General features: G+C 66.2%; 51 protein-coding genes (2 of these 51 only partly in view). 19 read left to right on the forward strand and 32 right to left on the reverse strand.

What is annotated here, in order from left to right; all coding sequences use genetic code 11:
• The 4 genes in view from NX778_RS04165 to NX778_RS04180 are tightly spaced (at most 47 nt apart) and all read right to left on the reverse strand, a layout consistent with a single transcriptional unit that may run on beyond the window.
• Positions 1 to 198 carry the beginning of a sodium:solute symporter family protein gene (locus tag NX778_RS04165; protein WP_258810409.1) on the reverse strand. Its footprint begins 1209 nt before the window's first position, so the window shows 198 of its 1407 coding nt (coding positions 1-198); its start codon is at positions 196 to 198; its stop codon lies off the left edge, out of view.
• 47 nt (positions 199 to 245) lie between these two features.
• A complete protein-coding gene (gene pcaD, locus NX778_RS04170) occupies positions 246 to 1037 on the reverse strand; it encodes a 3-oxoadipate enol-lactonase (RefSeq protein ID WP_258810410.1) in 792 nt (263 codons plus the stop codon).
• Positions 1038 to 1050: 13 nt separating this feature from the next.
• On the reverse strand, positions 1051 to 1341 hold the full coding sequence (gene catC, locus NX778_RS04175; RefSeq protein ID WP_258810411.1) for a muconolactone Delta-isomerase: 291 nt from the start codon (positions 1339 to 1341) through the stop codon (positions 1051 to 1053).
• 12 nt (positions 1342 to 1353) lie between these two features.
• Positions 1354 to 2463 carry a muconate/chloromuconate family cycloisomerase gene (locus NX778_RS04180; RefSeq protein ID WP_258811040.1) on the reverse strand — a complete coding sequence of 370 codons (1110 nt, stop codon included), beginning with the start codon at positions 2461 to 2463 and terminating at the stop codon, positions 1354 to 1356.
• A 103-nt stretch (positions 2464 to 2566) separates the two neighbouring features.
• Here NX778_RS04180 and NX778_RS04185 point away from each other — a divergent pair, with 103 nt between their 5' ends.
• Both NX778_RS04185 and NX778_RS04190 read left to right on the forward strand, forming a co-directional pair.
• Entirely contained in the window at positions 2567 to 3481 is a 915-nt protein-coding gene (locus tag NX778_RS04185) for a LysR family transcriptional regulator (protein ID WP_258810412.1), read from the forward strand.
• A gap of 132 nt (positions 3482 to 3613) precedes the next feature.
• Positions 3614 to 6157 carry a S9 family peptidase gene (locus NX778_RS04190; protein ID WP_258810413.1) on the forward strand — a complete coding sequence of 848 codons (2544 nt, stop codon included), beginning with the start codon at positions 3614 to 3616 and terminating at the stop codon, positions 6155 to 6157.
• A 66-nt stretch (positions 6158 to 6223) separates the two neighbouring features.
• Here the strand turns inward: NX778_RS04190 and NX778_RS04195 are convergent, their stop codons facing one another.
• Positions 6224 to 6592 carry a cupin domain-containing protein gene (locus tag NX778_RS04195; RefSeq protein WP_258810414.1) on the reverse strand — a complete coding sequence of 123 codons (369 nt, stop codon included), beginning with the start codon at positions 6590 to 6592 and terminating at the stop codon, positions 6224 to 6226.
• A gap of 97 nt (positions 6593 to 6689) precedes the next feature.
• Positions 6690 to 7619 (reverse strand): LysR family transcriptional regulator, encoded by a 930-nt coding sequence (locus NX778_RS04200; RefSeq protein WP_258810415.1) that lies wholly within the window; start codon positions 7617 to 7619, stop codon positions 6690 to 6692.
• A 122-nt stretch (positions 7620 to 7741) separates the two neighbouring features.
• Here NX778_RS04200 and gcl point away from each other — a divergent pair, with 122 nt between their 5' ends.
• The 5 genes from gcl (at position 7742) to pyk (ending at position 14079) form a co-directional block, all read left to right on the forward strand.
• Positions 7742 to 9514 carry a glyoxylate carboligase gene (gene gcl, locus NX778_RS04205; RefSeq protein ID WP_258810416.1) on the forward strand — a complete coding sequence of 591 codons (1773 nt, stop codon included), beginning with the start codon at positions 7742 to 7744 and terminating at the stop codon, positions 9512 to 9514.
• Between the two features lie 26 nt (positions 9515 to 9540).
• The gene (gene hyi / locus NX778_RS04210; protein ID WP_258810417.1) at positions 9541 to 10323 is read left to right on the forward strand and encodes a hydroxypyruvate isomerase; all 783 of its coding nucleotides are present in this window, start codon (positions 9541 to 9543) and stop codon (positions 10321 to 10323) included.
• Between the two features lie 34 nt (positions 10324 to 10357).
• On the forward strand, positions 10358 to 11248 hold the full coding sequence (locus tag NX778_RS04215; RefSeq protein ID WP_258810418.1) for a 2-hydroxy-3-oxopropionate reductase: 891 nt from the start codon (positions 10358 to 10360) through the stop codon (positions 11246 to 11248).
• 44 nt (positions 11249 to 11292) lie between these two features.
• On the forward strand, positions 11293 to 12555 hold the full coding sequence (locus NX778_RS04220) for a glycerate kinase type-2 family protein (RefSeq protein ID WP_258810419.1): 1263 nt from the start codon (positions 11293 to 11295) through the stop codon (positions 12553 to 12555).
• Positions 12556 to 12642: 87 nt separating this feature from the next.
• Positions 12643 to 14079 carry a pyruvate kinase gene (pyk, locus tag NX778_RS04225; RefSeq protein WP_258810420.1) on the forward strand — a complete coding sequence of 479 codons (1437 nt, stop codon included), beginning with the start codon at positions 12643 to 12645 and terminating at the stop codon, positions 14077 to 14079.
• Positions 14080 to 14137: 58 nt separating this feature from the next.
• Here the strand turns inward: pyk and NX778_RS04230 are convergent, their stop codons facing one another.
• The 4 genes from NX778_RS04230 to NX778_RS04245 are packed head-to-tail and all read right to left on the reverse strand — an operon-like array spanning position 14138 to position 18876.
• Complete coding sequence (locus NX778_RS04230) at positions 14138 to 15367, reverse strand: ArgE/DapE family deacylase (RefSeq protein ID WP_258810421.1); 1230 nt, start codon at positions 15365 to 15367, stop codon at positions 14138 to 14140.
• Positions 15368 to 15369: 2 nt separating this feature from the next.
• Complete coding sequence (gene uraD, locus NX778_RS04235; protein WP_258810422.1) at positions 15370 to 17145, reverse strand: 2-oxo-4-hydroxy-4-carboxy-5-ureidoimidazoline decarboxylase; 1776 nt, start codon at positions 17143 to 17145, stop codon at positions 15370 to 15372.
• Between the two features lie 2 nt (positions 17146 to 17147).
• On the reverse strand, positions 17148 to 18092 hold the full coding sequence (gene puuE / locus NX778_RS04240) for an allantoinase PuuE (RefSeq protein WP_258810423.1): 945 nt from the start codon (positions 18090 to 18092) through the stop codon (positions 17148 to 17150).
• A gap of 19 nt (positions 18093 to 18111) precedes the next feature.
• Entirely contained in the window at positions 18112 to 18876 is a 765-nt protein-coding gene (locus NX778_RS04245) for a GntR family transcriptional regulator (RefSeq protein WP_258810424.1), read from the reverse strand.
• Positions 18877 to 18957: 81 nt separating this feature from the next.
• On the opposite strand from NX778_RS04245, the gene uraH reads away from it, so the two are divergent.
• From uraH to NX778_RS04265, 4 genes are all read left to right on the forward strand, one after another.
• On the forward strand, positions 18958 to 19317 hold the full coding sequence (gene uraH, locus NX778_RS04250) for a hydroxyisourate hydrolase (RefSeq protein WP_258810425.1): 360 nt from the start codon (positions 18958 to 18960) through the stop codon (positions 19315 to 19317).
• A gap of 190 nt (positions 19318 to 19507) precedes the next feature.
• Entirely contained in the window at positions 19508 to 20767 is a 1260-nt protein-coding gene (locus NX778_RS04255) for a urate hydroxylase PuuD (protein WP_258810426.1), read from the forward strand.
• A gap of 107 nt (positions 20768 to 20874) precedes the next feature.
• Positions 20875 to 22398 carry a nucleobase:cation symporter-2 family protein gene (locus tag NX778_RS04260; RefSeq protein ID WP_258810427.1) on the forward strand — a complete coding sequence of 508 codons (1524 nt, stop codon included), beginning with the start codon at positions 20875 to 20877 and terminating at the stop codon, positions 22396 to 22398.
• Positions 22395 to 23237, forward strand: a complete 843-nt coding sequence (locus NX778_RS04265; RefSeq protein ID WP_258810428.1) for an outer envelope protein — start codon at positions 22395 to 22397, stop codon at positions 23235 to 23237. The genes NX778_RS04260 and NX778_RS04265 overlap by 4 nt, the downstream gene beginning before the upstream one ends.
• A 3-nt stretch (positions 23238 to 23240) precedes the next feature.
• Here the strand turns inward: NX778_RS04265 and NX778_RS04270 are convergent, their stop codons facing one another.
• A complete protein-coding gene (locus NX778_RS04270; RefSeq protein ID WP_258810429.1) occupies positions 23241 to 24362 on the reverse strand; it encodes an ROK family protein in 1122 nt (373 codons plus the stop codon).
• Positions 24363 to 24563: 201 nt separating this feature from the next.
• Between NX778_RS04270 and NX778_RS04275 the strand changes: the two genes are divergently transcribed.
• On the forward strand, positions 24564 to 24992 hold the full coding sequence (locus NX778_RS04275; protein ID WP_258810430.1) for a (R)-mandelonitrile lyase: 429 nt from the start codon (positions 24564 to 24566) through the stop codon (positions 24990 to 24992).
• A gap of 18 nt (positions 24993 to 25010) precedes the next feature.
• Here NX778_RS04275 and NX778_RS04280 read toward each other — a convergent pair whose 3' ends face one another.
• The 10 genes from NX778_RS04280 to NX778_RS04325 all read right to left on the reverse strand — a co-directional run bounded on the left by NX778_RS04280 (position 25011) and on the right by NX778_RS04325 (position 36852).
• Positions 25011 to 25769, reverse strand: a complete 759-nt coding sequence (locus NX778_RS04280; protein ID WP_258810431.1) for a class I SAM-dependent methyltransferase — start codon at positions 25767 to 25769, stop codon at positions 25011 to 25013.
• Positions 25759 to 26226, reverse strand: coding sequence for a MarR family winged helix-turn-helix transcriptional regulator (locus NX778_RS04285; RefSeq protein ID WP_258810432.1), 468 nt, complete (start codon positions 26224 to 26226; stop codon positions 25759 to 25761). Before NX778_RS04285 ends, NX778_RS04280 begins: the two co-directional genes overlap by 11 nt.
• 83 nt (positions 26227 to 26309) lie before the next feature.
• Positions 26310 to 28274 carry a hypothetical protein gene (locus tag NX778_RS04290; RefSeq protein WP_258810433.1) on the reverse strand — a complete coding sequence of 655 codons (1965 nt, stop codon included), beginning with the start codon at positions 28272 to 28274 and terminating at the stop codon, positions 26310 to 26312.
• 202 nt (positions 28275 to 28476) lie between these two features.
• Positions 28477 to 29211 (reverse strand): oxygen-binding di-iron domain-containing protein, encoded by a 735-nt coding sequence (locus NX778_RS04295; protein WP_258810434.1) that lies wholly within the window; start codon positions 29209 to 29211, stop codon positions 28477 to 28479.
• A 16-nt stretch (positions 29212 to 29227) separates the two neighbouring features.
• Entirely contained in the window at positions 29228 to 29851 is a 624-nt protein-coding gene (locus NX778_RS04300) for a TetR/AcrR family transcriptional regulator (RefSeq protein ID WP_258810435.1), read from the reverse strand.
• 95 nt (positions 29852 to 29946) lie between these two features.
• Positions 29947 to 30786, reverse strand: a complete 840-nt coding sequence (gene yghU, locus NX778_RS04305) for a glutathione-dependent disulfide-bond oxidoreductase (protein WP_258810436.1) — start codon at positions 30784 to 30786, stop codon at positions 29947 to 29949.
• 87 nt (positions 30787 to 30873) lie between these two features.
• The gene (locus NX778_RS04310) at positions 30874 to 33204 is read right to left on the reverse strand and encodes a putative bifunctional diguanylate cyclase/phosphodiesterase (protein WP_258810437.1); all 2331 of its coding nucleotides are present in this window, start codon (positions 33202 to 33204) and stop codon (positions 30874 to 30876) included.
• Positions 33188 to 33823: a methylamine utilization protein gene (locus NX778_RS04315; protein WP_258810438.1), complete on the reverse strand. Its 636-nt coding sequence runs from the start codon at positions 33821 to 33823 to the stop codon at positions 33188 to 33190. The genes NX778_RS04310 and NX778_RS04315 overlap by 17 nt, the downstream gene beginning before the upstream one ends.
• Positions 33820 to 34269, reverse strand: a complete 450-nt coding sequence (locus NX778_RS04320; protein ID WP_258810439.1) for a nuclear transport factor 2 family protein — start codon at positions 34267 to 34269, stop codon at positions 33820 to 33822. The genes NX778_RS04315 and NX778_RS04320 overlap by 4 nt, the downstream gene beginning before the upstream one ends.
• A 174-nt stretch (positions 34270 to 34443) precedes the next feature.
• Positions 34444 to 36852 carry a WD40/YVTN/BNR-like repeat-containing protein gene (locus NX778_RS04325; protein WP_258810440.1) on the reverse strand — a complete coding sequence of 803 codons (2409 nt, stop codon included), beginning with the start codon at positions 36850 to 36852 and terminating at the stop codon, positions 34444 to 34446.
• Between the two features lie 371 nt (positions 36853 to 37223).
• Here NX778_RS04325 and NX778_RS04330 point away from each other — a divergent pair, with 371 nt between their 5' ends.
• Entirely contained in the window at positions 37224 to 40412 is a 3189-nt protein-coding gene (locus tag NX778_RS04330; RefSeq protein WP_258811041.1) for an efflux RND transporter permease subunit, read from the forward strand.
• Positions 40402 to 41541, forward strand: coding sequence for an efflux RND transporter periplasmic adaptor subunit (locus NX778_RS04335; RefSeq protein ID WP_258810441.1), 1140 nt, complete (start codon positions 40402 to 40404; stop codon positions 41539 to 41541). Before NX778_RS04330 ends, NX778_RS04335 begins: the two co-directional genes overlap by 11 nt.
• Before the next feature lie 73 nt (positions 41542 to 41614).
• Here NX778_RS04335 and NX778_RS04340 read toward each other — a convergent pair whose 3' ends face one another.
• The gene (locus tag NX778_RS04340; protein WP_258810442.1) at positions 41615 to 42919 is read right to left on the reverse strand and encodes a family 1 glycosylhydrolase; all 1305 of its coding nucleotides are present in this window, start codon (positions 42917 to 42919) and stop codon (positions 41615 to 41617) included.
• A 29-nt stretch (positions 42920 to 42948) separates the two neighbouring features.
• On the opposite strand from NX778_RS04340, the gene NX778_RS04345 reads away from it, so the two are divergent.
• From NX778_RS04345 to NX778_RS04355, 3 genes are read left to right on the forward strand one after another with little or no spacing between them, the layout of a single operon-like run.
• Positions 42949 to 43749 (forward strand): ferritin-like domain-containing protein, encoded by an 801-nt coding sequence (locus tag NX778_RS04345; RefSeq protein WP_258811042.1) that lies wholly within the window; start codon positions 42949 to 42951, stop codon positions 43747 to 43749.
• A gap of 40 nt (positions 43750 to 43789) precedes the next feature.
• Positions 43790 to 46162, forward strand: a complete 2373-nt coding sequence (locus NX778_RS04350; protein WP_258810443.1) for a DNA polymerase II — start codon at positions 43790 to 43792, stop codon at positions 46160 to 46162.
• 51 nt (positions 46163 to 46213) lie between these two features.
• On the forward strand, positions 46214 to 47170 hold the full coding sequence (locus tag NX778_RS04355; protein ID WP_258810444.1) for an MBL fold metallo-hydrolase: 957 nt from the start codon (positions 46214 to 46216) through the stop codon (positions 47168 to 47170).
• Positions 47171 to 47176: 6 nt separating this feature from the next.
• Here NX778_RS04355 and NX778_RS04360 read toward each other — a convergent pair whose 3' ends face one another.
• The 6 genes from NX778_RS04360 to NX778_RS04385 form a co-directional block, all read right to left on the reverse strand.
• Positions 47177 to 47668: a hypothetical protein gene (locus tag NX778_RS04360; protein ID WP_258810445.1), complete on the reverse strand. Its 492-nt coding sequence runs from the start codon at positions 47666 to 47668 to the stop codon at positions 47177 to 47179.
• 56 nt (positions 47669 to 47724) lie between these two features.
• Positions 47725 to 48090, reverse strand: a complete 366-nt coding sequence (locus tag NX778_RS04365) for a hypothetical protein (RefSeq protein ID WP_258810446.1) — start codon at positions 48088 to 48090, stop codon at positions 47725 to 47727.
• Between the two features lie 94 nt (positions 48091 to 48184).
• Positions 48185 to 49036 carry a metallophosphoesterase gene (locus NX778_RS04370; protein ID WP_258810447.1) on the reverse strand — a complete coding sequence of 284 codons (852 nt, stop codon included), beginning with the start codon at positions 49034 to 49036 and terminating at the stop codon, positions 48185 to 48187.
• A 68-nt stretch (positions 49037 to 49104) separates the two neighbouring features.
• Positions 49105 to 49932, reverse strand: a complete 828-nt coding sequence (locus tag NX778_RS04375) for a MaoC/PaaZ C-terminal domain-containing protein (protein WP_258810448.1) — start codon at positions 49930 to 49932, stop codon at positions 49105 to 49107.
• A gap of 27 nt (positions 49933 to 49959) precedes the next feature.
• The gene (locus NX778_RS04380) at positions 49960 to 50262 is read right to left on the reverse strand and encodes a hypothetical protein (protein WP_258810449.1); all 303 of its coding nucleotides are present in this window, start codon (positions 50260 to 50262) and stop codon (positions 49960 to 49962) included.
• A gap of 114 nt (positions 50263 to 50376) precedes the next feature.
• Positions 50377 to 50763 (reverse strand): cupin domain-containing protein, encoded by a 387-nt coding sequence (locus tag NX778_RS04385; protein ID WP_258810450.1) that lies wholly within the window; start codon positions 50761 to 50763, stop codon positions 50377 to 50379.
• A 219-nt stretch (positions 50764 to 50982) separates the two neighbouring features.
• Here NX778_RS04385 and NX778_RS04390 point away from each other — a divergent pair, with 219 nt between their 5' ends.
• Entirely contained in the window at positions 50983 to 52206 is a 1224-nt protein-coding gene (locus NX778_RS04390) for a GGDEF domain-containing protein (protein ID WP_258810451.1), read from the forward strand.
• Here NX778_RS04390 and NX778_RS04395 read toward each other — a convergent pair.
• From NX778_RS04395 to xth, 4 genes are all read right to left on the reverse strand, one after another.
• Positions 52183 to 52809 (reverse strand): LysE family translocator, encoded by a 627-nt coding sequence (locus tag NX778_RS04395; RefSeq protein WP_258810452.1) that lies wholly within the window; start codon positions 52807 to 52809, stop codon positions 52183 to 52185. The genes NX778_RS04390 and NX778_RS04395 overlap by 24 nt on opposite strands.
• A 12-nt stretch (positions 52810 to 52821) precedes the next feature.
• Complete coding sequence (locus NX778_RS04400; protein WP_258810453.1) at positions 52822 to 53925, reverse strand: acyl-CoA dehydrogenase family protein; 1104 nt, start codon at positions 53923 to 53925, stop codon at positions 52822 to 52824.
• Entirely contained in the window at positions 53926 to 54531 is a 606-nt protein-coding gene (locus tag NX778_RS04405; protein WP_258810454.1) for a nicotinamidase, read from the reverse strand.
• Between the two features lie 94 nt (positions 54532 to 54625).
• Positions 54626 to 55399, reverse strand: a complete 774-nt coding sequence (gene xth / locus NX778_RS04410; protein ID WP_258810455.1) for an exodeoxyribonuclease III — start codon at positions 55397 to 55399, stop codon at positions 54626 to 54628.
• Between the two features lie 142 nt (positions 55400 to 55541).
• On the opposite strand from xth, the gene NX778_RS04415 reads away from it, so the two are divergent.
• A protein-coding gene (locus tag NX778_RS04415; RefSeq protein WP_258810456.1) for a branched-chain amino acid ABC transporter substrate-binding protein crosses the window boundary here: on the forward strand, positions 55542 to 56611 show its 5' portion. The gene runs 82 nt beyond the window's last position; only the first 1070 of its 1152 coding nucleotides appear in the window; it begins with the start codon at positions 55542 to 55544; its stop codon lies beyond the right edge, outside the window.

Consider the following 56611-nt stretch of genomic DNA (forward strand, 5'->3'; position numbering starts at 1 on the left):
CGCGGTGCCGATGCTGACCGAGCTGCCGATGAACTCCGACAGCAGCAAGGCCCCGATCAGGTAGGCCGGATAGTTGCGGCCCCCGGCCGTCATGCCCTCGCTGCTGTTGGCGTGCCTGCGCACCCGGTAGGTGATGTAGGACATGAGGGCGAAATAGCCGATTGTGATTGCGGCGATGATGAAGAGTCTCGAATCCATTCTTTACTCCGAATATGTTCTTGTATTTTTTGGTTGAAAAACAGGTGCTAGGCGAGCAGGAAGTCGAGCACGGCGCGGGTGAATGCCGCCTCGGCCTCGACGTTTGATATATGCGATGCCGGGACAAGCGACATCCGTGCGCCGGGGATGCGCTCACGCAGCCATTCGGCGTCAGCCACGGTGGTGACGGGGTCGAATTCGCCCGCCACGAGCAAGGTGGGCGCCGTGATCTGTCCGGCGGATTCGCGCAGGTCCGCGTGGGCGAGGGCATCGCAGCAGCTGGCGTATCCTTCGGCGTCCTGCGCACGCAGCGTCGCCACCATCCGCGCGACCTTGCCCGGTTCGCGATCGATGAAGCCGGGCGTGAACCAGCGCGCCGGTGCGTTGTCGGCGACGGCGTCCATGCCGCTGGCGCGCACTTGAGCTGCCCGTGCGTTCCAGCCGGCGGCGGCGCCGATTTTGGCGGCCGTATCGGCCAGCACCAGCCGGTCGATGCGATAGGCGGCGTGCGCTCCAAGCCACTGGCCGGTCAGTCCGCCCATCGAGATGCCGCAGAACGAGGCCTTCCTGATGTCGAGAAAATCGAGCAGCGCTATGACATCGCGGCCGAGGTCTTCGATGCTGGCAGGCCCCCGCGCGCTGTCGGACTGGCCGTGGCCACGGGTATCGTAGCGCACGACGAAAAAGTCGGCGGCAAGCCGGTCGACCTGGGCATGCCACATGCCAAGGTCGGTGCCGAGGGAATTCGACAGCACCACGCAAGGGCGCGAGCGCGAGCCATCGGTGCGGTAGTGAAGGCGGATCCTGGTGGCGTGATCGCCGATTTCTGCGAAAGGCATGTGCGCTCCCGATTCAGCGGTCGTCTTCATGGATCGACGACGGATGGCGGCACAGCGCCATCACCTCGACCTGCATGTAGGGGAACAACGGCAGCGCGGTCAGCAGCGCATGTAGCTCGTCGACGCTGTCGACATCGAACAGGCTGACGTTGGCGTACTGCCCGGCGATGCGCCACAGGTGGCGCCACTTGCCTTCGCGCTGCAGGCGCTGCGAGAACTCCTTCTCGGTCTGCTTGAGCTGCGCCGCTTCGTCGGCGGGCATCGAAGTGGGCAGGTTCACGTTCATTCGTACATGGAACAGCATGGGGTCTCCTCGTTAATGGCGCTGCATCGCGTGCAGCTTGTCGTCGTCGATCTCGACTCCGAGCCCCGGGCCGGTCGGAACCTGCAGCATGAAGTCGCGGTAGACCAGCGGCTCGCGCAGCACTTCCTGGGTCAGGAGCAGGGGGCCGAACAGCTCCGTATCCCAGGCCAGTTCGGGGAAGGTCGAGCAGACCTGGGCGGTGGCCGCGGTGCCGATGCCGCCTTCGAGCATGGTGCCCCCGTACAGGCCGATGCCGGCCAGGCGTGCGACCGTCGCCACCTCCAGCGCCGGCAGCAGGCCGCCGGACTGGGTGATCTTGACGGCATAGACGTCGGCGCCATCGATCCGCGCCAATGCCATCGCATCGTTCGGTCCGTGCAGGGCTTCGTCGGCCATGATGGCGACGTCGAAGCGCTGCTTCAGGCGGGCCAGCGCGGCGCGGTTGTCGGCCTTGACCGGTTGTTCGACGAGGTCGATGCCGCCCGCTTCCAGCCTGGCGATGCCGCGCACCGCATCCATCTCGCTCCACGCCTGGTTGACGTCGACGCGCACGCTGGCGCGCTCGCCAAGGGCGCGCTTGATGGCCAACACGTGGGCAACGTCGTCATCCACCGGGCGCAGGCCGATCTTCAGCTTGAAGATGCGATGGCGGCGCAGGTCCAGCATGTTCTCGGCTTCCGCGATGTCTTTCGAGGTGTCGCCGCTGGCGAGGGTCCACGCCACCGGCAGCGCGTCGCGTACGCGCCCGCCCAGCAGTTCGGACAGCGGCACCTGCAGGCGGCGCGCTTGCGCATCGAGCAGCGCGGTTTCGAGCGCGCACTTGGCGAAGCGGTTGCCCTGGATGGCCTTGCGCACCTTGGCCATCGCCTTCGCGGGCTGGCTGGCGTCCATGCCGGACAGCAGTGGCGCGATATAGGTGTCGATATTGGTCTTGATGCTTTCCGGGCTTTCCTCACCGTAGTTCAGGCCGCCGATGGTGGTGGCTTCGCCCCAGCCCACGATGCCGTCGGCACAGAGGACGCGCACCAGCACCAGCGTCTGCGTGTTCATGGTGGCGACGGACAGCTTGTGCGGACGGATGGTCGGCACGTCCACCAGAAAGGTTTCGATCTTTTCAATCATATTCATTGCGTATAATTCCTTCAGGGTGATGTGACGATATGCCCCTCGCGGGCAGGCGTCCAACACCGTTTTGGTATCACTTCAATACCCGATAGGTATGGACATGGAATTGCGGCACCTACGCTACTTTGTCGCGGTCGCGGAAGAGAAGAATTTCACCCGCGCCGCCGCGCGCCTGCACATCGCCCAGCCCCCGCTGAGCCGCCAGATCCAGCAGCTGGAGGAAGACCTTGGTGTCGCGCTGATCGAGAAGGGCTCGCGCCCGCTGCGGCTGACCGAGGCCGGCCAGTTCTTGCTGGCCCATGCCAAGCCCTTGCTGGACCAGGTACGCGAGCTGCGGGCCATGACCCAGCGCGTCGGCAAGCTCGAACGGACCTTGTCGATTGGCTTCGTCGCCTCGACGCTGTATGGACAGCTGCCCGAAATCGTGCGCCGCTACCGCGAGCGCTACCCGCAGGTGGAGGTGACCCTGCACGAGATGACGACGGTGGAACAGCTCAAGGCGCTGAAGGAAGGCCGCATCGACGTCGGCTTCGGGCGGCTGAAGAGCGAGGATCCGAGCATCCGGCGCATCCTGCTGCGCGAGGAAAGAATGATGGTGGCGATGTCTCCCGGACACCGGCTGGCGGAGCGCGAGGGCAGCGTGCGCCTGACCGAACTGGTGCACGAACGGCTGCTGGTCTACCCGAAGGCGCCACGGCCCAGTTTCGCCGACCAGGTGCTGGCCGTGTTCAGCGAGGCGAACCTGGCGCCCGACCAGGTGACCGAAGTGCGCGAACTGCAGATCGCGATCGGCCTGGTGGCGGCCGGGCAGGGCATCTCGATCGTGCCGCAGAGCGTACAGGGCATGCATCACCGCAATGTCGTGTATCGCGACCTGGAGGACAAGCACGCCTTCTCGCCCATCCTGTTCAGCGTGCGTCACATGGACCGTTCGCCCGAGCTGGAGAACCTGCTGGCCACGGTCTACACGATTTACGACGATCTCGGAATCCCGTATGAGAGGGAAACCCTGTGATGTGGCTAATTCGCTTTAATCGTTCTTTAATGTTGCCGTAAGCACATTTTCGTGGCAATGTTCCGGTTCACGTGTACGGACGGCGATCCCGCCGTGCATCGATGAAATCCATAAAAAACCGGAGAATTGACCATGCAGGGAAAACATCTGTTGCGCGGCGTCGCCAGCGCCGCTTTCGCAGTCGCCATTGCGCCCGCTGCGATTGCGGCGTCATCGGCCGCCACGGCCAGCGCCGCTGCCGTATCCAGCGCCTACAACCAGCCGCCGAAGGAAATCCTCGACGTGATGCGCGCGCCGCCGCCGCCGTCGCCTTTCCTCAGCCCGACCCGCGACAAGCTGATGCTGGTCACGATCCAGGACTATCCCTCGATCGCCAAGGTGGCCACGCCATTCCTGCGCCTGGCCGGCGTGCGTATCGAGCCGGGCAACCGCAGCCAGCACGACACCCCGGGCGGCTATGGCATCCCACCGTGTGTGAGCGCGATTGACCTGGTCCAGGTGGCAGACGGCAAGCAGACCGCCGTCAAGCTGCCGGCCGGCGCCTGCCCGCGTCCGCCCGTGTGGAGCGCCGATGGTCAGCGCTTCGTGTTCGAAAACACCACCACCGAAGCGGTCGAGCTGTGGGTTGGCGACGCCAGGACCGGCGCCGTGCACCGCCTGCCGGGCGTGCGCCTGAACCAGATGTTCGGCGACCAGGTGCAGTGGATGCCCGACCAGAAAACCCTGCTGGTCAAGCTGGTGTCCACGCAGAAGGCGCCGCCGGCCGAAGTGCCGGGCTCGGATGGGCCCGGCATCCAGGAATCGCTGGGCGGATCCGGCCAGAGCAGCACCTACGAAAACCGCGACACCCTGCGCAACCGCCACGACGAGGCGCTGTTCAATTTCTACGGCACTTCGCAACTGGCGCTAGTCGATTCCGCCACCGGCAAGGTCACCCCGGTCGGCAAGCCCGGCCTGTACGAAGACCTGGGCGTGGCGCCGAACGGCCACCACGTGCTGGTGACCGAGATCCGCCCGCCGTACTCCTACGTCACCACCTTCGACCGTTTCCCGAAACAGGTCGAGATCTGGGACCTGTCGCAGCGCACGGCCAAGGGCGCCAACCCCGTGGTGCGCGAAATCGCTTCGCTGCCGCTGGCCGACCGCGTGCCGAACCGTGGCGTGCCGACCGGCCCGCGCAACTTCACCTGGCGTCCGACCGATGCCGCCACCCTGGTCTGGGCGGAAGCCCTGGACGGCGGCAACCCCAACGTCAAGGCGGCCGAGCGCGACAAGCTGATGATGCTGAAAGCGCCCTTCAGCGGCGCTCCGGTGGAAATCACCCGCACCGAGCAGCGCTATGCCGGCCTGGCCTGGAGCGAGCAGCCGGGCGTGGCACTGCTGAGCGACTACGACGTCAATCGCAAATGGCACCGCACCTGGCAAATCAACGTGGACGACGCCAAGAATTCGCGCCGCCTGATCTGGGACATGTCGAGCGATGAAAAGTACGGCAATCCGGGGATGCCGATCCGCCGCAAGCTGGCCAATGGCTTCAACGTGATCCGCCTGGATGGCGACACGATGTTCCTGTCCGGCGCGGGTTCCTCGCCTGATGGTGACCGTCCGTTCCTCGACAAGTTCAACCTGAAGACGCAGCAGACGGAGCGCCTGTTCCGCAGCAGCAAAACCTCGTATGAACAGTTCCTCGGCTTTGCCGGCAACGACGAGCGCCGACTGCTGACCTGGTATCAATCTGCCGAGGAAACGCCGAATGCCTTCGTGCGTACGCTGGGTGCGAGCACGCAAGCCGCGGCCGGCGAACCTTCCTATGCTTCGTCGAGCGTGGCGCTGACCCACCTGGCCGATCCGGTGCCGCAAGTCCGCCAGATCAAGAAGCGCCTGGTGAAGTACAAGCGCGCTGACGGCATCGAACTGTCGTTCACGCTGTACACGCCGCCGGGCTACAAGGAAGGCACGCGCCTGCCGACCATCCTGAACGCCTATCCGCTCGATTATGCGGACGCGTCCAAGGCCGGCCAGACCACCGGCTCGCAAGCGACGTTCACCCGCCTGCGCCAGTATCGCCTGCTGCTGCTGTCGGGCTACGCGATCATCGACAGCGCCGCCTTCCCGATCGTGGGAGACCCGCGCAAGGCGTATGACACCTATACCGAACAGCTGGTCGCCAACGCCAAGGCCGCCGTCGACGAAGCGGTGCGCCTGGGCGTGACCGATCCGGACCGCGTCGGCGTGACGGGCCACAGCCACGGTGCGCTGATGACCGCAAACCTGCTGGCGCACTCCAACCTGTTCCGCGCCGGCGCGGCGACCAGCGGCTCGTACAACAAGTCGTTGACGCCGTTCGGTTTCCAGAACGAGCGCCGCTCCGTGTGGGAAGCGCCGGACGTGTACACCAAGGCATCGACCTTCTTCTACGCCGACAAGCTGAAGACGCCGCTGCTGATCGTGCACGGCACCGACGACGCCAACCCGGGCACCACGCCGCTGCAATCGGTCAAGTTGTACGAGGCCCTGCGCGGCAACGGCGGCGTGACACGTCTTGTGATGCTGCCGCACGAACCGCACTGGTACGCCGCGCGTGAATCGAACGAGCAGCTGGTGTACGAAATGCTGCGCTGGTTCGACAAGTACGTGAAGAATGCGCCGGCCGGTACGAGCGCTGCCAGCCACTAAGTGACTTTGGGCACTTGCCTTTAACCCCTCACCCCCGTTTGAATGGGAGTGAGGGGTTTTATTTTGCTAGTGGGGTTTGGCGTATTTGGCGACGCCTGTGACATCGAACAGCACACAGCGCTGGTCGCCGACCACCCAGGCATCATGTCCGGGCGGCATGTAAAAAACATCGCCGGGGCCATATTCCATCTCGGACCCATCATTCATCTTGACGACCATCCGGCCCTCAAGAATCATGCCTGTATGGGTTGCCTGGCAAGAATCCGTTCCGGCTATCGGTTTCACATGCTGGCTCCAGCGCCAACCAGGTTCGAACTCGCCACGCCCCATTGTTTGGTTGCCCAGTGTGAAGACGGACAGTTTGCCTTTTCCGTCCTTGAAGGGACGGACTTCATCCGGCTTCTCCAAAGATTTTTTCTCTAACGTCGCACTCATCGCATGACCCTCCGAATCAAATTAATCGGGGCACTGAAACCGGCCGACATTAAGTATAGGTCGGCACTTCGAAAGCGCCAGTACGTCGAGGTTTGCCTTAAGTCGATGCGCGTACTGCCGGCGGCTTCTCCCAATATCCCGGTGCGTTGTAGACGTCTTTGAGGTAGTCGATGAAATGCCTGATCTTCGCTGGCAAGTAGCGTTGCTGCGGGTACACTGCCTGGATCGGATAATTCACCACCGCGAACTCGTCGAGCACCGTCACCAGCGTGCCGCGTTTGAGCTCGGCCTGGATTTCCCAGGTTGAGCGCCAGCCGATTCCCACTCCCTGTTTCACCCAGTCGAACAGCAGCTCGCCGTCGTTGCACGACAGGTCGCCGTCGACACGCACCGCGAACAGCTTGCCATCGCGTTGAAAGGTCCAGCCGCGCTGCTGGCCGCCCTGCAGGTTGAATGCGAGGCAGTTGTGCTGGGCGAGATCCTCCGGTGTCCGCGGCACGCCATTGCGCTCGAAGTAGTCCGGCGTGCCGCACACCACGCGCCGGTTGGGGAAGAGCGGCACGGCGACATAGTTCGGGTCGAGCACTTCGCCGATGCGGATCGCCATGTCGTAACCTTCGCGCACCAGGTCCACCACGCTGTCGGTGAAGTTGAAGGACATCTTCAGCTCGCGGTGGATGGCGCGGAAAGCGAGCGCATGCAGCGCCACGTGCGAACGTCCGAATGCCGCCGGGGCCGAGACCACCAGGTGGCCGCGCACCGTGCTGCTGCCGGCGCTGATGCTGTTCTCGGTGATGTCGAAGTCGCGCACCAGCTGGCGGCACGGTTCGATGAATTGTTCGCCCAGCGCGGTCAGCGTCAGCCCGCGTGTCGAGCGGTGCATCAATCGCACGCCAAGACGCCGCTCGAGGGTGTCGAGCCGCCGGCCCATCACCACCGGGGTCACGCCTTCCACCATCGCGGCTGAAGCGAAGCTGCCTTTTTCGGCAATCAGGACGAAGCTGCGGATCTCGGTGTAGCGGTCCATTCCTTGGAGCACTCCATACTTTAAGTATCGATAGAGCCGATGGTATCAGCAATTCAAGCTCGGCGGTGTTACGGCTATCCTGATCTTCATCGATCCGATCCACACATCGCAATGGAGGCGAAATGGCCCGCATGAGAGCAATCGACGCAGCAGCCGAGGTGTTGCGCAAGGAAGGTGTCAGCACCGTGTTCGGCGTTCCCGGCGCGGCGATCAACCCGCTGTATTCGGCAATGAAGCGCAACGGCGGCTTCCGCCACGTGTTGGCGCGCCACGTCGAGGGCGCCTCGCACATGGCCGAGGGCTTCACCCGCGCGGAAGCCGGCAACATCGGCGTCTGCATCGGCACCTCGGGCCCGGCGGGCACCGACATGATTACCGGCCTGTATTCGGCCGGCGCCGATTCGATACCTATCCTATGCATTACCGGCCAGGCCCCGCGCGCCCGCCTGTACAAGGAAGACTTCCAGGCGGTCGACATCGAGGCGATCGCCAGGCCGGTCGCCAAGTGGGCCGTCACCGTGCGCGAACCGGACCTGGTGCCGCGTGTGTTCCAGCAGGCTTTCCACGTGATGCGCTCCGGCCGCCCCGGCCCGGTGCTGATCGACCTGCCGTTCGACGTGCAGGTGGCGGAGATCGAATTCGATATCGCCACCTACGAGCCGCTCCCGGTCTACAAGCCGGCCGCAAGCCGCGCGCAGGCCGAGAAGGCGATGGCCATGCTGAACGCCGCCGAGCGGCCGCTGATCGTGTGCGGCGGTGGCGTGATCAACGCCGATGCGGCGGCGCGCTTGCGTGAATTCGCGGAGCTGACGGGCGTGCCGGTGATCCCGACCCTGATGGGCTGGGGCGCCATTCCCGACGACCATCCGCTGATGGCCGGCATGGCAGGCCTGCAGACCGCCCACCGCTACGGAAATGCCACGCTGCTGGAATCCGATTTCGTGATCGGCATCGGCAACCGCTGGGCAAACCGCCATACCGGCTCGGTCGACGTGTACCGCGCGGGCCGCAAATTCGTCCACATCGATATTGAACCGACCCAGATCGGCCGCGTGTTCGGCCCGGACTACGGCATCGTGTCGGACGCCGGCGCCGCGCTGGACCAGCTGATCGAAGCGGCGCGCGGCATGGACTCGATCGGCCGGCTGCCTGACCGCAGCGCGTGGGCCGAACAGTGCCGGGAGCGCAAGCGCACCATGCTGCGCAAGACGCACTTCGAGGCGGCGCCGATCAAGCCGCAGCGCGTGTACGAAGAGATGAACCGCGCCTTCGGGCCCGATACCTGCTATGTGAGCACGATCGGCCTGTCGCAGATCGCGGCCGCCCAGTTCCTGCACGTGTACAAGGAGCGCCACTGGATCAACTGCGGCCAGGCCGGCCCGCTGGGCTGGACCGCGCCCGCGGCACTGGGCGTGTGCGCCGCCGATCCGGAGCGCGAAGTGGTCGCCATTTCGGGCGACTACGACTTCCAGTTCATGATCGAGGAGCTGGCCGTGGGCGCGCAGTTCAACCTGCCTTACCTGCATGTGGTGGTGAACAACGCCTACCTTGGACTGATTCGCCAGTCGCAACGCGGCTTCGACATGGATTACTGCGTGCAGCTCGGCTTCGAGAACATCAATGCGCCGGAGACCGCGGGCTACGGCGTCGACCATGTGGCCGTGGTGGAGGGCCTGGGCTGCAAGGCGATCCGGGTGCGCGAGGTCGACCAGATCCAGCCCGCGTTTGCCCAGGCCAGGGCGTGGATGCGCGAGCACCGGGTGCCGGTGGTGGTCGAGATCATTCTCGAACGCGTCACCAATATCGCAATGGGCACCGAGATCAACGCGGTCAACGAATTCGAAGCGCTGGCCGAGCAACCGGGCGACGCGCCCACCGCCATCTTCAGCGCCTGAAACAGGACACACGGAGGAGACACGCCATGCCAAGATTCGCAGCCAACCTGACGATGCTGTTCAACGAATTGCCCTTCCTCGAACGCTTCGAGGCCGCGCGCGCCGCCGGCTTCAGGGGAGTGGAGTACTTGTTCCCGTATTCGTTCGAGAAGGAAGCGCTGGCCGAGCGCCTGGACCGCAATGGCCTGACGCAGGTCCTGCACAACCTGCCGGCCGGCGACTGGGACAAGGGCGAGCGTGGCATCGGCTGCCATCCGGGCCGCGAGGGCGAGTTCCAGGACGGCGTTGGCCGCGCGATCGAGTACGCAATGGCGCTTGGTTGCCGCCAGCTGAATTGCCTGGTCGGGATCACGCCGGCGGACGCCGATCCGGAGGCTGTGCGTCGCACCGTGGTCGACAACCTGCGCTTCGCGGCCGGCGCGCTGAAACAGGCGGGGATCCGGCTGCTGGTCGAACCGATCAATACCTTCGATATCCCCGGCTTCTACCTCAGCCGCACGGCGCAGGCATTGGACCTGATCGAAGTGGTCGGCTCCGACAACTTGTACCTGCAGTACGACATCTACCATGCGCAGCGTATGGAGGGCGAGATCGGGAACACGCTTGCCCGCAACCTGCAGCGCATCGCCCATATCCAGCTGGCCGACAATCCGGGCCGGCATGAGCCGGGCACCGGGGAGCTCAACTACCCCTGGCTGTTCCGCCACATCGACCAACTCGGCTACGACGGCTGGATCGGCTGCGAATACAAGCCCGCCGGGACGACCCAGGCGGGGCTGGGCTGGATCGAAGCGCTGAACGCGCAGTGACATCACGATTAAAGACAACGATATGGAGGATTCTATGGCTAACATCGGTTTCATTGGACTGGGCATCATGGGCGCCCCGATGGCGGGACATCTCGCCGCAAACGGCCACACGCTGTTCACCTACACGCAAGGCCCGATGCCTTCGGCGCTGGTCGAGGCAGGCGCAAACGTGTGCGCCAACGGCGCCGACGTGGCGGCGAAGTCCGACGTGATCATCGTCATGGTGCCGGACACGCCGCATGTCGAGGACGTGCTGTTCAGCGCCAACGGCGTTGCGGCGGGCCTCAGCGCCGGCAAGATCGTGATCGACATGAGCTCGATCTCGCCGGTCGCCACCAAGGACTTCGCGCGCCGCATCAATGAACTGGGCTGCGAATACCTCGATGCGCCGGTGTCCGGCGGCGAGGTCGGCGCCAAGGCCGCCAGCCTGACCATCATGGTCGGCGGCAGCGAGGCGGCCTTCGCCACGGTCAGGCCGCTATTCCAGCTGATGGGTAAGAACGTCACGCTCGTGGGCGGCAATGGCGACGGCCAGATCACCAAGGTCGCCAACCAGATCATCGTCGCGCTGACGATCGAGGCGGTGGGCGAAGCGCTGCTGCTGGCGGCCAAAGCAGGCGCTGATCCGGCTCGCGTGCGCGAGGCGCTGATGGGCGGCTTTGCGTCCTCGCGCATCCTGGAGGTGCATGGTGAGCGTATGATCAAGCGTAGCTTCGCGCCGGGATTCCGCATCGACCTGCATCGCAAGGACCTGAATCTGGCGCTGACCACAGGGCGCCAGCTCGGCGTGGCGTTGCCGAATACCGCGACCGCGCAGGAGCTGTTCAACACCTGCGCGGCGCATGACGGCGGTGGCTGGGATCACTCGGCCATGGTGCGCGCGCTGGAGATCATGGCCAATTTCGAGATCGGCCAGGAAGCCTGAACAGCGCCGGGCCACCGGCGCACCGCGCGCATGAGGAGAGAACGATGACGAGTACACCCCGCGAACTGCTCCGGGAGATGTTCAACGCCGCGGTCGACGCGGCCCAGCCGCACCGCCGCATTCCGCTGTACTTGCCTTCGCCGCCGAAAGGCCGGACCATCGTGCTCGGCGCCGGCAAGGCCTCGGCTGCGATGGCGCAGGCGCTGGAGCGCAACTGGCCGGGACCGCTCAGCGGCCTGGTGGTCACGCGTTATGGCTACGCGGTGCCGTGCGAGCGCATCGAGATCGTCGAGGCTGCGCATCCGGTTCCCGATGCGGCCGGACGCGAGGCAGCCCGGCGCATGCTGCGCATGGTGCAGGGACTTGGGCAGGAAGACCTCGTCATCTGCCTGATCTCGGGCGGCGGTTCGTCGCTGCTGCCGCTGCCGGGCGAGGGTGTCACGCTGGAGGACAAGCAGGCCATAAACCGCGCGCTGCTGGCCTGCGGCGCGAGCATCACCGAGATGAACTGCGTGCGGCGCCACCTGTCAGCGATCAAAGGAGGGCGCTTGGCGGCGGCTTGCCATCCGGCGCGTGTGCTCAACCTGCTGATCTCCGACGTCCCTGGCGATAATCCCGCCGATATCGCATCCGGGCCGACAGTGCCTGATTCGACCACCTGCGCCGATGCCTTGGAAGTGGTGCGGCGCTATGGCGTCGAACTGCCGCCTGGCGCGAGGCGGTTGCTGGAGAGCGGTGCTGGCGAAACTGTCAAACCCGGTGACCCGCGCACGGCGAACATCGTCACCCACCTGATCGCATCGCCGCAGATGGCGCTTGAGGCAGCGGCTGAAGTCGCGCGCGCCGCCGGCGTAACGCCGATGATCCTCGGCGACAGTATCGAGGGCGAGGCGCGTGAAGTGGCGAAGGTCATGGCGGGGATTGCGCTGCAGGCGCAGCGGCATGGCCAGCCGTTGGCGCGCCCTTGCGTGCTGCTCTCGGGCGGCGAGACAACCGTGACCGTGCGTGGCAAGGGCAGGGGCGGGCGCAATGTCGAGTTCCTGCTGGCGCTCGCTGTGGCGCTTGGTGCGGCGCCCGGGATTCACGCGTTGGCCGCGGACACGGACGGCGTCGATGGCGCTGAAGAGGTGGCTGGGGCGTTCATCACGCCGGACACGCTCGCACGTGCGTGGGCGCGCGGGCTGCCGCCGCGCGAGAGTCTCGACGATAACGATGCCCACTCCTTCTTCCGCGCGCTTGGGGATTCGCTGGTGACTGGGCCGACGCTGACCAACGTGAATGACTTCCGGGCCATATTGCTGGCTTGAGACGACTGGCCGTCGTTCCCGCGCAGGGGCGCCCGGCCCCTGCGCGGGAACGGCGGTATCTGTACTTGAAACGACACAGGATCAATCATGCTCCGCACCCGCCGCTCCCGCATCCTTGCCACGCTGGGCCCGTCCAGCTCCACTTACGAACGAATCCGCGCATTGGCCGACGCCGGCGCCGATGTTTTCCGCCTGAACTTCAGCCACGGCAGCCACGACGACCATGCGGCGCGCTACGCCACGATCCGTGAAGTCGAGCGCGATCTCGGCCGCCCGATCGGCATCCTGATGGACCTGCAAGGGCCGAAGCTGCGTGTTGGCCGCATCGCTGGCGGCAAGGTCCAGCTGGTGAACGGACAGCGCTTCCGCCTCGACCTCGATCCGGCAGACGGCGACGCGAGCCGGGCCAACCTGCCGCACCCCGAAATCTTCGCAGCCCTCCACGCCGGCACCGAACTGCTGCTGGACGACGGCAAGCTGCGCCTGCGCGTGGACGACTGCGGTCCTGACTTCGCCGAGACAACGGTGCTGACTGGTGGCCCGCTGTCAGACCGCAAGGGCGTCAACGTGCCGGGTGTGCTGCTGCCGATTTCGCCGCTCACCGCCAAGGACCGCGCGGACCTGGCGTTCGGGCTGGACCTCGGCGTGGATTGGGTCGCGCTGTCGTTCGTACAGCGACCCGACGATATCCGCGAGGCCCGCGCCTTGATCGGCGACCGAGCGTGGATCATGGCCAAGCTGGAGAAGCCGGCCGCGATCGACGCACTGGACGACATCGTCGCGCTGGCCGACGGCATCATGGTGGCACGTGGCGACCTTGGCGTCGAACTGCCGCCTCAGCAGGTTCCGGTCCTGCAGCGCCGCATCGTGCACGCGTCGCGCGCGGCGGGGCGCCCCGTGGTGGTGGCGACGCAGATGCTCGAATCGATGACGGCGTCGCCGGTGCCGACCCGCGCCGAAGTGTCCGATGTCGCGACGGCAATCTACGAAGGTGCGGATGCCGTGATGTTATCGGCCGAATCAGCGTCGGGCCAGTTTCCGATCGAAGCGGTGACCGTGATGGACAAGGTGATCAGCGAAGTGGAGCACGATCCGGGCTGGCGCGTCGGGCTCGAGGCGAGCCATACGCCGGCGGAGGCGAGCACCGCGGACGCGATCTGCTGCGCGCTGCGGCGGGTCGCCAACCTGCTGGCGCCTGCTGCTACGGTTGCGTACACGGTGAGCGGGGCCAGTTGCCTGCGCGCGAGCCGCGAGCGGCCGGTGACGCCGATCCTGGCACTGACGCCGAGCGCTTCCATAGCGCGCCGTCTGGCCGTGGTGTGGGGTGTGCATCCGGTGGCATTCCAGGAGGCGCATACCTTGGGTGAGATGGTGGCGGATGCCGCTGGCGCGGCGGTGCGCTACGGGCTGGCCGGGCCGGAGGATGATGTGGTTGTGGTTGCCGGGTTCCCGTCGGGGAAGGCTGGCAGCACCAATCTGCTGCACGTGGTGCGCGTCGGTGATGTGCTGGCGCAGCCGAAGTAACAAGTAAGAGAGAACGTCGTTCCCACGAACGCGGGAACGACGTTCTCTATTTAGCCGATCAGTCGAGCAGATCGAACAGCGCGCGCGCCACCACCTTGGTCGCACGGCGCAGATCCTCCAGGTCGATGTGCTCGTCCGCGCGCTTCGCATTGCTCTCCGAGACCGTGCGCGGCCCGCAGCCATATAGCACGGCCGGGATACCCTGCTCGCCGAACAGGCGCGCATCCGTGTACAGCGGCGTGCCCGCGGCCTCGATCCGCTCGTCGAATACCGAAGTCGCGTGCCGCGATAGCGCATCCACCAGCGGCTGGTTGCCCTGCAGCGGCTTGAGCGCATTCGCCAGCAGCAGGCGCTTGATCTCGATGGTGATTCCCGGGCAGCCGGCAACCGCATCCTTGATCAGCTGGCGCAGGCCCGCTTCGACTTCAGCCGGGTTCTCCTCCGGGATCATGCGGCGGTCCAGCTTGAGCACCACTTTTCCCGGCACCACGTTGGTATTGGTGCCGCCCTGGATCAGGCCGACGTTGAGGTAAGGGTGGTTGATGCCCTTGACCTGGCTGCGGAGCGTCTCCTTGTACACGCGGTTCTGGTCGTACAGCGCGACCAGGATGCGGGTCGCTGCTTGTAGCGCGTCGACGCCGGTCTCCGGCACCGCGGCGTGTCCCATCTTGCCGTGCACGGTCACTTCCATTTGCAGGCAGCCGTTGTGCGCGGTGACGACCTGGTAGCTGAAGCCCGCCGCGATCAGCAGGTCAGGCTTGACCAGGCCCTGCGACAGCAGCCAGCCCGGCCCGAGTTCGCCGCCGAATTCTTCGTCGTAGGTGAAGTAGAGTTCCACGCCGCCCTTGAGCGGCGCGCCCAGCGCTTCGAGCGCGCGGGTGGCGAAGGTGAAGGTCGCGAAATCGCACTTGCTGACCGCCGCGGCGCGTCCATACAGCTTGCCGTCGGCGACCTCGCCACCGTAGGGCGGATGGGTCCAGCCTTCGCCCGGCGGGACAACGTCACCGTGCGCGTTCAGGCCGACCGTGCGGCCGGCGCCGTATTTGCGGCGCACGACCAGGTTGGTGATCGTTTCCAGCCCTGCGTCATGGACCGTTCGCGCCGGCACCGCGTGCTGCTCCGCTTCAAAGCCGAATTCATTCAGCAGCTGGGCGGTGCGCTCCGCGTGGGGCGCGTTGTTCCCGGGCGGGGTGTCGGTCGGAACGCGCACCAGTTCCTGCAGAAAGCGGACTTCTTCGTCGAAGTGGGCGTCGATCCAGGCGTCGAGGGTATCGTAGGGAGTAGTCATGATCAGGTCGGGTCCGTGGCAAGTTGGTCAAGCAGGGTCTGGAAGGCGCGCACGCATAGTTCGGCGTCGTCGTTGGTGATCGATTCAAGCGGGTTGTGGCTGATGCCGGCATTCAGGCCGCGCAGGAACAGCATCGCCTGCGGCATCATCTGGTGCATCATCATGGCGTCGTGGCCGGCGCCGCTGGGCATGTGGAAGACCGGAAGACCGAGCGATTCCACCGCCCGCTCCCAGCGCTGGCGCCATTCGGGCGCGCAGGGCGCGGCAGCAGCGCGCATCGTTTCTTCCAGCGCGAACTGGACGCCGCGGCGTTCGCAGATGGCGGCCAGTTCGGTCCGGATGTCGCGGGCGCAGGCGTCGCGCACCTCGTTGGTGGTGGCGCGCACGTCGAGGCTGAAGCGGCAGCAGCCCGGGATGACGTTGATGGATCCGTTCGGTACTTCCAGCATGCCGACCGTAGCGACCAGGTCCGGCACGGCCGCGCCACGCCTTTCCGCAAACAGCACCAGTTCCGCAGCTGCTGCGGCGGCATCCCGGCGCATCGCCATCGGCGTGGTGCCGGCATGGCTGGCGACGCCGACGATCTCGCCCAGGTAACGCACGCTGCCGTTGATCGAGCTGACCACGCCCAGCGGCAGGTTCATCTGGTTGAGCACCGGGCCCTGTTCGATATGGGTCTCGACGAAGCCGAGGTAACGCGCAGGGTCGCGCTTGATCTTCGGGATGTCGTCGATGCGCAGGCCAGCCGCTTCCATCGCATGCAGCATGGTGATGCCGTTGGCGTCGCGCTGGTCCAGCCAGGCCAGGTCGAACTGGCCGGTGAGGGCGCCCGAGCCGAGGAACACGGCCTTGTAGCGCTGGCCTTCTTCTTCCGCGAAGCCGATCACCTCGATCCCGTACGGCAGGCGGCGGCCCTGCCGGTGCAGTTCGCGCACGCAGGCCATCGGCACCAGGATGCCGAGGCGGCCGTCGTATTTGCCGCCGTTGCGCACGGTGTCGTAGTGCGAGCCGGTGAGCAGGCGGCGCGCACGCGGATCGGACCCGTGGTAGACGCCGACCACGTTCCCGACCGCGTCGATATTCACTTCGTCGAAACCGCAGTCTTCACGCATCCAGCGCGCCAGCTGGGCGGCGCAGTTGCGATGGGCGTCGGTGAGGTAGGTGACGCACAGTTCGCCGCGTTCGGCGTAGCCCGGGTCGCTGTGGACGGCGAGCTTCTCGGCCCAGTCCCACACCAGGTTGCCCAGCACCGGCTCCGCTCCGAACTTGTCGTCCAGGCGGATCTCGGCGATGCGGTGGATGTTGCGCAGCGCCTCGGCCAGTTCGAAATCGGGCGCGTTGTCGAGGCGGCGCGCGAAGGTTGCGATGATCTCGCGCTTCGGCAGCCCGGCCCCCCGCGGACCGCGCACCGCGAGGATGAAGGGGAAGCCGAATTTGGCGTTGTAGCCGGCATTCAGGCGCTGGATGGTCTCAAATTCCTCCGGCGTGCAGTCGGTGAGCCCGGCCTTGCTTTGTTCGTTGGTGGATTCGGCGGTCAGCGACTTCGACACCATCGCCTTGCCGGCCAGCTCCGGGTGGGCGCGAATCAGGCCCAGTTTCGCTTCGTTCGGCGCGGTTTCGACCGCCTGCACCAGCGCGTGCTTGAGCTGCGCGAGGCTGGCGAAGGGGCGCGCGGCCCAGGCGCGCGCCGCGATCCATGGCGAGTGTTCATAGACGCCATCGAGCAGCGCGGTGAATTGCGCTTCGTCGGCGGCGTTGAGGCGTTCAAGGGTCAGCATGCTTACTCCCACGCGAATGCGGTGTCCGGGTTGTAGGGATGCGCGCGCTTCCAGTGGCGCGCGATGTCGATGCGGCGGGCTACCCACACGCGGTCGTGACGCTCGATGTGGTCGAGGAAGCGCTGCAGCGCGCGGAAGCGGCCGGGGCGGCCGAGCAGGCGGCAGTGCATCCCGATGCTCATCATCGCGGGGCGGTCGGCGCCTTCTTCGTAGTGCACGTCGAATGCGTCGCGCAGGTATTCGAAGAACGGGTCGCCGTGCGAGAAGCCCTGCGGCAGCGCGAAGCGCATGTCGTTGCAGTCGAGCGTGTAGGGCACCACCAGCTGCGGCGCTTGCGAGCCGTCGGTCTTGCGCACCTTGAGCCAGAACGGCAGGTCGTCGCCGTAATAGTCGCTGTCGTATTCGAATCCGCCGAAGTCCGCCACCAGGCGGCGCGTGTTGGGGCTGTCGCGTCCCGTGTACCAGCCGAGCGGGCGTTCGCCCGTCTGGCGGGTGATCGACTCCATGGCGCGCGCCATGTCGGCGCGTTCGGTGGCCTCGTCGACGTTCTGGTAGCTGATCCAGCGCCAGCCGTGGCAGGCGATTTCGTGGCCCAGTTCCTTGAATGCGGCGGTGACTTCGGGGCTGCGTTCGAGCGCCATGCCGACGCCGAAGATCGTGAGCGGCAGGCCGCGCCGCTCGAATTCGCGCAGGATGCGCCAGACGCCGACGCGCGAGCCATACTCGTAGATGCTCTCCATGCTCAGGTGCCGATCGGGGAAGGCGGCCGGATTGAACATCTCGGACAGGAATTGCTCGCTGCCGGCGTCGCCGTGCAGCACGCAGTTCTCGCCGCCCTCTTCGTAATTGAGGACGAACTGCACGGCGACGCGGGCGTTGTCCGGCCAGTCGGCGTGCGGCGCTTGCGGACCGTAGCCGCGCAGGTCGCGCGGGTAGCTTGGATTCATGATGTCTCTCTCTTCAGGATCAGCGTTGAAGGATCTGGGCCAGGTCGACGCGCTGCGGGTCGAGGTCGAGGTTGGCCTGCACATTGCTCAGGTGCTTGCTGACCAGGCGCACCGCCGCCTTGACGTCGCGCCGTTCGAAAGCGTCAACGATCGCCACGTGCTCTGCCAGCGACTCTTCCGCCGACTGCGAGGACTGGCGCATCAGCGCGATCAGCGAAGAACGCGTCAGCAGTTCGCTCAGCATCTGCACCAGCACCTGGTTGCCGACCATCTGCGCCAGCACCAGGTGGAAGTCACCCAGCAGGCGGGTGCGGCCCTCGACGTGGACGTTCTCCACGGCGGCGCGTTCGAGCGCGAGGTGTTCGTGCAGCTGGGCGATCTGGGCGTCCGTGATCACCGGGCACAATTGGCGGGTGACGGCGGTTTCAAGGATGGCACGGGTTTCGAACACATCACGTGCTTCCTCGGCGGTCGGGGTGGCGATGAAGGCGCCGCGCGCCGGTTCCAGCACCACCAGCCGGTCGCGGCTAAGCTGGTTGAAGGCCTGGCGCACCACCGTGCGCGAGACCTGGAAGATGTCGCCGATCTTTTGCTCGGACAGCTTGGTGCCCGGCATCAGGCGGCGGTGGGCGATGGCGTCGGTGATCGAGTCGACGATGCGCTGCGTCGCGCTGGCGGCCGGGGCGGCGTTCGGCGTGACGGCGTGCACCGGTGCATCAGAATCGGGCGCGACGATCTTGAGCGGAGTGCGGGAGCGGGTCATGGTCGTAAAAGTGGTTGACATCGGTACTGGATTGTATACACTTTTTTCGAAGTTGAAAATAAAAAGTGTATGCAATCTGAACCCGCCAACGAAAGGAACACAATGGGACATCTCAGCACCCACGTACTCGACCTGATGCACGGCTGCCCAGCCGCCGGCATGCGCGTCACCCTGCAAGCCATGGGCGAAGACGGCGCCCCCAGAACCATCAGGACGCTCACTTTGAATGCGGACGGACGCGCTGACGGCGGCCCGCTTCTCAATGCCGAGACGATGGCTGTGGGCTGCTATCGCCTTGTATTCTCGGTGGCGAAGTACTTCAGCGAGCGTGGCGTGGCATTGCCGCAGCCGGCCTTCCTCGATGAGGTGCCGATCGACTTCGGGATCGCCGACGTGGCAGGGCACTATCATGTACCGCTGCTGGTCAGCCCCTGGGCCTACTCGACCTATCGCGGGTCGTGAAAACCCGGCCACAAAAAATCAAAAAATAAATATCCAGATTCAAAAGAATCGTATACAGTAAGATCGTGTCGCCGCGGAGCCCGTCGGATTAATCCCCCGATGATGTTTGCGATATCCAGCCCCTCACAGAGCCCGCTGTGGTGAAGGGATCGTACAGCCGAGCTGTACTTTCTTTTCGCTTTGAGGTTCTATGGAAGCCTATCTGCTCGACTGGGTAAACCTGCTCCTGCGCTGGACCCACGTCATTACTGCGGTCGCCTGGATCGGCGCATCGTTTTATTTTGTATTTCTCGACAACTCCCTCGAAAAGCCGACCGCTCCCGACCTGGTGAAAAAGGGCGTCGACGGCGAACTATGGGCGGTGCACGGCGGCGGTTTCTACCATCCGCAGAAATACCTGGTGGCGCCGAAGGCCATGCCGGACAAGCTTCACTGGTTCTATTGGGAAAGCTACGCGACGTGGCTGTCGGGTTTCGGCTTGTTCACCGTGCTGTACCTGTTCAATGCCGGCATGTTCATGGTCGACAAGACCGTCCATGACTGGTCGCCGGGCGCGGCGGTTGCCGGCGCGATCGGTTTCCTCGTCGCGTTCTGGTTTATCTACGACACGATCTGCCGTAGCTTTGGCCGCAAGAAGAATGGCGACCTGATCGTTGGCGCCTGCGTGTTTGCCTGCGTGGTCTTCGCTGCGTGGCTGGCCTGCCACCTGTTTGCCGGACGGGCCGCGTTCCTGCTGGTCGGCGCGATGCTGGCGACGACCATGAGCGCCAACGTGTTCTTCTGGATCATTCCCGGGCAGCGCAAGGTGGTGGCACAACTCAAGGCGGGCCAGCCGGTCGATCCGGTTTATGGCTGGCGTGGCAAGCAGCGCAGTGTGCACAACACCTATTTCACCTTGCCGGTGCTGGTCGCCATGCTGTCCAACCACTACGGCTGGCTCTACTCTGGCGCCAACAACTGGGTGGCGCTGGTGCTGCTGATGCTGGCCGGCGCGCTGATCCGCCACAGCTTCGTGGCGCGCCACAAGGCCCATGTGCACGGCAAGCGCGCTCCCTGGGAACATGCCGCGGTGGGCGTCGCCGTGCTGCTCGCGATGGTGGTCTGGCTGGCGCCGGCGCCGGAGCCGGTCGCGCCGACCGTAGCTGCCGCACCGGCTGCCGGCACCGCGCAAGCCGCAACCATGCCTGCCGCCGCTGCCGCGATCCAGCCGGTCAGCTTCCAGCAACTCAAGGGTGTGGTCGACCAGCGCTGCGCGATGTGCCACAACGCGCAGCTGCAGAGCAAGGGCATCTCCTTCGATTCCCCGGCCACCATCAAGCAGCATGCGCAGCAGATGTACCAGCAGGCGGCCGTACTCAAGACCATGCCGCTGAATAACGCGACCCAGATCACGCCTGCCGAGCGCGAGCTGATCAAGCGCTGGTACGAGGAGGGCGCGCACGTCGAATAAACACCGGGGACGGCGTCCCGGACGGCCCCGCACGTCCCACGCCACGATAAAAAGAAAAGCAGCACATTTGGTTTCAGAAATGCTTCAACAATAAACAGGAGACAAACATGAACCATCCAAGCCACCATCCGGTGGACGAGAGGCTGCCTTTCGGGCGACTCTCGGCACTCGGGCTGCAGCACGTTCTCGTGATGTATGCCGGCGCCATTGCGGTGCCCTTGATCGTCGGGCGTGCGCTGAAGCTGTCGCCGGAACAAGTGACCATGCTGATTTCGGCGGACCTGTTCTGCTGTGGACTCGTGACGCTGATCCAGTCGCTGGGCCTGACGTCGTGGTTCGGCATCAAGCTGCCGGTCATGATGGGCGTGACCTTTGCCGCGGTCGGGCCGATGGTCGCGATCGCGAATGCCGTGCCGGGCGTCGACGGGGCGCGGGCGATCTTCGGGGCCGGCATCGGCGCCGGTGCGCTGGCGGTCCTGTTCGCTCCGCTGATGAGCAGGATGCTGCGCTACTTTCCACCAGTCGTCACCGGCAGCATCATCCTCGTGATCGGCGTGAGCCTGATGCGGGTCGGCGTGGGCTGGGCCATGGGCGGGCCGGACGGTATGGCCCAGGTGGTGGACACGGCCAAGCTGGTTACCATGGTCGATGCCGCCAAGGCCGGCGCCGCGCAGGCGGCTGCGGCCTTGCCGCCCGGCGCGGTGGCGCCCGCCGTCAAGCTCGCCGGTCCGATCCCGATGGTTGCCAACCCGTCTTACGGCGCACTGGACAATATGGCGATCGCCGGGTTCGTGCTGCTGGTGGTGCTGGGCCTCGTCAAGTACGCCCGCGGCTTCATCTGCAATATCTCGGTGCTGCTTGGCATGCTGGCTGGTTGCACGGTGGCTTACGCGACTGGAAAAATGCACTTCGAGAAGGTCGCCAAAGCAAACTGGTTCGACGTGGTGACGCCCTTTGCGTTCGGCATGCCGACCTTCGATATCGTCATGATCCTGACGCTGGCGGTCGTGATGCTGGTGGTGATGATCGAATCCGCCGGCATGTTCCTGGCGCTGTCCGAACTGACCGGAAAGAAGATCGACCAGACGCAACTGGCGGCCGGCCTGCGCACGGATGGCCTCGGGACACTGCTCGGCGGTATCTTCAACACCTTCCCGCACACCAGCTTCTCGCAGAACGTTGGGCTGGTGGCCGTGACCGGCGTGAAGAGCCGCTGGGTCTGCGCGACCGGCGGCATGATCATGATCGTGCTCGGCATGCTGCCGAAGATGGCCGCTGCGGTCGAGTCGATCCCGCAGTTTGTGTTGGGCGGCGCCGGCCTGGTCATGTTCGGCATGGTGGCGGCGGCGGGCATCCGCATCCTGACCCGCGTCGACTTCCGCAGCAACCGCTTCAACCTCTACATCGTGGCGCTGTCGATCGGCTTCGGCCTGGTGCCGCTGGTCGCCCCGCACTGGGCCCAGCAGATGTCGCACGAGCTGCATCCGCTGCTGGAATCCGGCATCCTGCTCACCGCCGTCGCGGCTGTGGCATTGAACCTGTTCTTCAATGGCGCCGGCGATGCCGTCGCCGAGGCGCACCACGAGGAAGCAGGCGTTGAACATTCGATCGCACAAGGAAGCAAAGCATGAAGCGCGCAGTTATCGCAATGACCCTGATCGCTGGCGTCGTGTCGGCAAGTTTTGCCGCGGACTGGAGCGACACCTCGATCGCTTATCGTGTCGGTAACAGCTTCGCGGAGCCGTTCAACCCGAACGACATCCACAAGGACATCATCCAGTTCACCCACGCAAGCGGCTATACCTACGGCAGCAATTTCGTGAACCTCGACATTCTGCTGTCGGACAAGACCGACCCGTCGTCGAAAGGCGCGAGCAGCGGCGCCCAGGAATTCTACGTGGTCTACCGCAACACGGTCGAGTGGGGCAAGGTGAGCGGTGCACCGGTCCGCTTCGGGCCGGTCAAGGACGTCGGGCTGACCGGCGGCTTCGACGTGAACACCAAGGTCGACGCCGGCTACAACTCGAAGAAGCGGATGCTGGTGCTGGGGCCGACGCTGATGTTCGACGTGCCGGGACTGCTCAATGTCGGCGTGTACGCGCTGTGGGAGAGCAACGCGCCGTACAGCACCTTCACCCAGGTCAGCACGCCGCGCTATCGCTATGACACCCACCCGATGCTGGGCGCGGTGTGGGCCTTCCCGCTGGGCTCGACCAAACTGTCATTCGAAGGGTATGCCAACTTCATCGCGGCCAAGGGCAAGAACGAGTTCGGGCGCGATACGGCGCCGGAAACCAATATCGACATGCAGCTGATGTACGACGTTGGCTCGCTGTTCAATGCGAAACCGAAGCGCTTCCGCGCCGGCGTGGCTTACCAGTACTGGAAGAACAAGTTCGGCAACGATGGCCACAATATCGTTGGCGCGACCGCGCGTACGCCGATGGTTAAGGCCCAGTACACGTTCTGAGCGTCAGCTTAGTTCTAGGCTGGCGGGCAGGTACTGGCGCACCAGCAGGGCAGCGCCGCGCGCGCCGCCCGTATCTCCGAAGTGGGAAGGCAAAATGGGCGGCGCCTGCAGGCCGGGCATCAGGTGCGCCCGTACCGCGTCGGGCACGTCCTTGTATAAGTGGCTCATCCGCGACAGTTCGCCGCCGAGCACGATCACGTGGGGATCGTAGGCCAGTACGATGTGGGCGATGGCGGCGCCGAGCAGCTCCGCGTGCAGCGCCAGGCTGGCCCGCGCGATGCTGTCGCCGGCATCGCTGCGCTTGACGAGGGCGTCGAGCGGGACATCGGCCTCGCCGATCTGGTATGCATGGAGATGGCGCAGGCCAGGAGCGGCCAGGTAGCGTTCCAGGCAGGCCGAGGCGCCACAGGGACAGGGCAGGGAGCGCAGGCCGTAGCGGGCCAGCAGCGCCGGCGCCAGCGGCCAGTGGCCCCATTCTCCGGCCGCGCGGTTGCGTCCGAGGACCAGGCGGCCATCGACCACGTAGCCGGCACCGGCGCCGGCGCCGAGGATCAGGCCGAACAGGCTGGGCTGCCCGGCTCCCGCGCCACCATGGGCTTCGGACAAGGCGAAGCAGTGGCAGTCATTGCCGAGCGTGATGGTCCGGTTCAGACGGGCGCGTAACAGGGGCAGCAGCGTTCGTCCACGCAGGCAGGCGAGATTTGCTGTCTGATGGAGGCCGGTGGCGCTGTCGACAATGCCAGGCACGGCCAGTCCCAGCGGGGCCTTGGTCGCCAACGCGCTATCGGCCGCGCCGACCAGGTCACAGACGGCGTCGACAATCTCGTCGAAGCTGAAGCCGGCCGTGTCCACGCGTTCGCTGTACTGGACGGCCCCGCCGGCATCGCAGGCCGCCAGCTTCATGTTCGCGGTGCCGATCTCGATGCCGTAGCAGAGATCGGGCCGGTGCGGCGACGCGCGGCGCAGGATCCTGGCGTATGCGCTCCACGAGTCCCTGTGGAAGAGGCTGGCCGGCGTCCGGCCCAGGCTGTTTGGGGCAACGCCGTCCAGGCGCGCCGTCGTATCGGCGTGCGTCGCGCCCAGCGCTTGCCAAGGGTTATCGGTCAGCTTGGAAGGAGAAAGCATGATCATCGCCCCCGATCTGTGTGAACGTTATCAGGTTAGTCCGAAGCTGGCGGTTTGGCCAGCTTTTTTTTGCGGTGGCGATTCATGAATTCGATTCATGAGCCCATGCGGGTTTGTCCACTTAATGCGTGCGGCGATCTTGCTTACACTGACAGGCATCGTAGAGCGCGAGTTCGCGCCAGCAAACAATTAAGGACAGATATGGAACTGAAACGTGTGGGCTCCCAGCCTTCGATCAAGGGCGCGGAAGCGACATTTACCGGCAACGTGAGGATCGATCCCTTGAACTCGCCTCCGCCGCCGGCACGTACCTCGGTCGCGAGCGTCACTTTCGAGCCGGGCGCGCGCTCGGCATGGCATACGCATCCGCTGGGACAGACGCTGGTGGTGACGGCCGGTTGCGGCTGGACCCAGTGCGAAGGCGGCCCGATCGTCGAGATCCGTGCGGGCGACGTCATCTGGTGCCCGCCGGGCCACAAGCACTGGCATGGCGCGACGCCGACCACGTCGATGACCCACACTGCGATTCAGGAAGCGCTCGATGGGGTGGCCGTGGTGTGGATGGATAAGGTGACGGACGAGGAATATCTCGCAGGACCGCCCGCCGCCGGCGTGGATTGCGGGCACTGAAACCCGCCCGCGATGCCATCATAAGCGCCCGATGCGCATATTGATGGGCCACCTGACCGTGCGCTTGTGGTTGGGCTCTCCCCACAGCTGCGCAATGTCGTTGGCGAAATTGATGAGCAGGTCCTCGCGGCCCGCTTCCCTGGCGCTGCGCACGGCCGACCAGGTCAGCAGATAGCCGATGAATTCGGACAGGTGCCATTCGAGCTTGATCTCCAGCGCCGGGGCGGCGAACTCGTCGAATGGGAATTCAATCGTTGCGTAGCCGGAATCGACCAGCTTGCGCTCCGGCGGCCAGTACGGTCCGATTTCGTCCGTGTAGAACTTCTGGAAGCGCGCAGCGAGTTCCGGTTCCGGCTTGAGCACGCCGTAGCTGACGAGGGCCACCACCGCGTCCGGCCGGCCGATGCGGCGCACTCCGCCGTAGAACGCGGGCAGGTCGAACCAGTGGGCGGCTTGCGCCGCGGTGATCAGGCTTGTGCTGGAATCCGCGACCGGAAGGTGTTCGGCGGGCGCGACGCGGTAATCGATGCGTTCGTTGGGGATCGCGTTCGCGATCTGGTCGGCGCTGGGGTCGAGGCCGACCACGCGGCTGAAGTAGGGCGCGAGCAGTTGGGTCAGCTGGCCATTGCCACAGCCAACGTCGACGGCGAGCTCGCTGTCCGGCGCTACCGAAGCGAGGAATTCGGCGAGCTGGCGCGGATATTCCGGCCGGAAGCGCGCGTAGGCGCGGCCACCTTCGTCGAACCAGTTGCGTGCGGGCTGGGCATTACTTGTCATCTGCTTGTTCTCCTTTGAGCCTGGCCTTCGCCGCGGTGAGCCGCGCGGAAAAGTCTTCACGCTCGAGCGCAGAGGCTGCAGCTTCGAGCGCGTGGCGTAGTGGGTGGCCGATTTCTTTCTCCAGAGCGGCAATGGCCTCGAAGGTCGCGGCCCAGTGGCGGTCGAGTTTGCGAACCAGTGCGCGGCCCGATGGGGTCAGCTGGATGGCGCTCTTGCGGGCGTCGTCGAGCGCGCGGCGTGTGATGTAGCCGTCCGTTTCCAGCAGTCCGACGGTCTGGCTGATTGCCCCCTGGGTCAGGCGGGTACGTTCGGTGATGTCGGTGACGGTCTGCGCGCCGGAGACAAGCGCGCGCAGCACAGGCGTATAACGAGCCCGGTAATTCAGGCTCATCGATCGATAGTGCTCCTCAGCTCCCTGTTCGACGAGGTCGCCGACGTAGCGCAGCAGTTCACCCAAGCCGGGCGCTTGTCTGGAATCCATGCGCGGGATAATACATTAGAACTAATGTACATTCAAACGTCCGGCCTGTAGTCCGAAAACTAGCGAATCAGAATGCGGCCGGCGACAAGCTCGGCGCCGGCTCGACGATTGGCGTTCTGGCTGTCGAAGTCGACGACCTCGGCCCCGGTCCTCGGATCGATATGCCAGATCTTCATCCCGAAACTACCGGCTGTGCCATTGCCTCCTGCGACCGCCGACAAGGTGAAGCTGTACTTGCTGGTGCCGTCGATCGTGCCGGTTCCGGCCAGGGTCGCAGCTTGTCCTTGCGTCGACTGCACGCGCACATCGTCGCTGCGGAAATTGCGCCCGCCGAGGCTGAAGTAGAGCCTGCCGCCTGCGCCGCCGCGCGCGTTGGCGACGCTTGCGCTTGTCGCTGATGGCGCCGCGAAGCGGAAGTTCGCGATGCCGCCGGATCCAGCCCAGCCCGGGTTCGCTTGCGCCGGCGCCATCACGGAGCCGGTGCCGCTAATGCAAAAGTTGCAGGACGGATCGTAGGTGTAGAGAAAGCGGGTGACGGTCACCGTGTTCCCTTTGGCGTCAGCGATCGTGGCCGAGATCGTGAGGAAGTCCGCCGTCGAGTAGATGTGGCGTCCGGTGGCGGTGCCGGTCCCGTTGTTGATGGTGACGGGGATCGGCCGGTCTCTGGTTCCATCACCCCACGACCACGTCACGGTGTAGTTCCTGGCATGGGAGTCGGCCAGGAAGGTGATTGATGCGTCCAGCGTCGCGCCGATTGCGCTCGAATCGGGCGCCGTGATCGGGCCCGCCACGAGACCGTCGCCCACTCCCTTACCGCTCCCGGTCACCGGCTTGAGCAAGAGCAGCCCCGCATTCGATGCCGCGGCGATCGAGCCGTCGTCCGAGATCGCGCCCGCGCTGTACAGCTCCAGGCCCGGCGGTGCACGGTACAGGCGTTGGTTCAGGTCAGTCATGCCTTCCGCGCTGCTCCAGAGGAAGGCGTGATAGCGGTCTTCCGGGGTCACCGAGGCGCCGACCACCTGGCCCTTGTTGTTGGCCGCGAACGCCGCCGACCGGTGGCCGCCGAGCGTGCCGAGTTCGACCATGCCTTGCTCCGGCGTCCAGGTCATCGCTTTTTCGAACGCGCCTGCATAGGTGACGACGCCGGCAATGCGGCCACCCGAACTCATGCCGAACATGCCCGATCCCTGTCCGCTGCCGGTGCCGAGCTCGCGCATGCCGGTGGCGGCGGTCCAGAAGAAGGTATTGCCGTAGTTGTTGGGATCGTTCAGCAGCTTGCCCGCTACCTGGCCCTTGGCGCCGACCGCGACCGGGTCGGAATAGCGGCTGTTGATCGTGTCGATGTTGACCATGCCGCCGCTGCGGGTCCAGGCGTAGGCCTGGTAGCTGTGGCCGCCCGCCCAGGCGCTTCCGACGATCATGCCGTCGTCATTGATCGCCCGTGCGTAAGCGGAGGAGTCAGGGCCCGGCACCAGCAAGCCGAGGTCCTCGGCGCCGTTTTGCGCGCTCCAGTGGAAGGCGTGCGGCCACGGCGCGTTTCCGCCGGAGTCCGCGGTCGCGGCAATCTCGCCGCGGTTGTTGATCGCGGGTTCCCACGCGACAGTATAGCCAGGCAAGGTACCGATATCGACCGTTCCACGCTGCTTGCTCCATACAAAGGAGTGGGTGAAGCCCGTCGCGGAGCTTGAGACGCCGGTGACTTGTCCGTGATCGTTGACGCCGGTCGTGCGGATGAAGCCGTCGCCGAGCGGGGGAATTTCATGCAGGCGCACGCCGTCGTAGAACCAGGCGCGCGTGGGCGGATCCCACGGATCGGCGTGGGTCATTGCGACCTGGCCTTTGGCATTGATGGCGATGCCGGTGTCGCCCGGCCCGAGGTTGATCACCCGATACAGCGTCGGGCTGGCCGCGCGCGGGGCCGCGCTGGAGGCGCCAGACAGCGCAAGGCTTCCCAGCAGTGCGGATACCCAGCGGAATGCATGGGCTTGTCGCTTCTTCCTGATCGACTCGATGCGCGGCAACATGTCGCTCTCCTTGCAAAGGTTTGGAAGGGTTGCCCTGGTGGCAGGCGCGTTGCGGGGCGTACGGCGCCCCATCTGGATGTTCCGCGCGCGAGCGGAATTGGCCATGCTCGCGATCATGCGAGCGAAGCCGCGCGTGTGGCCCAGATCAAGCTGGGCCACAGCTTCATTTCGGAAAAATGTTGGGACGACGCTTGTTAGCTGATCAGCTTGCTTGCGCCGGCGCTAGCCGGTCGGCAAGCTTCCGCAGCAGGGCGCGCCCATCACCACGCCATGCGCTGCCGTGCATGCAGGCCAGGGTCGCGGGCGCCAGCTCCGCCAACCGCATCAGCTGGCTGCGCGTGTCGGGACTGTGTGCGTAGTAATCCATTTGCAGCCGGAACGCTTCGCTCGACTCGAGAATATCGTCGCCGGTCAAGGCGGGATTGGCATGGCCGGGCTGGGTGAACAGGTCGCCACACAGCAATGTGCCGGTGAACTCCTCGTAGGCGGCGCAGCATTCCCAGCCGTGCGGCAGGTGCGGCGTGGCCAGCCAGCGAATGCGGTGCTGTCCCAGCGACAGCACCTCGCCGTCGGCCATGCCCTTGGCCGGGCGCAGCGCGATATCGTCGACCGAGATCATGGCCGCGAGCGCGCCGCACAGCGGCACGGCCTGCGGCGCCAGCGTCAGGAAATCGTTGAGTGTGCCGCACTCGTCGGCCTCGATGTGCGAGAAGCCGACGTAGGCCAGCGATTCGACCGGCAACACGCTGGCGATGGCGTCGCGCACCTGGGTGAAGATGCGGCGCGGGCCCGTGTGGTAAAGCAGCGGTCGCTCATCGCGGATCAGGTATTGGTTGAACGAGAAGCCGCCTGGCATTTGCTGGGGCGGGACGGGCGTGGAGATGCGGAAGATGCCGTCGGCGATCTCGTCGACAGTGGTGGCGGTCGTGGCTTGCATGATCGGGCTTCCTTGTTCAGGCGTTGGCTTTCGGGATGAGCAGTGTCACCACCTGCTCGATGGCGCGGCCCACACGCTCCGGGTCGCTCAAATCGGCATCAAGACGCTGCCAGGCGGGATAGCCAAGCAGGACGTAGGCAAGGGTCAAGGTTTCCGCGGACAGCGGCGCGCCCGCGCAGGATTCAAGGACGGCGCGGATCATCGCCTCGGTTTCCTGCTGGGCCGTGCGTGCGGCTTCTGCCAGCAGCGGAAGCGAGGCCGCATCGCGCGCGGTCCAGCGCGTCCAGGGATGGAAATAGCGGTAGCGTTCGTGCAGGGCGCGGACCAGCGCCGCGATGCGCTCGGCTGTCCCTTGGATCGCGAGGAGCTGCCGTGGTTCCAGCGACGGCGCATCCTTTGCCACCGCGCCCATGCAGTGCGGCAGCAGGGATTCACGCGACGGGAAGTGCTTGTAGACCGTCGCAACCGACACGCCGGAGCGCGCGGCGATGTCGGCGTGGGTCGTCGCCATGCCGCCTCGCTCGGCGTGCAGGGCGATGGCAGCCTCGATGATGCGGCGGGTGGTCTCGGCCTGGGCGGTCTTGCGCGTAGTATTGTCGTATGGGCGGGTCGTCATGATGGTTTCGGTCTTGTCGCTCACTATTTAATATAGTTAGACTTTACTGAAACTTCAAGCACGACCCGGCTGTGATTCGAAAAAAGAATCAAATAGGCATTATTAATTCGACCGGCGAATCATCCGATGTCCGAGGCCTCATGCCGCTCCGGCACCTGGTCCTCCGGCTTGCCGCGCACGCGGTTGACCTTGCGGCCGCGGATCACGGCCGGGCGCGCACCGACTTCCTCGGCCCAACGCAGCACGTGCTTGTACTCGTGCACCGACAGGAATTCGGCCGCGTTATAGAGCTCGCCGCGCACCATGCCGCCGTACCACGGCCAGATCGCCATGTCCGCGATCGTGTATGTGTCGCCGGCCACAAAGCGATGCTGCGCCAACTGGCGGTCCAGCACATCGAGCTGGCGCTTGGTCTCCATCGCGTAGCGGTTGATCGGATACTCCAGCTTCTCCGGCGCGTAGGCGTAGAAGTGCCCGAAGCCGCCGCCGACGAAGGGCGCGGAACCCATCTGCCAGAACAGCCAGTTCAGCGTCTCGGTGCGCGCGCGGATCTCGGTAGGCAGGAAGGCGCCGAACCTGTCAGCGAGGTAGACGAGGATCGAGCCCGACTCGAACACGCGCAGCGGCGCGGCGCCGCTATGGTCGACCAGCGCCGGGATCTTCGAATTCGGATTGGCCTCGACGAAGCCGCTGGAGAACTGCGCGCCCTCGTTGATCTTGATGAGCCACGCATCGTACTCCGCGCCGGCGTGGCCGAGCGCGAGCAGTTCTTCGAGCATGATGGTGACCTTGACGCCGTTCGGCGTGGCCAGCGAATACAGCTGCAGCGGATGCTTGCCGACCGGGAGTGCCTGCTCGTGGGTCGGCCCGGCGACCGGGCGGTTGATGTTGGCGAACTGGCCGCCGGATTCGGCCGGCACCCAGACGGCTGGCGGTACGTACTTGCCTTGATCGGACATCGATTTCTCTCCTTGCTTGCGAAGTCGGCCTATTCTATCCGGCGGCCGCGCGGGCCGCTGGCAAGGGTGCAAGGAAAGGACCGCGGATCAAACAGCCGTTGCGGGCGCGGTGTAGGACTCGATCCAGCCGGGCAGCTGCTGCGCCGGCATCGGCCGTGCGATGCGGTAGCCCTGACCGATGTCGCAGCCGTGCTTGAGCAGCCAGTCCATCTCGGCCGGCGTCTCGACGCCTTCCGCCACCACCGACAAGCCCAGCGCGTGGCCGAGCATGATGGTCGACTGGACGATCGCCGCGTTCTTCGGCGTGGCGTCGACCGCGGTGACGAAGCTGCGGTCGAGTTTGAGCTCGTTCACCGGCAGCGTCTTCAGGTAGGCCAGCGAGGCCTGGCCGACGCCGTAATCGTCGACCGACAGCTTGACGCCGAGCGCGGACAGCTCGGCCAGGTGTTCCATCGCCATCGAAGGATCTGCCATCAGCGCGCTTTCGGTGATCTCGAGGCACAGGCGGTGCGCCGGCACGCCGTGGCGCACCAGCAGGCAGCGCACGCGCTGGCTCAATTTCGGGTCGAGCAGGTCGAGCGCGGACAGGTTGGCCGAGACTACGATCTCAATGCCGATCGCCTGCCACTGCGCCAACTGGCGCACCACGGTCTCGATCACCCACGGCGTGATCTCGCGGATGAAACCGGTCTGCTCCGCGAAGGGAATGAAGCGCACCGGCGGGATCATGCCGCGGGTGGGATGCTGCCAGCGCAGCAGGGCTTCGGCGGCGACGATGCGGCCGCTCCTGAAATCGAGCTTGGGCTGGTAGAACAGCGTGAACTCGGCGCGCGCCATCGCGTCGCGCATGTCGCCGATCAGCGACAGCTGCTCGGGCGCGGGCTCGGCGCCGATATCGGCCGCGAAGGCGATGCCGCCGTGGCGCCGCTTCGCTTCCTGCATCGCCTGCTCGGCGCGGCGCAGCACGGTGCTGGCATCGCTGCCGTTCTGCGGATACAGCGCGATGCCGATGCAGGCGCTGACGTCGAGCCGCTGGCCATCGAGCGTGATCGGCGCCTGCAGGGTCGACACCAGCTGCTCGGCGAAGGCGCGCGCAGCGTCGGTGCCGGCATCGCGCAGCAGGAAGCCGAACTGGTCGCCCCACAGCCGCGCGACCATCCCCTGCGCCGGCACCAGCCCCTGCAGACGGCCGGCGATGGCGCGCAGCAGGCGGTCGCCGACCGGATGGCCGAGCGCGTTGTTGATCAGGGCGAAGCGGTCGATGTTGAGCACCACCACCGCGCCGCTGGCGTCTTCCGGCACCTGCGCGAAGGTCTCGGCGAAGCGGGTGCGGTTGGGCAGGTCGGTGAGCACGTCGACATACGCCAGGCGCGCGATGCGTTCCTCGCGGCTGGCGATCCCGTCGCGCATGTGGGCGAAGCTGGTGGCGAGCTGGCCGATCTCGTCGCCCGGCAGTGTCGGCAGGCGCTGGCCGTAGTCGCCCATCGCGATGCGGCGCGCGGCTGCGGACAGATCGTTGAGCGGGCGGACGATGCGGCGCGCCAGCATGGTGCTGCCGAAGGCGAACAGGATCGCGCCGGCGCCGAGCACCATCAGCAGCCGCGCCAGCAGCACGCTGAAGGGCGCCTGCACCTGCGCCACCGGCAGCTGCAGCAAAGCCTGGATGTCGCCGTCGAGCGGGACGCGCACGGTTTCGTAGCGCGCGCCATTGATTTCGATGGCGTCGCCGCCGTCCACCAGCACATGCTCGAACTGGGCGCGCTGCGCCGCCGGCACCGAGGTCGCCAGCAGCCCCGGCATCGGACCGCCGGCGCGCACTATGTGCACCGTCAGCCCGGACAGCGCGGCCAGGTCGGCGGCCCAGCGGTCGTCGGCGGCAAAGCCGATCGCGACCCAGGCGATGCGCTGCGGCGCCATGATCGGCACCAGCACCACCTGGTACAGCTGGCCATTGCGCATCTGGCGAAAGCCCGCGCTGCGGCCGGGCTGCTCGGCGCTGGCGATCAGGTCGGGAAAGGGAAAGGGATCGCCGGGCGCCACCGCGCGCTGGCTCGACGCGATCAGCTTGCCGTCGGTGCCCGCGACCTGCATGACTTGCGCGTGGATGCGGCGCGCGTGGTTTGCGATCACCGAGCGCACGGTGGGCTGGTCCTGGGTCGCGATCGCCTCGCGGAAGGCGAAGTCGCCGGACAGCACGGTGGCCGCGGTCTCCAGCTGGCGCTGGTTCTGTTCGAGCAGGCGCTTGAACACGTTGGCGCCGAGCGCCAGTTCGCGCCGCGCCTCGTTGTCGACGATGTGCTGGCTGCTGGTGCGCACCAGGGCCAGCACCAGCCCCATGACGAGCACCAGCAGGCCGGCGAACACGATCACGATGCGGCGCTGGAGCGATGTCGAGAACAGCTTAGTAATGGTCGGCATCCTCGGTATGCGGCTTGTGCTCGCGCGGCTTGACGTCCAGCGCGAGCCGAAGCGGCGCCGGCGAATCGGCTACCTCGATGTCGCGCACCGCCGGCTGCGCCTTCTGCAGCGGATGCCACAGGCGCAGGTGGTAGCGGCCGGGCGGCACATTGCGCAGCAGCGCGCGGCCGTCGGCGCCGGTCTTGGCGAACCAGGGCGTTTCCACCACCAGCACGTAGGCCTCCATCCAGTCGTGGATATTGCAGCCGATGACTACCGTGCCCGGCTTGTCGAACACGATCGGCTGGCCCGGTTTGCCGGCGTAGAGCTTGATCTCGAACTGCTTGGGCGGCGAGAAGGAATAGACGTGGTGGCGGATGGTGTCGTTGTTGGGGAAGTCGATCGCGGTCCCGGCCTGCACCACCGTCAGGTAGGGAATGAACTCGCGTCCGCGTTGCTCGATCGATGCGGTGGGGCGCCCTCGCAGCGCCACCGGCGCCAGCGGTTCGAGCACGACGGCGGCATCGGCCACCGCCTGCCCGGCGGGATTTAGGACCAGCGCTTCCAGCGTGGCGGCGCCGGCGCCGCATGACAGCGCCAGCGCGGCCGCGGCCAGCAGCGTGCGGACGCCGCGCTTCATTTCTCGATCTGGAGGGCCGGTGCGATCTGCCAGATTTCGGTATCCAGCTCGCCGTCGCGGTAGGTCAGCACATGCCAGACTTTCACCGGCACCGCGCCTTCGTAGGCGGCCTTGGCTTCGATCGAGGCGCCGGTCTTGTTGGCGAAGGCGTTGAGGGCGCCGCGCTGTACCGGACGCGGTTGGCCCTTGTTCGCGCCTATCCATTTTTCCCACAGCGCGCGGATCTGCGCCTTGCCGCGGTAGCGTCCTTCGAGCGGACCGCCGACCCAGTCGAGGTAGGCGTCTTCGGCGTAATCGCGCATCAGACCCTCGAGATCGCCGGCGGCGACCGCGTCGAGGTGGGCGCGGGCCTTGGCTTCATCGATCGGACCGGCGAGGGCCGGGCCGGACAGGCACAACGGCAGAATAGCCAGCGCGAGCAGTGCACCCAGTCTTGCTTTATTCATCCGACAGTCTCCATGTTCCGTTCCGCCACGTGGCGCAAACTAATAATACACGGAAACAATAGCTGCAAAGAAAGCATCTTTGAGGAATGTCGCGCGCAGGCGAAAAAAGAAAACGGCAGGCCGCAGCCCGCCGTCATTACAGCCCGGCGTTGGCGCCGGACCGTGTCGAGACAATCACTGCAGCGGCAGGTCCCACACCCCGCGGCCGTAGGTCGAGGCGCGCAGGAAGCTGCCGTTGGCCGGCATGTAGAGGTCGCTCACTTCCACGGTCGGCAGGCCGGCGCCGAACTGGCTCCAGTTGGCGCCGCCGTCGGTGGTGCGGTACACGCCGAGCCAGGTGGCGGCGTACACGGTGTTGCCGGAAGCATCGTTCGGCGCCACCAGCAGCTTCTGGATCGGCACGTTCGGCAAGCCATGGCTGGCGGCGGCCCAGTGCACTCCGCCGTCGGTCGACTTGACCACCCACACGGCCTGGCCGAGCGGGTTCTCGGAGCCGACGTACAGCACCTGGTTGTTGGCGTAGGCGATGGTGCTGTTGTAGCCCGCGTGGCCCGGCACCAGGGTGCTGCGCAGCGCCCAGTTGAGGCCACCGTTGTTGGTGATGAGGATCCTGCCGCCTGTCGACACCGCCGCCACGTGGTTCAGGTCGACCGGGCTGACCGCCACGCTGTGCGATGCGCCACGCACATAGGTGAAGGCGGTGCTGCCGTCGAAAATCGGCGTCCACGAGGCGCCGGCGTTGTCGGTGCGGTAGACCTTGCTGGCGGTGTTGGTGAAGTACACGTTGCCGCTCGGGTCGGCCCCGGCGGTCGGGGTCGCGATCGGGGTCACGAAGTAGGCGTTGCAGGCGTTGATGCCGTTGTAGGAACAGGTGTTGCCGTCCCAGGCCGGGTCGTTCCATTTGCTCTGCTGCTTCGGATCCTTCTGCGAGTAGTAGATGTAGCCATAGACATAGCTGCCCAGCGCCGTGATGTTGCTGAGGTTCTGGCTGTAACCGACCCCGAAGCCGTCGCCTCCGTAGCTCTGGTTGAACGTGCTGGTGTTGCTGAAGCGGATGCGGGTGCCGTTGTCCTGCAGGCCGACCAGCACGGTCTTCGGATCCGAGCCGGGCGTTGCCATCGAATAGATCAGGTGGTCGACCAGGCCGACGTTCTTCTGGTCGGTCCACGTCGCGCCCTCGTCATAGCTGACGAACAGGCCGCCGTCGGTGCCGAACATCACGCGCTTCTTGCCGCCGGCGGTGGACACCGCGGCCGTGTGGTGGTCGGCGTGGGCGTAGGGCAGGCCGAACTGGGCCAGCCAGTTGGTCAGCAGGCGCCAGGTCTGGCCGCCGTCGGTGGTCTTGCCGGTGTTCAGCTGGCCGCCGAGGTAGACCGTGTTGCGGCTGGCGTCGGCCGGATCGACCACGATCATGTGGTTGTAGAAGGCTTGCCCGCCCATCAGTTCCATGGTCGGGTTCTCTTCGTTCGGGTTTCCCGGCGCCTTCGAGTTCAGTCCCAGCGCGGTCCAGCTGGCGCCGCTGTCGCCGGAGCGGTACAGGTCCTTCTGGTCGCAGGTGGTGTCGCAGGAGTTGGCCACGTAGGCATACACCACCGCGTCGCCGGGCGCGCCGACGGCGAGGGTAATGCGGCCGGCGCCGGCGGTCATGTTGGGTACCGCGAGCGCGGTCCAGGTCACGCCGTCGGCCGAGCTGTAGATCGTGGCCGGGCTGTAGTACTTGCTGGTGGCGACTGCGGCCAGCCAGCCGGTGCGGGTGCGTACCAGGCTCCAGGCGGTGCCGCCGTTGAGCACCTGGCTGTAAGTATTGCCGCCGTCGTTGGAACGGTAGACACCAGTGTCGGTGCCCACCATCACGATATCGCTGGCGCCGCGGGTGTCCACCTTCACGTCAAGCACCATGCCCGAGGTGCCGAGGAAGGTAAACGGCGACCAGCTATTGCCGCCGTCGGTGGTCTTGAGCATGGCGCCGCCGACGATCGGGATGCCGTCGAAGGGATCGCCGGTACCGTAGTAGAGGGTGTTTGGGTCCTTGCCCATCGCCGCCGCGCCGCCGCTGGTGGTGATGGCCTTGTCGGTGATCGGGCTCCAGCTCGGGTAGGGCGATTCGAAATTGCTGGTCTTCCAGATGCCGCCCGAGGACGACAGCACATAGACCGTGTTCGGGTCGCTCGGGTGCGGCATGATGCTGCGCAGGCGGCCGCTGTCGGTCACCGACAGCTTGATGCCGTTCTGGGTCTTGGTGGCGCGGGTCGGGCCGACCGACTGCCACACCGGCACGCCGGCCGGGGCCGCGGCGCCCGGGGCCAGCTGCGGGTAGGTATTGCGCTGGTTATAGAATTCGGCGGCCATGCGGCGCGAGAAGTCCGCCGGCAAGCTTTCACCATAGCGCGCCTTCAGCCATTCCAGGCGCCCCATCACGGTCGGGCGGTCTTCCTCGCCCTGGCCCGCCGCCGAGAAGCTCATGTAATCCTGCTTGCTCTTGTAGCCGCTATCGTCAGTGGTCGACTGCGCATGGGCGACTGAAAAGACACTGGCGGCGGCAAACATCGCGCCCAGCCAGCCTGCTGCACGTATCAAAGCCATAATATTCCTCGTGAGAATGTGGTTGTCGTTGTCCCGCAGACAAGGATGGGGCTGATGTTTGCGTGCCGAAAAGACTACTTTTTTCGACAAGAAATGTCATGCACTTTTTCAATTGTGCGCAGGAAAACTTCCCGGCTTGCGGCGCACCGGCAATGCGGCAAAGTGTGCACCTGCCGGGCTCGACCATGGCTGCGCCCGCGCAAGGCTACATGCAGGATGGATAGGCGGATGTAAGGATAGGCAAGCGAAAACTTTTGCCGCATAGTGTGGGATTTGCGCGATGGTTCGTCGCGAAACGATTGTAATTACGCGCACTTGGCGCAGGTCATGTGTCCGGTCGCCACCGTTCCCCGGTTTGGAGTTTGACAATGTTGCTTGGCCTGGTCCGCGTCGCGCTGCGGCGACCCTACACTTTTGTCGTGCTGGCGCTCGCGCTGCTCATCCTCGGGCCGCTGGCGGCGATGCGCACGCCGACCGACATCTTTCCTGAGATTAAGATGCCCGTGATCGCGGTGGCCTGGCAGTACACCGGCCTGCCGCCGGACCAGATGTCGGGCCGGGTGTCGACCCTGTTCCAGCGCAGCCTGACGACCACCGTCAACAATATCGAGCACATCGAGTCGAACACCTACAGCGGCATCAGCATCGTCAAGATCTTCTTCCAGCCGAACGTGGACATCTCGGTGGCCAACGCCCAGGTGACCGCGATCGCGCAGGTGGCGGTGAAGCAGATGCCGGCCGGGATCACGCCGCCGCTGATCCTGAACTACAACGCGGCGACCGTGCCGATCCTGCAGCTCGCCCTGTCCGGCAAGGGCCTGTCGGAGCAGAACCTGTTCGACCTCGGCATGAACACCTTGCGCACGCCGCTGGTGACGGTGCCGGGCGCCGCGATCCCGCTGCCGTACGGCGGCAAGCAGCGCCAGGTGCAGATCGACCTCAAGCCAGACGCGCTGCAGGCGCGCGGCCTGTCGGCGCAGGACGTGGCCGCCGCGCTGGCCGCGCAGAACGTGCTGACCCCGGTCGGCAACGAGAAGATCGGCGACTACGAATACACCATCCAGCTGAACAGCGCGCCGTCGGCGATCGACGACCTCGCGCGGCTGCCGGTGAAGGCGGTCAACGGCGGCACCATCTACCTGGCCGACGTCGCCGACGTCCACGACGGCAATGCGCCGCAGACCAATATCGTGCACGTTGACGGCGGCCGCTCGGTGCTGATGTCGGTGCTGAAGAACGGCTCGGCTTCGACCCTGGCCATCGTCGACGGTGTGCGCGCCAAGCTGGCTGCCATGAAGGCCGCGCTGCCGGAGGCGCTGAAGGTGGTGCCGATCAACGACCAGTCCGTGTTCGTGCGCGCGGCGATCCGCGGGGTGGCACTGGAAGGGGCGATCGCGGCCTGCCTGACCAGCGTGATGATCCTGCTGTTCCTCGGCAGCTGGCGCTCGACCGTCATCATCGCGGTATCGATCCCGCTGTCGATCCTCGGCTCGATCATCGCGCTGGCGGCCTTCGGCGAGACGCTCAACCTGATGACCCTCGGCGGCCTCGCGCTCGCCGTCGGCATCCTGGTGGACGACGCCACCGTCACCATCGAGAACATCAACTGGCACCTCGAACACGGCAAGGACGTGGAATCGTCCATCATCGACGGCGCCCAGCAGATCGTGACGCCGGCGCTGGTGTCGCTGCTGTGTATCTGCATCGTGTTCATCCCCATGTTCTTCCTCGAAGGCGTGGCGCGCTTCCTGTTCGTGCCGATGGCCGAAGCGGTGATCTTCGCGTTGGTGTGCTCGTTCATCCTGTCGCGCACGCTGGTGCCGACCATGGCCAACCACCTGCTGCGCGCGCATTCCCGGCACGGCCACGCGGCGCCCACCAATGCGCTGCAGCGCTTCCAGCGCGGCTTCGAGGCCCGCTTCGAGCGGCTGCGCCACGGCTACCGCCACGTGCTGGAGCGTGCCGTCACCCATCGCAAGCCGTTCGTGATCGGCTTCCTCGCCGTGGTCGCCCTGTCGTTCGCGCTGGTGCCTTTCTTGGGCAGTAACTTCTTCCCCGCGGTGGATTCCGGCCAGGTGCTGATGCATGCGAGGGTGCCGGTCGGCACGCGGGTCGAGGAGACCGCGGTGCGCTTCGCAAGGATCGAGCAGGCGATCCGCCGCGTGATCCCGGGCAGCCAGATCGAAACCATGGTCGACAATATCGGCCTGCCGCCCAGCTCCATCAACCTCACCTACAACAACACCGGCGTGATGGGCACACAGGACGGCGACTTCCAGATCGCGCTCAAGGAAGGCCACGCGCCGACCGCGAACTACGTGCGCCAGCTGCGCGACGTGCTGCCGCGCGAGTTCCCGGATACGACGTTCTCCTTCCCGCCGGCCGACATCGTCAGCCAGATCCTCAACTTCGGTTCGCCCGCGCCGATCGACGTGCAGGTGCGCGGCCGCGACATCGACGCCAACTTCGGCTACGCCCAGCAGCTGCTCAAGCGGATCCGCGCGATTCCCGGCGTGGCGGATGCACGTATCCAGCAATCGAACCGTGCGCCGGTGTTTAATGTCGACGTCGACCGCACCCAGGCGCAGCAGCTCGGCCTGACCACCAAGGACGTGGCCAACAGCATGGTGGTGAACCTGGCCGGCAGCAGCCAGGTCGCGCCGACCTACTGGCTCAATCCGGCCAACGGCGTCAGCTACCCGATCGTGATGCAGACCCCGCAGCCGCAGCTCGATTCGCTGGCGGCGCTGTCCAATCTCCCGGTCGGCAACGGCGCCAGCGCCAACGCGGCCACGCTGGGCGGTCTGGCCCGCATCCAGCGCGGCAGCGGCAGCGCGCTGGTCAGCCAGTACGACGTGCAGCCGATGGTGCAGATCCACGCCACCACCCAGGGCCGCGACCTGGGCAGCGTCGCCGCCGAGATCCGCACGGTGCTGGCCGATACCAAGGCCGACGTGCCGAAAGGCGCATCGGTCGAGATGCTGGGCCAGGTGCGCACCATGGAGCGCGCCTTCTCCGGGCTGTTGTGGGGGCTGCTCGGCGCGGTCGGCCTGATCTACCTGCTCATCGTCGTCAACTTCCAGTCCTGGAGCGACCCGGCGGTGATCGTGTCGGCGCTGCCGGCCGCGCTGGCGGGCATCGTGTGGATGCTGTTCGCTACCCACACCACGCTGTCGGTCCCGGCCCTGACCGGCGCCATCATGTGCATGGGCGTGGCCACCGCCAACAGCGTGCTGGTGATCAGCTTCGCGCGCGAGCGCCTCGCGGAGCTGGGCGACGCCGCCGCGGCCGCACTGGAAGCCGGCTTCGTGCGCTTCCGCCCGGTTCTGATGACGGCGCTGGCCATGATCATCGGTATGCTGCCGATGGCGCTTGGCCTGGGTGAGGGCGGCGAACAGAACGCCCCGCTGGGCCGCGCCGTGATCGGCGGCCTGCTGTTCTCCACCATCGCCACGCTGGTGTTCGTCCCCGTCGTGTTCAGCATCGTCCACGGCCGCCGCGCGCGCAAAGCCGCCGCCGGCCCGCAACCCCATTCCGGAGTACCCGTCCATGCCAACTAAGTCTTCCCGCCCGCTGCTGGCCGCCGGCGCAATCGCCGTCGCGGCCGCCGCCATCGTCATCGGCGGCCTGGCGACCCGCCATTCGCAGGCCGAACAACTCAAGCAGGACGCCGGCGAGCGCGCGGTGCCGACCGTGAGCCTGGTGGCGCCGCAGGATGCCGGCGGCGCGCCGCTGGTGCTGCCGGCCCGGATCGAGGCCTGGTCGCGGGCGCCGATCTACGCCCGCGTCAGCGGCTACTTGCAGAAGTGGACCGTGGACATCGGCGCGCCGGTCAAGGCCGGCCAGCTGCTGGCCCAGATCGACACGCCGGACCTGGACCAGGACCTGCGCGGCGCCCAAGCCCAGTTGGCGACCGCGCGGACCGGGCTGACGCTGGCCGAGAACACCGCCAAGCGCTGGCAGTCGCTGGTGGCGTCGCAGGCAGTGTCGAAGCAGGAAGCGGACGAGAAGCAGAACGATTACCAGTCCAGGCAATCGAACGTGACGGCGCTGCAGGCTACGGTCGACCGCCAGCTGGCGCTCAAGCGCTACACGCGGCTGGTGGCTCCGTTCGACGGCGTGGTCACGGCGCGCAATACCGACGTCGGCGCGCTGGTCAGCGTGGGCGGGGCCGCGGGCAGCGAGCTGTTCGTGGTGTCGGACCTGCGCCGCCTGCGCGTCTACGTGCGCGTGCCGCAACTGCAGGTGGCGCTGATCAAGCGCGGCAGCGTTGCCGAGTTGTCGGTGCCCGAGCGTGCCGGCCGCAGCTACAAGGCGACGGTGGAATCGCTGTCGCAGGCGATCGACGCCGGGTCGGGCGCGATGCTGGTCCAGCTGGCGGTGGACAACAAAGCCGGCGAACTGCTGCCGGGCGGCTTCGCCACCGTGCGCTTCGCCCTGCCAGCGCCGAAGGACGCGGTGATCGTGCCGCCGGGCGCGCTGATCGTCGGGAAGGGCGGCACCCGCGTGGCGACCGTCGATGCGGGCAACCACGTGCACATCCGTCCGGTCAGCGTCGGGCGCGACCTTGGCAGCGCGGTCGAACTGGCGAGCGGCGTCACGCGCGCCGACCGCATCATCGACAGCCCGCCGGATGGCATCGCCGAGGGCGACTTGGTGCGGGTGGCGGCAGGAAGCAAAGGCGCGTAGGCTGTCGAATCGCCGAACAAAGAGATACCTTCGTTCCCGCGTCCGCGGGAACGACGTTATTGTTAATGCACGCTCAGTAGCGGATCTCGGTCCCGGCCAGCGCGTCTCGCCAATCGCTGATGATCTGGCGGTAGGCGATGCCTACCTTGCGGATGCGCCGCTGCATGTCATACAGTCCGCTGGTGTTGACCTGCCCGCGCCGTTCGCGCAGGTCGATGTCCCAGTCCGCCTGGTCGGTCAGGCTGTACCAGGTGAAGCCGACCATTGGATAGCCTTCCAGCCGCAGGCGCAGCACGCTGCCCCATTGCCGTTCCAGCCATTCGGCCGCATTCAGGATCTGGAACTGGTTGGTCTCGCTGTGCATGATCGGCAGGCGGAAGCGTTCGTAGTACTGGCGCGCGAGGCCGTAGTAGCCGAGCACATGGCAGCGGTGGGTGTCGCCGTCCGGGGTTACGCGCATCTCGCTGGTCTGGTAGTAGTCGGTGCCCATGATGCAGCGCGGCCGGATCGAGCGGTTCATGAAATAGTCGAATTTCGCCATCGGCACGCCGTTCTCCAGCATATAGCGCAGGATGCGGCCGGAGGGCGCATGGCTGTAGTTCAGGTCGAGCGACAGGAAGCGGCGCTCGTTCAGGTGCGCCGTATGGGTAAGCGCGTCCGGATTGGCCGGGTGGTAGTAGCGCGTCGATTCGCTTTGCACGAACCAGGCGTCGCGCACTTTCAGGATCGCTTCGCTGGCGCGCACATTCGCTTCGACCGCGTTGACCAGCGCCGTCAGGAAGGCGGCATCCGTGCATAGCTGCTCGTTCCAGTAGCCCTTCAGCGCCGAGTACTCGGCCGTGATCAGCATTTCGTTCACCGGCGTGTATAGCCACACCCATGGGTAGCGCCGCGCGAAGGCCTCGGCGTACTCGGCAAAGTAGCGCGGGAAGTCGGGGTTCTGGAAAGTGCCGAGCCAGTCCGGCAGGCTGAAATGGCACAGGTCCGCGATCGGTACGATGCCCAGCCGGTGCAGCTCGGCGAAGGCTTCGTCGGCGAACGACCAGTCGTACTGCCCGGGTGCGAGATGGGTGCGGTAGTAGGGCACGCCGTAGCGCAGGCAGTGCAGGCCCAGCTCGCGCACCAGGCGGAAGTCGTCGCGCCACAGCTGGTAATGGCCCGACGCGGCCATCTCGTCGATGCGCAGTCGCCTGCCGTCCGGCCCGGTGATGGTCGGCGCGCTGTTCTCGATGCCGGTGCAGAAGGTGAACGAGCGCGCCAGCTTGCTAGCCGCGATTGGCGGCTGGGTGACAGTGTCCGACTGGGTGCTCATCGCTGGGAAGCCGAAGCAGATGTGAATGAATTCAGACACGGCGGCGCGGGCGTAGTTCGGGTACACTCGCAGCTTTTCTGCGGATGGGAATGACGATGTCGCGAGCGTGTGAGCTGCGGACGTGTGCATTGGAATGGCTTGTCGAGACCGCGCCAGAGGCCAAGGCCGCCGGCGTCCTGGCGCTGGCTGCCGCGTCGCTGTCCGGCGATACGACGCTCGACTGCGCGCTCGAGCTGAAGACGTCGGCCACGATTCCGGGCCGTCCGCCGCAGCCGGAGCTGGTCCCGCCGCGCCTGGTCGGCCGCCGCTCGATGGTGACGGTCGAAGGCCGCGCGATGCTGATCCACGCGCTGGCCCATATCGAGTTCAACGCGATGAACCTGGCGCTGGATGCGATCTGGCGGTTCGCCGGCATGCCGCCCGACTACTACACCGACTGGCTGCGCGTGGCGAAGGAAGAGGCCGAGCATTTCTCGATGCTGGAGGCGCACCTGCGCTCGCTCGGCAGCCGCTACGGCGACTTCCCGGCGCACGACAGCCTGTGGGAGATGGCCGAGAAAACGCGCGGCGACGTGCTGGCGCGGATGGCGCTGGTGCCGCGCACGCTGGAAGCGCGCGGGCTGGATGCGACACCGGGCGTGCGCGCCAAGCTGGCGCAGGCCGGCGACATGGCTGCTGCCGGGATCCTCGACATCATCCTGCGCGAAGAGGTTGGCCACGTCGAGATCGGCAACCGCTGGTATGGCTACCTGTGCGCGCAGCGCGGCGTCGATCCGCGCGCGACCTACGCCGAGCTGGCGACTTTTCACAAGGCGCCGGTGCTCAAGGGCCCGTTCAACATCGAGGCGCGCCGCCGCGCGGGCTTCACCGAAACGGAGCTGGCCGATCTTGGCTGATCCGGTGCACAGCCGGCCGCCGCTGCCTTAAACTGGCGCCATGGACGAACCCGCAGGACAACAAGGCTTTCTGCTGACCCGGCATTGGCGCGATACCGATGCCGGCGTCGAGGTCGATTTCTGGCTCGCGACCGACGACGGTGCGCGCCGCGTGCGCCTGGCCGCGCAGCCTTGCGTGGCCTTCGTCCCGGCCGAACTTGGCGATAGCGTCAGGCTGGTGCTCGAACGCGAACGCGGCTGGGAGCTGCGGCCGCTGGCGCTGACCGATTTCAGCCACCGCCCGGTGCTCGGGCTGTACTGCAGCCGCTACCGCCACCTGCTCAAACTGGAAAAGCGCCTGCGCCAGCATGGCATCGACATTTACGAGGCCGACATCCGCCCGCCGGAGCGCTACCTGATGGAGCGCTTCATTACCGCCCCGGTGCAGTTCGCCGGCAGCGTGGAGAGCGACCAGCGCCTGCTTGCCGAAGGCCTGCTGCGTCCGGCGAACGGCTACCGTCCCAAGCTACGCACCGTGTCGCTGGATATCGAGACCACCATGTCCGGCGAGCTGTATTCGATTGCGCTGGAAGGCTGCGGCCAGCGCCAGGTCTACATGCTCGGGCCGCCGAACGGCGACCCATCCGCATGCGATTTCGCGCTCGACTACTGTGACAGCCGCGCTGCGCTGCTGGACCGGCTGGAAGAGTGGATCGCGCGCCACGACCCCGACGCGATCATCGGCTGGAACCTGGTGCAGTTCGATATGCGCGTGCTGCAGCAGCATGCCGAACGCTTCCAACGGCCGCTGCGCCTGGGCCGTGACGGCAGCGCGATCGAATGGCGCGAGCACGGCATGAAGCAGGAGCACTACTTCATCTCGATCGCGGGCCGGCTGGTCATCGATGGCATCGAGGCGCTGCGCTCGGCGACCTGGAGCTTCCCCTCGTTCAGCCTGGAGAGCGTGGCGCAGACCCTGCTCGGCGAAGGCAAGGACATCGACAATCCCTACGACCGCATGGACGCGATCGACCGCATGTTCGCCGAGGACAAGCCGGCGCTGGCGCGCTACAACCTCAAGGACTGCGAACTGGTCACGCGTATCTTCGCCAAAACCGGCTTGCTCGACTTCCTGCTGGAGCGCGCCAGCGTGACCGGGTTGGCGGCGGATCGCAGCGGCGGCTCGGTGGCGGCGTTCGAGCACCTGTACATGCCGGTGATGCACCGCCAGGGTTATGTGGCGCCCAACATCGGCGACGTGGTGGGCGGCGACAGTCCGGGCGGCTTTGTCATGGATTCGCGCTCCGGCCTGTACGACTCGGTGCTGGTCCTCGACTACAAAAGCCTTTACCCGTCGATTATCCGCACCTTCCTGATCGACCCGGTGGGACTGGTCGCAGGGCTGCGGGAAGATGAGGCGGAAACCGTGCCGGGCTTCCTCGGGGCGCGCTTTTCGCGCACCAGACACTGCCTGCCCGATATCGTGCGGCGCGTGTGGGAGGGGCGCGACGCGGCCAAGCGCGAGCGCAACCAGCACCTGTCGCAGGCGCTCAAGATCATCATGAACTCCTTCTACGGCGTGCTGGGATCGAGCGGCTGCCGCTTCTTCGACCCGCGGCTGGCTTCGTCGATCACGATGCGCGGCCACCAGATCATGCACCGCACGCGCGAGCTGATCGAGGAGCAGGGCTACCAGGTCATCTACGGAGACACCGATTCGACTTTTGTGTGGCTGGGCCGTGCGCATGCGGAAGAAGATGCCGCGCGCATCGGGCGCGCGCTGGTCGCCACGGTGAATGCGTGGTGGCGCACGCACCTGCACGAGGAGATGGGACTGGACTGCGCGCTTGAGCTGCAGTTCGAGCGCCACTTCACGCGCTTCCTGATGCCGACCGTGCGTGGTTCGGATGAAGGCAGCAAGAAGCGCTACGCGGGCCTGGTCACCACCGGCGACGGCGGCGTGGACGTGGTCTACAAAGGATTGGAGACGGTGCGCACCGACTGGACGCCGCTGGCGCAGCAGTTCCAGCAGGGGCTGTACATGAGGATCTTCAAGGGCGAGCCGCACGAGGATTATGTGCGCGATTACGTGGCGCGCACGCTGCGCGGCGAGTTCGACGAGCTGCTGGTGTACCGCAAGCGCCTGCGCCGCCCGCTGGAAGACTACCAGCGCAATGTGCCGCCGCACGTGCGCGCGGCGCGCATGGCGGACGAGCACCATCTCGGCCAGGGCCGGCCGGCGCAGTACCGCAACGGCGGCTGGATCCGCTACCTCGTCACCGTCAATGGCCCCGAACCGATGGAGACCCTGCGCTCCCCGATCGACTACGAACATTACCTGACGCGCCAGCTGGAACCGGTGGCGGACGCGATCCTGCCCTTCATCGGCGACAGCTTCGCGCGCCTGACCAGTCCACAGCAGACGCTGTTCTGAGCAAACCGGTGCGCGACATGGCCGCGCACATGGCGGATAATGGTTCGCATCATGGAGATCCAGTTCCTCGGCACCTCATCCGGCACACCCACCAAAGCGCGTAACGTCGCCGGCCTCGCGCTGCGCCCGCCGGAGTCGAGCCACTGGTATCTGGTCGACTGCGGCGAAGGTACCCAGCACCGCATCCTGCATACCAGCTTTTCGCTGCACGGCCTGCGCGGCATCTTCATTACCCACATCCACGGCGACCATTGCTACGGGCTTCCCGGCCTGCTGGCCAGCGCGGGCCTGCTTAACCGCAGCGCGCCGCTGCTGATCGCCGGACCGCCGGAAGTGCGCGCCTATGTGGAATGCGTGATGGCGACAACGGCCCTGGGCCTGCCCTACGATCTGGATTTCGTCGAAGTGGAGGATGGCGCGCACATCGACTGGCTGCCGGACGTCGTCGTTGGCGCGGTGGCGCTGTCGCACCGCGTGCCTTCATACGCCTATACATTCGAGGAAAAGTCGGTCGAGCGCAAGCTGGATGCGGCCCGGCTTGCGCGTGATGGCGTGCCTGCCGGCCCGGTGTGGGGGCAGCTCCAGCGTGGGGAAGGCGCGAACCTGCCAGACGGGCGCGTGTTGCGTGCGGAGGACTACCTTCTGGCGTCGCGCAAGCCGCGCAAGATCATCGTCGGCGGCGACAACGATACCCCGCAGCTGCTGGCCCAAGTGGCGCAAGGCGCGGACGTGCTGGTGCACGAGGCTACCTACACCGAGGAAGTGCTGCTGAAGATCGGACCGGAACCGCAGCACAGTTCCGCAAAAATGGTGGCGTACTTCGCCCAGGAAGCCCAGGTCCCGAACCTGGTGCTGACCCATTTCAGTCCACGCTATCACCAGTCGATTGCCGAGGTCGAGGCGGAAGCGCGTGTGGAGTACGGCGGCCGCCTGTTCCTGGCGAGCGATCTCGATCGCTACATTCTGGACCGCGAAGGCGTGCTGGCACGGATCGCGCCAGCCGCCTGAACGGTGTTACTGGACGCGGCGCACCTTGGCCGAGTTGTTGGTGCCCTCGACGTGCAGGAACATCGTGCCGAACACATTGCGCTCGATACGCGCTTTCGGATTCTGCATCGGCGTGAGGACGGCGTCGCTGCCGTCGACGATGCGCCATACCTGGCCATTGGCCAGTTTGATGCGCGAGTTCGGACCCCATCCGTCGAACGTGCCGACGATGGTGCTCTCGATCGACTTCGGCTCATCTTCCGTCTTCTTTTTCACCTGCTCGATGCCGAAGTTCTGTTCGGCGGTCGTGGCGGCGGTCGGCGCAGCGTTCGCGGCAACGGGCGCCGCTGCCGGCGCGGCGCTGGCGACCGGGTTGCCGGCGGTAAGCGGAATCGCATCGTAGCAGCGCAGGCGCGCGGAAGCCTCGCCGAGCGCACGGCACTTCTGGAGTGCGGCGTCGTCGGCAATGGCGGTGCCGGAAACGAGCAGGATCGACAGCAGGGGCAGGAGTTTTTTCATCGTGGTCCGGAAAGCGGATTTAAACGGGGACGATTATATCGGCTTTCCGGGGCCGGTCAGGACAGCCGGCCGTGGACCAGGAAGGCCCAGGCGACGGTGATGATGATCACCCCGGTCAGGCTGACGCAGGACCAGGTGAAGAACCATGCGGACAGCACCTGCGCCTGCAGGCCTCGCTCGAACAGGAAGCCGAGGCCGAAGTCGAAGGCCGTGAGGAAGGACCAGCGGCGCAGGTAGACCGGCAGGTAGCGGCTCATGCGCCGGTTGTGCTGGCGGGCGGCGTGGCGTTCGATGCGGTTGCGCGCGGCGTGGACGTCGGCGAACAGCCAGTCGAAGAACAGGAATCGGTACAGCAGGCGCCGGAACGGCATCTGTTCGGTGGCGCTGGAAGGCTGGTCGGGTTTGATTGGCGGTGCTTGCATTGGTGCGCTCCAAAATGGCAGGGCTTGGGATCAATACTATGCCGAAGCCGCTTTACGCACCGGCTTTTGCCACGCAATCGTGCGCACTGCTGACTCAGCTCAAAGTGCAGATGATGAGTTCGGGATCGGCGTTGATCCGCAGCGGCAGCGCGCTGCAGCCGACACCGCGGCTGACGAGCAGCGGACCGTGTGCGAAATCGAACCTGCCGCGGCAGTGATGGCGCGACAGCGGCCCGCGCGGGCGCACCAGCGGTGTGCCGCCGGCGAAGGCGATCTGGCCGCCGTGCGTGTGGCCTGCCAGGCCGACGTCGAAGCGCTCGTCGGTCAGGTGCCACATGCCATCGGGAGAATGCATGAGGTAGATCCTCACCCCGGCCGCGCCCTCGAAGGTGTCGCGTGGGGACGGTTGGCCGGTCCAGGGATCGTCGATGCCGCAGATGCTGACGTTGTCGAACGGCGCCGGCAGGCGCTGGTTGCGGTTCACCAGCACCTGCACGCCGGCGCGGCGCAACTGGGCCTCGATGCCGCCGCGGCCGTGCCAGATGTCGTGGTTGCCGATCACGGCGTAGCTGCCCAGCGGCGCCTTCGCCGCAATGTGGAACAGGCGGGCCAGCCCGGCGACATGTTGACCGCCCAGCGACACGTAGTCGCCGCCCAGCAGGACCACGTCCGGCTGCTCCTTTTCGATCAGGCGCGCCAGTTCGTCGAACAGTGCGGCATGGGTGGTCGGTCCGGCGTGCAGATCCGATGCGAACGCGATCACGAGCGGCCTGGGTAGCCGCTTTTCGGGAGCAAGGGCGATGTCGTGGCGGGTGACAGCCAGCCGGCCGTGCAGGCCGCGCCGGTAGCTCCACGCCGCGACCCTGCCTTTCAACAGCAGCGTGTCGAGCAGGCGTTCGATACGGTAGCGAACCGGCCTTGCGCGCTTTTGTTCGAGTTCAGTCATCTGTCCTGTCGATTCAGCAGGCGTGCACTTTACCGCAGCCGCGCAGCATGGCCGCGCACCGCTGGCGCCTAGGCCAGCCTGAAGCTGCCGATGACCGCGTCGCGCCCGCCGCTGCTAGCAGTGTACTCGCCTGCCTCAAGATCGGCGGACAGCGTCACCTGGCCGGGCAGGGCGATGGGCGCCGTGAACCGGGACGAGATCGCGGCCACGCGCCGGCCGGCTGCGTGTTCCAGCGCCGCGCAGCATGCACCAACCGTGTGCATGCCGTGGATGATCGGCGTGCGCATGCCCATCAGCTTCGCCGTCCAGTGCGACAAATGGATCGGGTTCCAGTCGCCCGACACTGCTGCATAGCGGCGGCCCGCTGCGCTGTCCAGCTTCCAGCTTGCGATTGGGGCGGTGTGGGAGACTGGCGGAGGCGCGGACCTTGCTCCGCGCCGGCCGCGTACCGCCAGGTAGTCGCTGGCGCAGCTGAAGATGTCGCGTCCATCTTGCTGTCCCGTTGTGCGGAACAGGACGTGGATCGCGCCATTGGCCTGCGGTGGCGCGATGCTTGCACTGGTATGGAGCAGCATCGGCCGCGCCGGATCGAGTGCGTCGTGCGCGATGAGCTCGTTGGCCACGTGGATCATGCCGGGAATGCGGAACGGGAAGCCTGCGCCCAGCATCGACGCCAACTGGGCGCGTTGTGCAAGCAGGTAGTGGAAGGTCAGCGGCAACGCGTCCGCATCAAAGCCGATCAGCTGGCGGTAGCTTGCCAAGCTTTTCTGGTTGGTGGGGGATGCAAGATAGGTGGTGCTTGCGGGCCCGTCGACTGTGGTCGTGGCCCGCGCGCGCTTGAACAGGGCGCGCAGCAACAGCGGCCCGGGCGCGGGAAGGGGAGGTGGATGGTCCATCCTCCCATTGTAGTGAAGAATACCGCCTCAGCGGGAAGGCTTGTCCTCGCTTTCGCTGGCCTTGCCCGCTTGCTGCGAGCCGGACCCGCTGCCCTGGCGGCTGGCGTTCCCGCGTCCGCGATTGCCCAGTGCCGGCAGGTCGCCATGCTCGCCCAGGTCGGCATTCTGGCGGTTGCCCGAGTCCGACAGCGGCGGCATGCCGACGCTGCCGTCGTGCTTGCCGCTGTTCAGGTTGCCAGTCGTGCCGGTGGTGCCGGCCTGGCTGGTGCCAATGCCGCTCAACTCGTCGAACTCGCGGCCCTTGGTGCCTTTGCCCTTGTTCTCAGCCATCATCGTCTCCTTTCGGTGAAACAGGAAGACGATGTTAGGCCTGCCCGCCAGCGCTCCAATCAGAAAACGTAGACTGGTTGTGTAGGACTGCACTCACATGCTGTGGCGGCGCGATCAGTGCCCGTGCTGGCGCTCGTATTCGTCGGCTTCGGCCTTGGTCTTGTGGATGATGCCGTCCGGATGCTCGGGTGGCGTGTACAGGGTGTACAGGCGCATCGGCCGGTCGGCCGAGGTGTTGATCACGTTGTGTTCGGTGCCGGCCGGGATGACGACCGCTACGCCATCTTCAAGCGTGTGCTCTTCGCCGTCGAGGATCGCCACGCCCTGGCCCGCCTCGACGCGGATGAACTGGTCGTGTCCCTCATGGTGCTCCATGCCGATTTCCTCGCCCGGCTGCAAGGTCATGATGACCAGCTGGCTGCGTTTCGTGGTGTACAGCACCTCGCGGAAATTGTTGCCTTCGAGCGTTTTCTCTTCGATGTTGATGCTATAGCCGGACATGAGGGGCTCCAGTCGCTTGTTGATATCGCACGATTGTATAAGAGACAGCAGCGCCCCGCTTGCCGCGCCGGCAGCGCTGGCGCCAGTCCACGGCTTCGTGGTTTTCATGCATCGTGTATTGCATCAGCGCAACATGTTCTGTACGATGGGTTCATTACGCGTTCGTGCCTTGCCGGCTGGCCCTTCCTCGCACGGCGTCCATCCGCTCTTCGTTCATCCATGCTTAACCTGAGTCTGATGTTGGTGACGGCTGCATTTTCGGCCGTGATGCTGCTGGTTTTGTCCTCCTTGTCGCGCATCGGTGCCGAGGGCATCCGCGCGTGGTCGCAGGCGAACTGGATGGCGGTGGTCGCGCTGCCCCTGTTTGCTGCGCGCGGCTTCATTCCGGACCTGTTGTCGATCGAGCTGGCCAACACTGTCTACATGACGGCCATCACGATGATGCTGGTCGGTTTCCGACGCCACCTCGGGCAGGCGATTTCGGGACCTGCGCTACTGAGCTGCATCGGGCTGGCGCTGGCCACGCTGATGGTGTTCCACTACGGCGTCGATTCCTTCCACCTGCGCGTGGTCGACATGTCGCTGTACCACGGCGGCGTGTGCCTGGCCCTCGGCCTGTCGGTGCGCGGCGCCTTGCCGGATGCGCCGCAGCGCTACCCCTATCGATTTACCGCCATCACCGCGTTCTACCTGGCCTTCGGGCACGGCGTGCGGGGCCTGGTGTCGCTGGCACAGGCCGCCGACATCCCGGTCTTCTTCGATGTGACGACGTGGAACGTGATCTTCTTCTCGCTCGGGACAATTACGATGCCGTCGCTGACGCTCGGCGCGGTGATGATGGCGAACGCCGGGATCATCGCCAAGACCAGCTACGCCGCCGACCATGATTACCTCACCGGCGCCTGGTCGCGCCGCGCCTTCTTCGAGCTGGCCGAACGTGAGCGGGCGCGTACGCTGCGCGCCGGCTCCGACCTGTCGGTGCTGCTGTTCGACGTCGACCACTTCAAGCGGATCAACGACAAGCTGGGCCATGCGGTGGGCGACCATGTGCTGGTCGATATCGTGCGCCGCACGGAGCAGCTTGTACGCCAGGTGGACTATTGCGCGCGGCTGGGTGGCGAGGAGTTCGCGGTGCTGCTGCCGGATTCAAATATCGCCACTTCCATCGTCGTGGCCGAACGCCTGCGTGAGGCGCTCGACCGTTCGATGCGGATCCCGGGCTCGGACGAGGAGCTGGCCTACACCGTCAGCATCGGCATCGCCTGCCTGGAGCCGAACGAAACCATCACGGCGCTGCTGCGCCGCGCGGACCGGGCGCTGTATGTGGCCAAGGCTGCCGGCCGCAACAAGGCGATCCGCGCGTTGGCCACTCACGAAGCGGAAAAGGCGGACGGCGCCGCTCCGGCCGCAAACCAGGCCCTATCGGCTGACAATCAGCTTTAGGCCGAGTGCGACGAAGATTCCGCCGGCCACGCGGTCGAGCCACATCCCGGCGCTCGGCCGCCTGGCCAGCCACTGGCCGACCGCGCCGGAGAAAAATCCCAGAAGACCAAACAGCACGGCCGCCTGCGCGGTGAAGATGAGTCCCAGCGCCGCCGTCTGCAGGTTGGCGTGACCGTGCGCGGGCACCACGAACTGCGGCAGGAAGGACAGGAAGAACAGCACCACCTTGGGGTTGATGGCGTTGGCCAGCAGGCCCTTGGCGAACAAGGAGGACAGGCTGTCCTCGCTGCCGCCAGCGCTGGCGGTTCGCGCTCCGCCGCGGCTGCGCAGTGCCTGCAATCCCAGCCAGACGAGGTACAGGCCGCCGGCCACTTTCAAAGCCGTGAAGGCGAGCGGCGACGCGGCGATCAGGGCCGACACGCCGATGGTCGCCAGCAGGGTGTGCGACAGGCAGCCGAGCGCGCAGCCCAGGCCGAACGCCATGCCGCGCAGCCGTCCCTTGGAGATGCCGGTGCCCAGCACCATCATATTGTCCGGGCCGGGCGAAACCGTGATCAGCATGGCGGCGGCGAGGAAGCCGAAAGTCTGTTCGATGGTGAGCATGGGATTGGCGGATCAGGCGGAAAACGGCAGCATCAGGGCGTGCTGGGTGGCGGTGTGCAGGTCGCGCCAGGCGCGGGCGATGTCGCTGTCACACCTGCGGTCGGCTGCGGCCAGGCCGCACAGCGGATACAGTTCGTCTACCGCGCGCCGCGCCGTATCCACCATGTCCAGCGATGCGCGCTGCAGTTCGTGGTCGGCGGCCGCGCCGGGGTGTTCGCCGCGGCAGCTCTGGTCCCAGGCGGCGTCGAGCAGTTGGTAGAAGCGTGTGCGCGCCTCGTCCAGTTCCCGCGGGCCACGCGCCAGCGCCTGCTGCACCTGCGGCAGTTCCGCCAGCGGCTGCTGGGTGATGTGATGGTGGCGGCGTCCGATGATCTCGCGCGCCTGGCCGATGAAGTTCAGGGCCATGCCGGAGATGTTGGCGGCCAGCGTCACGAAGGCCAGCGACATGAAGGGGAAGTGGTACAACGGTCCCGCTTCCTTCGCGGCGCCCGGAACGAGGTCGAAAGCATGGCTTGCGTCCACTCGTACCTTGTCAAGACTGAAGGTGTGCGAAGCGGTGGCGACCAGGCCGATGGCGTGCCAGTTTTCCTCGATCCTCACTTGGGCTGCCGGCACCACGAAGGCGCGGATGCGCGGCTTGCCGGCCTCGTCGAGCAGCGGTGCGCCATCCTGGCGGATCACGGCGTTCATCGTGAAGTGGGTGGTCATCGGTGCGCCGGTCGCGAAGTTCCAGCGTCCGCTGAGGCGGTAGCCGTCACCGTCGATGTCGGCATAGCCGGATGGGGCGCCGCTGCCTCCGAGGCAGACGCGCGGCGTGGCGACGATGCCGCGCGCCAGTTCCGGCGAAAGGAAGCCCGTGAACCAGCCGGCGCCCGCGCATAGCGTGACGGTCCATCCGGTGCTGCCGTCGGCCGCGCTGAGCGCTTCCTCCAGCCGCACGCCCTGTGGCAGCGCGAGTTCGGCGCCGCCCATCGATTCAGGGGCGAACATGCGCAACCAGCCGCGCTGGTGGATCAGTTCCTGCACGGGTGCGGCCAGCATGCCGGTGCGTTCGGAATCGGCCGCGCAGCGGCGGATCAGGGCGGCGTCTTCCGCCGCGAGTACGCCGGTCATCATTCAGGACACCGACAGCGCGGTCATGCCGTGGTCGCCGATGCGAACCGCGACGGCGCCGCGCGCCACCATGCGGTCCAGCGCGCGCGTGCCGTCGCCGGGATGCACGTCCACCGCGCGCATCGCTTCGGGCACGATCAGGGTCTCGAAGCCTTCGTCGAGGGCGTCGGTGACGGTGTTGAGCACGCAGTAGTCGGTCGCCAGGCCGCACACCGTCACGCGGGTGATGCCGCGTTCGCGCAGCTGCTGGGCGAGGTCGGTGCCGTTGAAGGCGGAGTAGGCGTCCTGGTCGGCGGTATCGGCCTTGGAGATGATGATCGCGTCATCCGGCAAGGCCAGTTCGTTGGCGAATTCTGCGCCGCGGGTGTCGGCGACACAGTGCGGTGGCCAAGGGCCGCCTTGTTCCTTGAAGGAGCAGTGATCGCCGGGATGCCAGTCGCGCGATGCGAACACGGGACGGTGCTCGTCGCCGAACCAGGCCAGCAGGCGGTTGATCGGGGCGATGACTTCGTGCCCTGCGGGGACAGCGAGGCTGCCGCCGGGGAGGAAGTCGTATTGCAGGTCGATGACGAGCAGGGCGTCCTGCGGGCCGAGATGGATCGCGCTCATGGTGGGGGCTCTGATTGCTTGAACATCGCCATTCTACGATACCGCCTAATACACCGTCGTTCCCGCGGAGGCGGGAACGACGGTCGGTTTGATGCTACAGGTCGAGTTCGACCCACGTCGGCGCGTGGTCGCTCGGCTTTTCGCGCGCCCGCACGAAACGGTCCACATCCGCCCCGCGCAGCGCCGGCGCCAGGGCGGGGCTGAGCAGCAGGTGGTCGATGCGAATCCCGGCATCGCGGCCGAAGGCGTTGCGGAAGTAGTCCCAGAATGTGTAGATCGTCTCGCCCGGATGCATGGCGCGCAGCGCATCCAGCCAGCCCTGGGCGACCAGCCGGTGGAACGCATCCCGGCTCTCCGGCCGGAACAGCGCGTCGTTGACCCAGCGTTCCGGCTTGTACACGTCCAGGTCGGTCGGCATCACATTGAAGTCGCCGGCCAGGATCACCTTGCGCTCGCTCGCGATCAGCTCCGCGCCACGCGTGATCAGGCGCTCGAACCACGACAGCTTGTAATCGAACTTCGGTCCGGGCGCCGGATTCCCGTTCGGCAGGTAGAGGCAGCACACGTGCAAGCCGTCGACACTGGCCTCGATGAAGCGGCTCTGCTCGTCCGTCGGGTCGCCCGGCAGGCCGCGCTGGATCTCCTGCGGCTCGGTGCCGCGCGCCAGGATGGCCACGCCGTTCCAGCTTTTCTGGCCGTGCCAGATCACGCCGTAGCCGGCGTCACGGATCGCCTGTTCCGGGAATTTCTCCTGCGGCGCCTTGAGCTCCTGGAGGCAAGCCACATCGGGCTTGGTCTCCTCGAGCCATTGAAGCAGGGCTGGCAGGCGGCTGCCGATGCCGTTGACGTTGAAGGTCGCGACGCGCATGGTTTCTCCGTGTTGTTGGACGCTTGATTGTCCCGCAGGACGACCGGGCATGACGCACGGGTCGCGGGCTGCGCCATTTTACTTTGTTGCCGCCGTATTCATGACCTATACTCGGCCATTCACTTTCAGTCGCGGAGGAAGCATGGCGGTTGGTCGAATCTTGTCCTTGTCGGCGCTTGCGCTGGCGGTGCACGCGGCAGCATGGGCTGCGCCTTCGGAGCCGCTGGAAGTGCGTATCGGTCTCGCCGATGCCTTGACTGGCCCGCTGGCCAATTTCGGCAAGGACGACGAGAACGGCGCGCGCATGGCCATCGACGAACTCAATGCGCGCGGCGTGAGTATCGGCGGACGCAAGGCGCGCTTCGTGCTGCTGGCCGAGGACGACGCCAGCGAGCCGCGCATGGCCACATCGGTGGCGCAGAAGTTCGTGGACGCGAAGGTGAATGCCGTGATCGGACACGAGACCTCGGGCACCAGCATCCCGGCGTCGAAGATCTATTTCGATGCCGGCATCCCGCAGATCACCACCTCGGCAACCAGCCCGCAGTACACGGAGCAGGGCTTCAATACCACCTTCCGCACAGTGAGCAACGACAAGCAGCTCGGGCGCGCGCTGGGACGCTACGCGGGCAAAGTGCTGGGCCTGAAGCGGGTCGCGCTGATTGATGACCATACGGCGTATGGACAGGGCCTGGCCAGTGAATTCGTCAAAGGCTTCAAGGAATCCGGCGGCAACATCGTCGCGCGCGAGGCGACCAATGACAAGGCGGCCGAATTTGGGCCGATCCTCACCCGCATCCGTGCGCTCCGCCCCGAGATGATCTTCTTCGGCGGGATGACGCCGGTGGCCGCGCCGATGCTGCGCCAGATGAAGGCGCTCGGCATGGGCCAGCTGCGTTTCATGGGCGGCGACGGCATCTGCACCGACCAGATGCTGACGCTGGCGCAGGGCGCGATGGCGGAAGGCCAGGTGCTGTGCGCTGGATCCGGCGGCGTCGACGAGGCGCACGGCGCGGCGCTGGCTCGCTGGCGCGCCGACTACCGCAAGCGCTTCGGCATCGACAGCCTGATCTACTCGCCCTACGTCTACGATTCCGTGATGGCGCTGGCGGCGGCAATGGAGAAGGCCGGATCGAGCACGCCGGCGCAATACCGCCCGGTGCTGGCCTCGAACGTGCACAAGGGCGTGACCGGGCCGATCGCATTCGACCA

Origin of the sequence: Massilia terrae (assembly GCF_024753145.1) — a bacterium.
GTDB classification, from domain to species: Bacteria; Pseudomonadota; Gammaproteobacteria; order Burkholderiales; family Burkholderiaceae_D; genus Telluria; species Telluria terrae.

What these genes read in the sequence shown, in the direction of transcription:
- NX778_RS04320 (WP_258810439.1), bottom strand. Translation starts at nt 34,269, where the DNA reads ATGAATAAAGCAAGACTGGGTGCACTGCTCGCGCTGGCTATTCTGCCG.
- pyk (WP_258810420.1), top strand. Translation starts at nt 12,643, where the DNA reads ATGCTCCGCACCCGCCGCTCCCGCATCCTTGCCACGCTGGGCCCGTCC.
- NX778_RS04265 (WP_258810428.1), top strand. Translation starts at nt 22,395, where the DNA reads ATGAAGCGCGCAGTTATCGCAATGACCCTGATCGCTGGCGTCGTGTCG.
- catC (WP_258810411.1), bottom strand. Translation starts at nt 1,341, where the DNA reads ATGCTGTTCCATGTACGAATGAACGTGAACCTGCCCACTTCGATGCCC.
- NX778_RS04350 (WP_258810443.1), top strand. Translation starts at nt 43,790, where the DNA reads ATGGACGAACCCGCAGGACAACAAGGCTTTCTGCTGACCCGGCATTGG.
- NX778_RS04315 (WP_258810438.1), bottom strand. Translation starts at nt 33,823, where the DNA reads ATGAAGCGCGGCGTCCGCACGCTGCTGGCCGCGGCCGCGCTGGCGCTG.
- NX778_RS04200 (WP_258810415.1), bottom strand. Translation starts at nt 7,619, where the DNA reads ATGGACCGCTACACCGAGATCCGCAGCTTCGTCCTGATTGCCGAAAAA.
- NX778_RS04395 (WP_258810452.1), bottom strand. Translation starts at nt 52,809, where the DNA reads ATGCTCACCATCGAACAGACTTTCGGCTTCCTCGCCGCCGCCATGCTG.
- NX778_RS04390 (WP_258810451.1), top strand. Translation starts at nt 50,983, where the DNA reads ATGCTTAACCTGAGTCTGATGTTGGTGACGGCTGCATTTTCGGCCGTG.
- NX778_RS04370 (WP_258810447.1), bottom strand. Translation starts at nt 49,036, where the DNA reads ATGACTGAACTCGAACAAAAGCGCGCAAGGCCGGTTCGCTACCGTATC.
- NX778_RS04325 (WP_258810440.1), bottom strand. Translation starts at nt 36,852, where the DNA reads ATGGCTTTGATACGTGCAGCAGGCTGGCTGGGCGCGATGTTTGCCGCC.
- NX778_RS04280 (WP_258810431.1), bottom strand. Translation starts at nt 25,769, where the DNA reads ATGACAAGTAATGCCCAGCCCGCACGCAACTGGTTCGACGAAGGTGGC.
- NX778_RS04270 (WP_258810429.1), bottom strand. Translation starts at nt 24,362, where the DNA reads ATGCTTTCTCCTTCCAAGCTGACCGATAACCCTTGGCAAGCGCTGGGC.
- puuE (WP_258810423.1), bottom strand. Translation starts at nt 18,092, where the DNA reads ATGAATCCAAGCTACCCGCGCGACCTGCGCGGCTACGGTCCGCAAGCG.
- NX778_RS04185 (WP_258810412.1), top strand. Translation starts at nt 2,567, where the DNA reads ATGGAATTGCGGCACCTACGCTACTTTGTCGCGGTCGCGGAAGAGAAG.
- NX778_RS04310 (WP_258810437.1), bottom strand. Translation starts at nt 33,204, where the DNA reads ATGCCGACCATTACTAAGCTGTTCTCGACATCGCTCCAGCGCCGCATC.
- uraD (WP_258810422.1), bottom strand. Translation starts at nt 17,145, where the DNA reads ATGCTGACCCTTGAACGCCTCAACGCCGCCGACGAAGCGCAATTCACC.
- yghU (WP_258810436.1), bottom strand. Translation starts at nt 30,786, where the DNA reads ATGTCCGATCAAGGCAAGTACGTACCGCCAGCCGTCTGGGTGCCGGCC.
- NX778_RS04385 (WP_258810450.1), bottom strand. Translation starts at nt 50,763, where the DNA reads ATGTCCGGCTATAGCATCAACATCGAAGAGAAAACGCTCGAAGGCAAC.
- NX778_RS04220 (WP_258810419.1), top strand. Translation starts at nt 11,293, where the DNA reads ATGACGAGTACACCCCGCGAACTGCTCCGGGAGATGTTCAACGCCGCG.
- NX778_RS04215 (WP_258810418.1), top strand. Translation starts at nt 10,358, where the DNA reads ATGGCTAACATCGGTTTCATTGGACTGGGCATCATGGGCGCCCCGATG.
- NX778_RS04400 (WP_258810453.1), bottom strand. Translation starts at nt 53,925, where the DNA reads ATGATGACCGGCGTACTCGCGGCGGAAGACGCCGCCCTGATCCGCCGC.
- NX778_RS04195 (WP_258810414.1), bottom strand. Translation starts at nt 6,592, where the DNA reads ATGAGTGCGACGTTAGAGAAAAAATCTTTGGAGAAGCCGGATGAAGTC.
- NX778_RS04335 (WP_258810441.1), top strand. Translation starts at nt 40,402, where the DNA reads ATGCCAACTAAGTCTTCCCGCCCGCTGCTGGCCGCCGGCGCAATCGCC.
- NX778_RS04295 (WP_258810434.1), bottom strand. Translation starts at nt 29,211, where the DNA reads ATGCAAGCCACGACCGCCACCACTGTCGACGAGATCGCCGACGGCATC.
- NX778_RS04405 (WP_258810454.1), bottom strand. Translation starts at nt 54,531, where the DNA reads ATGAGCGCGATCCATCTCGGCCCGCAGGACGCCCTGCTCGTCATCGAC.
- NX778_RS04345 (WP_258811042.1), top strand. Translation starts at nt 42,949, where the DNA reads ATGTCGCGAGCGTGTGAGCTGCGGACGTGTGCATTGGAATGGCTTGTC.
- gcl (WP_258810416.1), top strand. Translation starts at nt 7,742, where the DNA reads ATGGCCCGCATGAGAGCAATCGACGCAGCAGCCGAGGTGTTGCGCAAG.
- NX778_RS04380 (WP_258810449.1), bottom strand. Translation starts at nt 50,262, where the DNA reads ATGGCTGAGAACAAGGGCAAAGGCACCAAGGGCCGCGAGTTCGACGAG.
- NX778_RS04190 (WP_258810413.1), top strand. Translation starts at nt 3,614, where the DNA reads ATGCAGGGAAAACATCTGTTGCGCGGCGTCGCCAGCGCCGCTTTCGCA.
- NX778_RS04355 (WP_258810444.1), top strand. Translation starts at nt 46,214, where the DNA reads ATGGAGATCCAGTTCCTCGGCACCTCATCCGGCACACCCACCAAAGCG.
- hyi (WP_258810417.1), top strand. Translation starts at nt 9,541, where the DNA reads ATGCCAAGATTCGCAGCCAACCTGACGATGCTGTTCAACGAATTGCCC.
- NX778_RS04255 (WP_258810426.1), top strand. Translation starts at nt 19,508, where the DNA reads ATGGAAGCCTATCTGCTCGACTGGGTAAACCTGCTCCTGCGCTGGACC.
- NX778_RS04180 (WP_258811040.1), bottom strand. Translation starts at nt 2,463, where the DNA reads ATGATTGAAAAGATCGAAACCTTTCTGGTGGACGTGCCGACCATCCGT.
- NX778_RS04275 (WP_258810430.1), top strand. Translation starts at nt 24,564, where the DNA reads ATGGAACTGAAACGTGTGGGCTCCCAGCCTTCGATCAAGGGCGCGGAA.
- uraH (WP_258810425.1), top strand. Translation starts at nt 18,958, where the DNA reads ATGGGACATCTCAGCACCCACGTACTCGACCTGATGCACGGCTGCCCA.
- pcaD (WP_258810410.1), bottom strand. Translation starts at nt 1,037, where the DNA reads ATGCCTTTCGCAGAAATCGGCGATCACGCCACCAGGATCCGCCTTCAC.
- NX778_RS04260 (WP_258810427.1), top strand. Translation starts at nt 20,875, where the DNA reads ATGAACCATCCAAGCCACCATCCGGTGGACGAGAGGCTGCCTTTCGGG.
- NX778_RS04245 (WP_258810424.1), bottom strand. Translation starts at nt 18,876, where the DNA reads ATGTCAACCACTTTTACGACCATGACCCGCTCCCGCACTCCGCTCAAG.
- NX778_RS04290 (WP_258810433.1), bottom strand. Translation starts at nt 28,274, where the DNA reads ATGTTGCCGCGCATCGAGTCGATCAGGAAGAAGCGACAAGCCCATGCA.
- NX778_RS04375 (WP_258810448.1), bottom strand. Translation starts at nt 49,932, where the DNA reads ATGGACCATCCACCTCCCCTTCCCGCGCCCGGGCCGCTGTTGCTGCGC.
- xth (WP_258810455.1), bottom strand. Translation starts at nt 55,399, where the DNA reads ATGCGCGTCGCGACCTTCAACGTCAACGGCATCGGCAGCCGCCTGCCA.
- NX778_RS04365 (WP_258810446.1), bottom strand. Translation starts at nt 48,090, where the DNA reads ATGCAAGCACCGCCAATCAAACCCGACCAGCCTTCCAGCGCCACCGAA.
- NX778_RS04360 (WP_258810445.1), bottom strand. Translation starts at nt 47,668, where the DNA reads ATGAAAAAACTCCTGCCCCTGCTGTCGATCCTGCTCGTTTCCGGCACC.
- NX778_RS04230 (WP_258810421.1), bottom strand. Translation starts at nt 15,367, where the DNA reads ATGACTACTCCCTACGATACCCTCGACGCCTGGATCGACGCCCACTTC.